Source organism: Pseudovibrio flavus (assembly GCF_009711345.1).
In the GTDB taxonomy this organism is placed as follows: Bacteria; Pseudomonadota; Alphaproteobacteria; order Rhizobiales; family Stappiaceae; genus Pseudovibrio; species Pseudovibrio flavus.
Genome location: NZ_SMMA01000064.1, coordinates 1 through 57,049 on the forward strand (window position 1 = coordinate 1; position 57,049 = coordinate 57,049).

Annotated in this window: 54 protein-coding genes and 1 tRNA gene (1 of these 55 cut by a window edge); 26 read left to right on the top strand and 29 right to left on the bottom strand. The window is 53.7% G+C overall.

The genetic code is table 11. The features are described from left to right. The first annotated feature begins 294 nt into the window (after positions 1–294). Positions 295–2,250, top strand: coding sequence for a M23 family metallopeptidase (locus E1162_RS13455; RefSeq protein WP_155131946.1), 1,956 nt, complete (start codon positions 295–297; stop codon positions 2,248–2,250). Between the two features lie 100 nt (positions 2,251–2,350). Here E1162_RS13455 and clpB read toward each other — a convergent pair whose 3' ends face one another. Then, complete coding sequence (clpB, locus tag E1162_RS13460) at positions 2,351–4,939, bottom strand: ATP-dependent chaperone ClpB (RefSeq protein ID WP_155131949.1); 2,589 nt, start codon at positions 4,937–4,939, stop codon at positions 2,351–2,353. A 203-nt stretch (positions 4,940–5,142) separates the two neighbouring features. Here clpB and E1162_RS13465 point away from each other — a divergent pair, with 203 nt between their 5' ends. After that, positions 5,143–5,907 carry an MOSC domain-containing protein gene (locus tag E1162_RS13465; protein WP_257098987.1) on the top strand — a complete coding sequence of 255 codons (765 nt, stop codon included), beginning with the start codon at positions 5,143–5,145 and terminating at the stop codon, positions 5,905–5,907. A gap of 146 nt (positions 5,908–6,053) precedes the next feature. On the opposite strand, the gene E1162_RS13470 is transcribed toward E1162_RS13465, so the two are convergent. From E1162_RS13470 to E1162_RS13490, 5 genes are all read right to left on the bottom strand, one after another. Then, a complete protein-coding gene (locus tag E1162_RS13470) occupies positions 6,054–6,854 on the bottom strand; it encodes a DUF4167 domain-containing protein (RefSeq protein WP_257098988.1) in 801 nt (266 codons plus the stop codon). A gap of 406 nt (positions 6,855–7,260) precedes the next feature. Continuing rightward, positions 7,261–8,124 carry a peptide chain release factor N(5)-glutamine methyltransferase gene (prmC, locus tag E1162_RS13475; protein WP_371311939.1) on the bottom strand — a complete coding sequence of 288 codons (864 nt, stop codon included), beginning with the start codon at positions 8,122–8,124 and terminating at the stop codon, positions 7,261–7,263. 11 nt (positions 8,125–8,135) lie between these two features. Further along, on the bottom strand, positions 8,136–9,209 hold the full coding sequence (prfA, locus tag E1162_RS13480; protein WP_155131954.1) for a peptide chain release factor 1: 1,074 nt from the start codon (positions 9,207–9,209) through the stop codon (positions 8,136–8,138). A gap of 91 nt (positions 9,210–9,300) precedes the next feature. Continuing rightward, positions 9,301–11,568, bottom strand: coding sequence for a phosphoenolpyruvate--protein phosphotransferase (gene ptsP, locus E1162_RS13485; RefSeq protein WP_155131956.1), 2,268 nt, complete (start codon positions 11,566–11,568; stop codon positions 9,301–9,303). A gap of 107 nt (positions 11,569–11,675) precedes the next feature. After that, positions 11,676–12,926 (bottom strand): aspartate kinase, encoded by a 1,251-nt coding sequence (locus tag E1162_RS13490; protein WP_155131959.1) that lies wholly within the window; start codon positions 12,924–12,926, stop codon positions 11,676–11,678. Between the two features lie 149 nt (positions 12,927–13,075). Here E1162_RS13490 and ubiG point away from each other — a divergent pair, with 149 nt between their 5' ends. From ubiG to E1162_RS13505, 3 genes are all read left to right on the top strand, one after another. Further along, positions 13,076–13,840 (top strand): bifunctional 2-polyprenyl-6-hydroxyphenol methylase/3-demethylubiquinol 3-O-methyltransferase UbiG, encoded by a 765-nt coding sequence (gene ubiG, locus E1162_RS13495; RefSeq protein ID WP_155131962.1) that lies wholly within the window; start codon positions 13,076–13,078, stop codon positions 13,838–13,840. Positions 13,841–13,891: 51 nt separating this feature from the next. Then, positions 13,892–14,593 (top strand): alpha/beta fold hydrolase, encoded by a 702-nt coding sequence (locus E1162_RS13500; protein ID WP_155131965.1) that lies wholly within the window; start codon positions 13,892–13,894, stop codon positions 14,591–14,593. A 164-nt stretch (positions 14,594–14,757) separates the two neighbouring features. Further along, positions 14,758–15,576 (top strand): phasin family protein, encoded by an 819-nt coding sequence (locus tag E1162_RS13505; protein WP_155131968.1) that lies wholly within the window; start codon positions 14,758–14,760, stop codon positions 15,574–15,576. Positions 15,577–15,659: 83 nt separating this feature from the next. Here the strand turns inward: E1162_RS13505 and E1162_RS13510 are convergent, their stop codons facing one another. From E1162_RS13510 to E1162_RS13525, 4 genes are all read right to left on the bottom strand, one after another. Further along, on the bottom strand, positions 15,660–16,208 hold the full coding sequence (locus E1162_RS13510; RefSeq protein WP_155131971.1) for a DUF1178 family protein: 549 nt from the start codon (positions 16,206–16,208) through the stop codon (positions 15,660–15,662). After that, a complete protein-coding gene (locus E1162_RS13515) occupies positions 16,205–17,065 on the bottom strand; it encodes a carbon-nitrogen hydrolase family protein (RefSeq protein WP_155131974.1) in 861 nt (286 codons plus the stop codon). Before E1162_RS13515 ends, E1162_RS13510 begins: the two co-directional genes overlap by 4 nt. 130 nt (positions 17,066–17,195) lie before the next feature. Beyond that, positions 17,196–17,453, bottom strand: coding sequence for a glutaredoxin 3 (gene grxC, locus E1162_RS13520; protein WP_155131977.1), 258 nt, complete (start codon positions 17,451–17,453; stop codon positions 17,196–17,198). 145 nt (positions 17,454–17,598) lie between these two features. Continuing rightward, positions 17,599–18,297, bottom strand: coding sequence for a ComF family protein (locus E1162_RS13525; protein WP_371311964.1), 699 nt, complete (start codon positions 18,295–18,297; stop codon positions 17,599–17,601). A 185-nt stretch (positions 18,298–18,482) separates the two neighbouring features. On the opposite strand from E1162_RS13525, the gene E1162_RS13530 reads away from it, so the two are divergent. After that, positions 18,483–19,379 carry a methyltransferase domain-containing protein gene (locus E1162_RS13530; protein WP_257098990.1) on the top strand — a complete coding sequence of 299 codons (897 nt, stop codon included), beginning with the start codon at positions 18,483–18,485 and terminating at the stop codon, positions 19,377–19,379. Here the strand turns inward: E1162_RS13530 and E1162_RS13535 are convergent. The 5 genes from E1162_RS13535 to E1162_RS13555 all read right to left on the bottom strand — a co-directional run bounded on the left by E1162_RS13535 (position 19,376) and on the right by E1162_RS13555 (position 23,149). Continuing rightward, complete coding sequence (locus E1162_RS13535; protein WP_257098991.1) at positions 19,376–19,591, bottom strand: Flp family type IVb pilin; 216 nt, start codon at positions 19,589–19,591, stop codon at positions 19,376–19,378. The genes E1162_RS13530 and E1162_RS13535 overlap by 4 nt on opposite strands. Before the next feature lie 39 nt (positions 19,592–19,630). Beyond that, positions 19,631–20,032 carry an 8-oxo-dGTP diphosphatase MutT gene (mutT, locus tag E1162_RS13540; RefSeq protein ID WP_155131983.1) on the bottom strand — a complete coding sequence of 134 codons (402 nt, stop codon included), beginning with the start codon at positions 20,030–20,032 and terminating at the stop codon, positions 19,631–19,633. Positions 20,033–20,107: 75 nt separating this feature from the next. Beyond that, complete coding sequence (locus E1162_RS13545; protein WP_257098992.1) at positions 20,108–20,923, bottom strand: GNAT family N-acetyltransferase; 816 nt, start codon at positions 20,921–20,923, stop codon at positions 20,108–20,110. After that, a complete protein-coding gene (gene argJ / locus E1162_RS13550) occupies positions 20,904–22,136 on the bottom strand; it encodes a bifunctional glutamate N-acetyltransferase/amino-acid acetyltransferase ArgJ (protein WP_155131989.1) in 1,233 nt (410 codons plus the stop codon). The genes E1162_RS13545 and argJ overlap by 20 nt, the downstream gene beginning before the upstream one ends. Before the next feature lie 104 nt (positions 22,137–22,240). Beyond that, positions 22,241–23,149 (bottom strand): peptidylprolyl isomerase, encoded by a 909-nt coding sequence (locus E1162_RS13555; protein ID WP_257098993.1) that lies wholly within the window; start codon positions 23,147–23,149, stop codon positions 22,241–22,243. A gap of 279 nt (positions 23,150–23,428) precedes the next feature. On the opposite strand from E1162_RS13555, the gene secA reads away from it, so the two are divergent. Together secA and E1162_RS13565 are read left to right on the top strand one after the other, a co-directional pair. Beyond that, positions 23,429–26,227, top strand: a complete 2,799-nt coding sequence (gene secA, locus E1162_RS13560; protein WP_155131992.1) for a preprotein translocase subunit SecA — start codon at positions 23,429–23,431, stop codon at positions 26,225–26,227. Between the two features lie 211 nt (positions 26,228–26,438). Continuing rightward, on the top strand, positions 26,439–26,690 hold the full coding sequence (locus tag E1162_RS13565; protein ID WP_155131998.1) for a hypothetical protein: 252 nt from the start codon (positions 26,439–26,441) through the stop codon (positions 26,688–26,690). Between the two features lie 456 nt (positions 26,691–27,146). On the opposite strand, the gene E1162_RS13570 is transcribed toward E1162_RS13565, so the two are convergent. Beyond that, positions 27,147–27,755, bottom strand: a complete 609-nt coding sequence (locus tag E1162_RS13570) for a L,D-transpeptidase (protein WP_155132004.1) — start codon at positions 27,753–27,755, stop codon at positions 27,147–27,149. Between the two features lie 323 nt (positions 27,756–28,078). On the opposite strand from E1162_RS13570, the gene E1162_RS13575 reads away from it, so the two are divergent. Then, on the top strand, positions 28,079–28,882 hold the full coding sequence (locus tag E1162_RS13575; protein ID WP_257098994.1) for an alpha/beta fold hydrolase: 804 nt from the start codon (positions 28,079–28,081) through the stop codon (positions 28,880–28,882). Positions 28,883–28,884: 2 nt separating this feature from the next. Here the strand turns inward: E1162_RS13575 and E1162_RS13580 are convergent, their stop codons facing one another. Continuing rightward, positions 28,885–30,924 carry a methyl-accepting chemotaxis protein gene (locus tag E1162_RS13580; RefSeq protein WP_257098995.1) on the bottom strand — a complete coding sequence of 680 codons (2,040 nt, stop codon included), beginning with the start codon at positions 30,922–30,924 and terminating at the stop codon, positions 28,885–28,887. Between the two features lie 157 nt (positions 30,925–31,081). Here E1162_RS13580 and E1162_RS13585 point away from each other — a divergent pair, with 157 nt between their 5' ends. After that, positions 31,082–31,960, top strand: coding sequence for a DMT family transporter (locus E1162_RS13585; RefSeq protein ID WP_257098996.1), 879 nt, complete (start codon positions 31,082–31,084; stop codon positions 31,958–31,960). Here the strand turns inward: E1162_RS13585 and E1162_RS13590 are convergent. After that, positions 31,941–32,831, bottom strand: coding sequence for a YihY/virulence factor BrkB family protein (locus E1162_RS13590; RefSeq protein ID WP_371311940.1), 891 nt, complete (start codon positions 32,829–32,831; stop codon positions 31,941–31,943). The two genes, E1162_RS13585 and E1162_RS13590, sit on opposite strands and share 20 nt — an antisense overlap. Before the next feature lie 170 nt (positions 32,832–33,001). Here E1162_RS13590 and E1162_RS13595 point away from each other — a divergent pair, with 170 nt between their 5' ends. Together E1162_RS13595 and E1162_RS13600 are read left to right on the top strand one after the other, a co-directional pair. Then, complete coding sequence (locus E1162_RS13595; protein ID WP_371311941.1) at positions 33,002–34,678, top strand: acyl-CoA dehydrogenase family protein; 1,677 nt, start codon at positions 33,002–33,004, stop codon at positions 34,676–34,678. 233 nt (positions 34,679–34,911) lie between these two features. Further along, positions 34,912–35,145, top strand: a complete 234-nt coding sequence (locus E1162_RS13600) for a hypothetical protein (RefSeq protein WP_155132013.1) — start codon at positions 34,912–34,914, stop codon at positions 35,143–35,145. Positions 35,146–35,149: 4 nt separating this feature from the next. Here E1162_RS13600 and thpR read toward each other — a convergent pair whose 3' ends face one another. The 3 genes from thpR to E1162_RS13615 all read right to left on the bottom strand — a co-directional run bounded on the left by thpR (position 35,150) and on the right by E1162_RS13615 (position 37,664). Then, a complete protein-coding gene (thpR, locus tag E1162_RS13605; RefSeq protein ID WP_155132016.1) occupies positions 35,150–35,686 on the bottom strand; it encodes an RNA 2',3'-cyclic phosphodiesterase in 537 nt (178 codons plus the stop codon). Positions 35,687–35,870: 184 nt separating this feature from the next. Next, positions 35,871–36,923: an aldo/keto reductase gene (locus tag E1162_RS13610; protein ID WP_155132019.1), complete on the bottom strand. Its 1,053-nt coding sequence runs from the start codon at positions 36,921–36,923 to the stop codon at positions 35,871–35,873. 93 nt (positions 36,924–37,016) lie between these two features. Next, positions 37,017–37,664: an arylesterase gene (locus E1162_RS13615; RefSeq protein ID WP_155132022.1), complete on the bottom strand. Its 648-nt coding sequence runs from the start codon at positions 37,662–37,664 to the stop codon at positions 37,017–37,019. Between the two features lie 139 nt (positions 37,665–37,803). On the opposite strand from E1162_RS13615, the gene E1162_RS13620 reads away from it, so the two are divergent. The 3 genes from E1162_RS13620 to E1162_RS13630 all read left to right on the top strand — a co-directional run bounded on the left by E1162_RS13620 (position 37,804) and on the right by E1162_RS13630 (position 42,102). Next, the gene (locus E1162_RS13620) at positions 37,804–38,511 is read left to right on the top strand and encodes an ABC transporter ATP-binding protein (protein WP_155132025.1); all 708 of its coding nucleotides are present in this window, start codon (positions 37,804–37,806) and stop codon (positions 38,509–38,511) included. Beyond that, the gene (locus tag E1162_RS13625; protein ID WP_155132028.1) at positions 38,504–41,071 is read left to right on the top strand and encodes an ABC transporter permease; all 2,568 of its coding nucleotides are present in this window, start codon (positions 38,504–38,506) and stop codon (positions 41,069–41,071) included. The genes E1162_RS13620 and E1162_RS13625 overlap by 8 nt, the downstream gene beginning before the upstream one ends. Before the next feature lie 281 nt (positions 41,072–41,352). Then, positions 41,353–42,102: a Bax inhibitor-1/YccA family protein gene (locus tag E1162_RS13630; RefSeq protein WP_155132031.1), complete on the top strand. Its 750-nt coding sequence runs from the start codon at positions 41,353–41,355 to the stop codon at positions 42,100–42,102. Positions 42,103–42,242: 140 nt separating this feature from the next. Here E1162_RS13630 and E1162_RS13635 read toward each other — a convergent pair whose 3' ends face one another. Next, positions 42,243–42,539: an ArsR/SmtB family transcription factor gene (locus E1162_RS13635; RefSeq protein WP_155132034.1), complete on the bottom strand. Its 297-nt coding sequence runs from the start codon at positions 42,537–42,539 to the stop codon at positions 42,243–42,245. Between the two features lie 112 nt (positions 42,540–42,651). Here E1162_RS13635 and E1162_RS13640 point away from each other — a divergent pair, with 112 nt between their 5' ends. Further along, entirely contained in the window at positions 42,652–43,566 is a 915-nt protein-coding gene (locus tag E1162_RS13640) for a permease (RefSeq protein ID WP_155132037.1), read from the top strand. Positions 43,567–43,622: 56 nt separating this feature from the next. On the opposite strand, the gene E1162_RS13645 is transcribed toward E1162_RS13640, so the two are convergent. Together E1162_RS13645 and E1162_RS13650 are read right to left on the bottom strand one after the other, a co-directional pair. After that, positions 43,623–44,012 (bottom strand): DUF2794 domain-containing protein, encoded by a 390-nt coding sequence (locus E1162_RS13645; protein WP_155132040.1) that lies wholly within the window; start codon positions 44,010–44,012, stop codon positions 43,623–43,625. A 366-nt stretch (positions 44,013–44,378) separates the two neighbouring features. Further along, positions 44,379–44,951, bottom strand: coding sequence for a hypothetical protein (locus tag E1162_RS13650; protein WP_155132043.1), 573 nt, complete (start codon positions 44,949–44,951; stop codon positions 44,379–44,381). Positions 44,952–45,091: 140 nt separating this feature from the next. On the opposite strand from E1162_RS13650, the gene ppa reads away from it, so the two are divergent. Beyond that, positions 45,092–45,622 carry an inorganic diphosphatase gene (gene ppa / locus E1162_RS13655; protein WP_155132046.1) on the top strand — a complete coding sequence of 177 codons (531 nt, stop codon included), beginning with the start codon at positions 45,092–45,094 and terminating at the stop codon, positions 45,620–45,622. Positions 45,623–45,709: 87 nt separating this feature from the next. Here the strand turns inward: ppa and E1162_RS13660 are convergent, their stop codons facing one another. Together E1162_RS13660 and E1162_RS13665 are read right to left on the bottom strand one after the other, a co-directional pair. Further along, the gene (locus tag E1162_RS13660) at positions 45,710–46,258 is read right to left on the bottom strand and encodes a disulfide bond formation protein B (protein ID WP_155132049.1); all 549 of its coding nucleotides are present in this window, start codon (positions 46,256–46,258) and stop codon (positions 45,710–45,712) included. An 8-nt stretch (positions 46,259–46,266) separates the two neighbouring features. Continuing rightward, positions 46,267–46,845, bottom strand: coding sequence for a YqaA family protein (locus E1162_RS13665; RefSeq protein WP_155132051.1), 579 nt, complete (start codon positions 46,843–46,845; stop codon positions 46,267–46,269). Positions 46,846–47,045: 200 nt separating this feature from the next. Here E1162_RS13665 and E1162_RS13670 point away from each other — a divergent pair. Next, a tRNA-Leu gene (locus E1162_RS13670) sits at positions 47,046–47,130 on the top strand. 152 nt (positions 47,131–47,282) lie between these two features. Here E1162_RS13670 and E1162_RS13675 read toward each other — a convergent pair. After that, on the bottom strand, positions 47,283–48,212 hold the full coding sequence (locus E1162_RS13675; protein ID WP_155132054.1) for a site-specific tyrosine recombinase XerD: 930 nt from the start codon (positions 48,210–48,212) through the stop codon (positions 47,283–47,285). 6 nt (positions 48,213–48,218) lie between these two features. Next, a complete protein-coding gene (locus E1162_RS19585; protein WP_257098997.1) occupies positions 48,219–48,362 on the bottom strand; it encodes a hypothetical protein in 144 nt (47 codons plus the stop codon). Positions 48,363–48,530: 168 nt separating this feature from the next. On the opposite strand from E1162_RS19585, the gene E1162_RS13680 reads away from it, so the two are divergent. Genes E1162_RS13680 through E1162_RS13690 form a run of 3 tightly spaced genes read left to right on the top strand, consistent with a single transcriptional unit; the run spans position 48,531 to position 51,555 of the window. Next, entirely contained in the window at positions 48,531–49,151 is a 621-nt protein-coding gene (locus E1162_RS13680) for a shikimate kinase (RefSeq protein ID WP_371311942.1), read from the top strand. Positions 49,152–49,153: 2 nt separating this feature from the next. Beyond that, the gene (gene aroB, locus E1162_RS13685; RefSeq protein WP_155132056.1) at positions 49,154–50,278 is read left to right on the top strand and encodes a 3-dehydroquinate synthase; all 1,125 of its coding nucleotides are present in this window, start codon (positions 49,154–49,156) and stop codon (positions 50,276–50,278) included. Next, entirely contained in the window at positions 50,278–51,555 is a 1,278-nt protein-coding gene (locus E1162_RS13690; protein ID WP_155132058.1) for an HlyC/CorC family transporter, read from the top strand. Before aroB ends, E1162_RS13690 begins: the two co-directional genes overlap by 1 nt. Before the next feature lie 58 nt (positions 51,556–51,613). Here the strand turns inward: E1162_RS13690 and E1162_RS13695 are convergent, their stop codons facing one another. Further along, positions 51,614–51,874, bottom strand: coding sequence for a BolA family protein (locus E1162_RS13695; RefSeq protein ID WP_155132060.1), 261 nt, complete (start codon positions 51,872–51,874; stop codon positions 51,614–51,616). Between the two features lie 126 nt (positions 51,875–52,000). Between E1162_RS13695 and E1162_RS13700 the strand changes: the two genes are divergently transcribed. The 5 genes from E1162_RS13700 to E1162_RS13720 all read left to right on the top strand — a co-directional run. Then, on the top strand, positions 52,001–52,597 hold the full coding sequence (locus tag E1162_RS13700; protein WP_155132062.1) for a J domain-containing protein: 597 nt from the start codon (positions 52,001–52,003) through the stop codon (positions 52,595–52,597). A 74-nt stretch (positions 52,598–52,671) separates the two neighbouring features. Beyond that, on the top strand, positions 52,672–53,658 hold the full coding sequence (cobS, locus tag E1162_RS13705; protein ID WP_155132069.1) for a cobaltochelatase subunit CobS: 987 nt from the start codon (positions 52,672–52,674) through the stop codon (positions 53,656–53,658). 8 nt (positions 53,659–53,666) lie between these two features. Then, positions 53,667–55,553: a cobaltochelatase subunit CobT gene (cobT, locus tag E1162_RS13710; RefSeq protein WP_155132072.1), complete on the top strand. Its 1,887-nt coding sequence runs from the start codon at positions 53,667–53,669 to the stop codon at positions 55,551–55,553. After that, the gene (locus E1162_RS13715) at positions 55,553–56,587 is read left to right on the top strand and encodes an esterase-like activity of phytase family protein (protein ID WP_155132074.1); all 1,035 of its coding nucleotides are present in this window, start codon (positions 55,553–55,555) and stop codon (positions 56,585–56,587) included. Before cobT ends, E1162_RS13715 begins: the two co-directional genes overlap by 1 nt. Before the next feature lie 172 nt (positions 56,588–56,759). Next, a protein-coding gene (locus tag E1162_RS13720) for a universal stress protein (protein WP_155132076.1) crosses the window boundary here: on the top strand, positions 56,760–57,049 show its 5' portion. It continues 526 nt past the right edge of the window; 290 of the gene's 816 nt are visible here — the first part of the coding sequence; it begins with the start codon at positions 56,760–56,762; its stop codon lies beyond the right edge, outside the window.

Below are 57,049 nucleotides of genomic sequence, written 5' to 3' on the forward strand. Positions count from 1 at the left end.
CGGCCTCAGTGGCCCGCCCCGTTGGCGTGAGGGCGGTTATATGCATATGAAGGGTTAGTGTCAACGGACCTTTTCACTTTTATTCGAGGAAATTCACAAAGGCGGGAAAACCCACCAAGTTATCCACCCAGCCCACCCTACAGAAACGAATACCCTTTATTATTGCGGGGAGGTCTGCATAACACGCTACAGTGCCAAACATCAGCCTCATTTAGACGTGAAGTTCGGCGCATATTCTGGCATTATCCTAGGTGAGCCATATATATGTGGCGATAGGTGGGGCACTTTTAAATTATGCACTCTGCTCATACACGCAATGTGGGGAACAATAGTATTGAGCTCGGCAACGAACCGGCATTGGTCGTTGGAGGCTTGGATACGCGCATTCATTCTCCAAGCGCGGTTAACGCACGTTGGCTCATAGGCACCGTGCTAACCGGCGTTACTTCTATTGCGCTTATGGGCGGAGCCTTAACGATTGCGCTTCAAGGGCAGTATTCGGTTGATTTGGCCAAACCCGCCATTGAGAAAGAAGAGTTCCCGCTCATTCTGGGCGCCAAGTCCGGCAAAGGCGATCGCGCTCCTTTTAACGAGCAGTTTTCTAAAAAGCAGGTGATCCCGGTTTCGACCGTAACAAGAGAAGGCCAGCGCGATTATGTCCGCGTGCGTCCTTACACTCTTGTCAGCGCATCCCTTGCCACCCAGCGCAACGACCAGTTCGCGCAAGTTATTCCGAAATTCGATCCGCTTAGCCTCTATGAAGGCGAGAACGCCAACTTGATTACGGCAAGTGACGCGATCTACGGCGCGAACGTGGATGGTGAAGTTTCCATTTCCCAAAGGGACTTTCCTATTGAAGCGCTAGGCTACGCCGACTTCAAGGAAATGAATGACGAAGACATTGTCGATCAGGTGAAGAAGGCCTCCCTCTTCATGACCGACAACAAAACAGACATTGCCGCCATTCCATCCGCTTTCGAGCAGGAGCAACTACGCTTTACGCCTCTTTCTGAACAGGACCCGAACAGCCTTGAGGTTCTGATCACTGAAGAGAACGTTTCCTTCCAGCCAAAGAGCAGCACCAGCCGTATTCGAGCACAGTTCACTGAACGTATCGTGCCGGTAGGCGAAGATGCCGTTTTGCTGGATATCCTACTCGACTTTGACGCCAACGAAGCCGAGGCGACCCAAATCCTTGAAATTTTCAAGGAAACCTACGGCATTTCGAAGGTGCATGAAGGCCAGATCCTTCGCTTCTCACTGGGCGTTGGCAAGTCTGATTATGAAACCGGAGAGCTGGTTCGCATCAGTCTTTATGATAACCAGCACCACAAAGCGACCATCGCGCGATCTGACGACGGCACCTTTGTAGCAGCGGCAGAACCTTCCAGCGAGATCGTGGCAGATGCCTTTGCAGAAGCGACCCGCGTAAACTTTACCGGCCCGACGCCGTCCTACTTTGACAGTATTTATCAAACAGCTCTTGAGAACGAGATCCCATCTCAGCTGATTGGCGAGCTCATCAAGATCTATTCGTTTGATGTTGATTACAACTCGACCGTAAGACCGGGCGATACCTTCAGCATTCTTTATGGCATGCCGGAGGAAGGCAGCAACGGTAACTCCGAAATCCTGTTCACCTCTGTTCAGGTAAACGGACGTGAATACCGCTTCTATCGTTTTAGAACGCCCGACGGCTTATCTGACTTCTATAATGAGGAAGGCCAGAGCTCTCAGCAGTTCTTGCTCCGCAAGCCAATTGCAGCAGGTCGCTTTACGTCCGGCTTCGGCATGCGCCGCCACCCTATTAGTAAGACGCGTCGCATGCACGCTGCTGTTGACTGGGCAGCACCGCGCGGCACTCCTATTCTGGCAGCTGGTAACGGCACAGTTTCCCGCGCGGGCTGGGCAGGTGGCTATGGTAAACGCGTTGAGATTTCTCACGGCAATGGTTACGTCAGTACCTACAGCCACATGGTCAACTTCGGCGAAGGCATCTCCAAAGGCGTAGAAGTGCGTCAGGGGCAGGTCATCGGCTTTGTCGGTACAACAGGCCTCTCTACCGGTAACCACCTCCACTACGAACTGAAGATCAACAACCGCTTTGTCGATCCGCTCAAGATAAAGCTACCGGATGGCAAATCCCTTGAGGGTGATCAGCTCCTTGCTTTCAAGCGGGAACGTGACCGAATTGATCGCCTAATGGATGACGGCATCTCCGGCAAGCTCATCGCTTCGGCGGCCAAATAATCCAACATATAGAGACAACCTCCTTCAACGAAGGAGCACAGAACGTAAAAAAGGGCCGAGTGATCGGCCCTTTCTTTTTGTCTTGAATTGGAGCTTAGGCTCAGGCCTGAGTATTTTGTGCTGAAAACACCAACCGATCCGTTCCAGCCGAAACGTGGATAGTCTGCCCGTCCATCAAAGTACCGGACAACAGCATCTCTGCGAGTGGGTCCTGCACCTGTTTCTGGATCACTCGTTTTAGAGGACGAGCGCCATAGGCAGGGTCGTAACCTTTTTCCGAGAGCCAGCCCAAAGCACTTTCATCCAGATCCAGCGTGATCTTGCGCTCATCAAGCAGCTTCTGCAGACGAGCGAGCTGGATTGTGACAATCGCTGCCATCTGCGAACGCTGCAAGCGATGGAACAGAATGATCTCGTCCAGACGGTTGAGGAACTCAGGGCGGAAGTGAGCCCGCACCGCTTCCATAACCGGACCACGAACAGCTTCAGCCTCTTCACCCTCTCCCTGCGAAGCAAGGAACTCGGCACCGAGGTTGGATGTCATGATGATCAGCGTGTTGCGGAAGTCCACGGTACGGCCCTGCCCGTCTGTCAGACGGCCATCGTCCAATACCTGAAGCAGAACGTTGAACACATCACCGTGCGCTTTTTCCACCTCATCGAACAGAACAACCTGATATGGACGGCGGCGAACAGCCTCGGTCAGCACACCACCTTCTTCATAACCCACATAGCCCGGAGGAGCGCCGATCAAACGAGCAACACTGTGCTTTTCCATGAACTCCGACATATCAATGCGGACCATGGCCTGCTCATCGTCGAACAGATAAGACGCCAGCGCTTTTGTTAGCTCGGTTTTACCTACACCGGTTGGGCCGAGGAACATGAACGAACCAATCGGCCGGTTAGGATCCTGAAGACCGGCACGAGCACGCCGAACAGCGGTGGAGACCGCGTGTACAGCTTCTGCCTGACCGACAACCCGCTTTGCAAGCTCATCTTCCATACGCAGCAGTTTTTCACGCTCGCCTTCCAGCATCTTGTCTACTGGAATACCTGTCCAGCGCGAGACCACATGAGCAATACCATCCGGCGTGACGGTCTCTTTAACCATCGCCGAGCTGTTCTCGCTCGCCTCAACGTCTGCCAGCGCTTTTTCCAAATTTGGAATAACGCCATAAGCAAGCTCACCAGCTTTGGCCAGATCACCGGCACGCTGCGCTTTTTCAAGACTGATCCGCGCTTCGTCCAGCTGCTCTTTCAGCTTCTGCTCACCGCTCAGCTTGTCTTTTTCCGCCTGCCAGCGCTGTGTAACCTCAGCGGAACGCTCTTCCAGATCACTCAGCTCTTTCTCAAGCTTCGTTAAACGGTCCTTGCTCGCTTCGTCATCTTCTTTGGTTAGCGCTTCACGCTCGATCTTCATCTGAATGATGCGGCGATCGAGTTCGTCCAGCTCTTCAGGCTTGGAATCCACCTGCATGCGCAAGCGGCTGGCCGCTTCATCAACAAGGTCAATCGCCTTATCCGGCAAGAACCGGTCTGTGATGTAGCGGTTAGACAAAGTGGCAGCTGCTACAATCGCGCTGTCAGAGATACGAACGCCGTGGTGCAACTCGTACTTCTCTTTGATGCCGCGCAAGATGGAGATGGTGTCTTCTACGGTCGGCTCACCAACAAAAACAGGCTGGAAACGGCGAGCCAAAGCCGCGTCTTTTTCAACGTGCTTTCGGTACTCGTCCAGCGTTGTTGCACCAACGCAGTGCAGTTCGCCGCGAGCTAGTGCTGGCTTAAGCAGGTTGGACGCATCCATAGCGCCATCCGACTTACCCGCACCAACGAGCGTATGCATCTCATCGATAAACAGAACAATGCCGCCGTTGGATGCCTGCACTTCCGAAAGAACGCCCTTCAAGCGTTCTTCAAACTCACCGCGATACTTTGCACCCGCAATCAGCGCACCCATGTCGAGCGCAAGAAGCTTTTTGTCCTTCAAAGACTCCGGCACATCACCATTGACGATGCGCAGCGCCAAGCCTTCCGCAATTGCGGTTTTACCAACACCCGGCTCACCAATGAGAACAGGGTTGTTCTTGGTCCGGCGAGACAGAACCTGAATGGTCCGGCGAATTTCATCGTCACGTCCGATAACAGGGTCAAGCTTACCGTCTCGCGCATCCTGTGTGAGATCGCGGGCAAATTTCTTCAGAGCGTCATACTGGTTTTCGGCAGATGCGCTATCGGCGGTTCGTCCCTGACGCAAAGCGTTGATGGCTTCATTCAGGCCACTTGGCGTTACGCCACCTTGGGAAAGGGCTTTTCCGGCGCTACTGTCCTTATCCATGGCAAGAGCGAGCAAAAGCCGCTCAACTGTCACGTAGGAGTCGCCTGCTTTTTCGGCAATCTTCTGAGCCTGCTCGAATAAACGTGCAGTCGCAGGTGCCAGATAAAGCTGGCCGCTGCCGCCGCTCACTTTAGGCATCGCGGCAAGATCGGTCTCGACCTTCAAACGAATATCAGCAACACGTCCACCCGCGCGCTGGATAAGACCAGCCGCAAAGCCTTCCGAGTCATCAAGAAGGACTTTCAGGATGTGTTCTGGTGTGAATTGCTGATGACCCTGACCGAGGGCATAGGTCTGCGCTGACTGAATAAAGCCTCGCGCTCTTTCAGTGTATTTCTCAAAATCCATAATGTTCTCCTTTCGCCGCAACCACCCGAAGCATGGTTTGGCCAATGGAAATTCCGAGCCTCAACGGAGCACCCGAAGCAGAGGACATTCCTCTACACCCCTGATATAGTGCTCAAAGTTGAAGTCAAAAGAGGCTGAGCGCAAGTTTTTCCAGCTCTCTTTTTTCGACTAGGTTTCAGCACCCTTAATTGGATGAAAAAGTTTTGACTGCCATCGCAAAAATTATTTCCCTCGCATCCTTTCCTGTCAAAGGTCTCTCCCCTCACCCGTGGCGCACCGTAGACCTAGAGTGTGGCGAAACCTTTCCCTTCGATAGGCAATACGCGGTCGAAAACGGGCCTTCTGGCTTTGATCCGGCAAGTCCAACACATATCTCCAAGATGCGATTTATAGTGCTGGCACGTTTCGCGGAACTGGCGAGGCTGCAAAGTGCCTTTGATCCAGAAACACACACGCTATCACTTTATGAAAACGGGAAACTGGTTTGTTCTGGCGACCTCACAAAGAACGAGGGCTGCAAGGCTATCGAAGCATTCTTTGACGAAACCATGCGCGACCAGCTGAGCGGTCCGGCCAAGGTTCTACACGCGGCAGGTCATTCATTCTCGGACCTCTCATCAAAGCGCGTTCATCTGGTAAATGCAGAAACTGTGCGGGCAGTTGGCAAGGAAATGGGTATGGACCTAGACCCATTACGCTTCCGCGCCAACTTAATCGTTGAAGGGCTACCTGCGTTTGCAGAACTGGAGTGGGCCGATAAGAAAATCAGTTGCGGCGATGTCAACTTCAGATTCCACAAGCGGACGAAACGCTGTGCAGCAGTTGACGTAAATCCGGCAACAGCAGAACGCGACACCAAAATAACCAATCACCTCTATAACACCCACGGCCATATGGACCTGGGCATCTACCTTGAGGTGCTGAGTGATGGAACGCTGAATGTTGGTGACGTTATAGAAGCGCACTAGCACTCCAACATCGTTGTCCGAGAGCCACACGTCAATTCGCTAAGTAGCTTAGGCTTTTCTGCTCTCGCCGACCTCAATCAAAAGCCCAAACAAAAATGGCCCCGAGCATTACGGGGCCACTTGAACTTTTCAATTCCGCTTGGCGATTAGCCTTCGTTAGAACCGACTGGTTCCAAAGCAGGCTCGGCACCTTCACCGTCACCACCCTTAGCGCGGCTGGTTCTGGTGCGCGGTGTACGAACGCGAGGTGTACGTGCGCGAGGTGTACGACGGGTGCGAGGCTTTGCATCCTTGTCGTCAGAACCATCGCCTTCAGACTTAGCTTCTTCCGCACCAGCTTCTTCCTGATCAGGAAGTGCAGATACAGGCGCAGAAGCTGTACGACGCAAACCACGACCACGAGTACCGCGAGCGCGGCGGCGAGGCTTATCGTCGTCTCCGTCACCATCTTCATCAGCTTTAGATGCAGCTTCCTTTGCACCTTCGCTCACGTCAGCAGTGACTTCAGAAATCGGCGTCAGATCCTCATCCTTGGCAACACCAGGCATTTCGTCGATAAACGGTTGCGGGTCATCAAGGCCAATAACTGGCTGTTCGGCATCCGGTGCAGACACGTCCTCAACGCTGGCATTTTCCTCCTGCCCGTCGTCAAGATCGTCCTCTGCGCGATGCGACACAGAACTGCTAGCTACGTCACGAACCTGAGGCTGCGCTGCCGCAATAATTCTCAGATAGTGTTCCGCATGCTGATTATAGTTTTCAGACATTACGCGGTCGCCAGAAACCTGAGCATCACGAGCAAGCTGCTGGTACTTTTCAGCAATATGCTGCGCAGTGCCGCGAATTTTTACGTCAGGTCCGTTGGACTCATAAGTCCTCGTAAGAGGGTTAGGTCCTTTACGGCCACGTCCCCGCATACGGTTTTTGTTTTGATTACTTGGTCTCATTCTGCCGTTGACTTTCCAGAACGGCGATCAGCCGAAACTGACCTTCCACAGGGCACTTGTCTCCCCTTGGATTTCCAAATGCCGTTAATTGCTCAGTAATGTGATAAAGCCACAAAGGGCCGCACATCGGACCATAAAAGCCCGATAGTATCGTGTTTACAATTCGATAAGCCGACTGTCGGATATCTGCACCATAGTGATGACTGATACCAAGTCCGCGACACGTAAGGTCGCCATCCAGGACGCTAGTTGCGTACCAAAGGCGCTTAATACTCGGTTAAGCTCTGTTGAAACGAGCACCGCCCCCTAAAGCATGTCGCCGGTACTGCTTGCCGGTGAGTAGAACCTAGCTGCTTCCGTCGAGATTTCCAAGGGCTTTTTTTTTAATTCCTCATCCGCCGTGGACTCATGGATAAACAATTGTGACAACCCGATCATTTCCGCTAAGATCCTTGACACAGGAAATAGCCGAAATTCCATTATTTTCAGCAATTTGTGCCAGATCCGCGGCCTGATCAAAGCCGATTTCCATTGTTAAGAACCCCTGTGGTTTCAACAGGTTTTTACAGCTCTCCACCAACTCACGGTAGGCAATCAAGCCATCTTCGCCGCCATCCAGCGCCTTGATTGGGTCATGATTACGCACCTCTGGTGCCAGCTCTTCAACAACAGATGTACGAATGTATGGCGGGTTGCTTACCAGAAAGTCGAGGTTACCTGACAAGGCTGACGTATAATCAGCACAAACTGCAAGAAACCGGTCCGATACGCCATTCTGTCTGGCGTTCTCTCTAGCAGCCTCTAGCGCCCGCTCGGAGATATCGACAGCCACACAAATTGCCTTTGGCAACTCGGATAAAAGAGCGATGGCAATCGCACCCGTTCCCGTGCCGATATCAGCAAAGACCCAAGGATACTCGATGCCATGGCTTTGCTCACAATAGGCAAGCGCTGTCTCTATAAGCACTTCGGTATCGGGGCGCGGCTCAAGGGTTGCCTCGTTCAAGGCAAACTCCAGCCCCCAGAACTGCCGTGTACCGAGAATGCGGCCAACTGGCTTACCGGACAGACGCTCTTCACGGTAGTTTGCAACAAGCTCGGCAATCACCTCATCGGCAATGCGATCGTAGTTTAGCACCAGCTCTTTAGGCTCTAAACCAGCAGCGCGGGCAACAAGCACCCGCGCATCTAGTTCTGCTTCGGCAAAGCCAGCTTCTCTAAAAGCAGCTCGCACACTGCGATATAGCGCTTCCAGTGTTTGCGGCTTCACGACCACGACGCTTACAGACCTTCTGCGGCCAGCAGGTTTGCCTGATGGTCCATAATGAGCGCGTCAATCACTTCGCCGGTCGCTTCGCCAGAGATAATCTGGTCGAGCTTATAAAGGGTCAAACCAATACGGTGATCGGTTACACGGCCCTGCGGGAAGTTGTAGGTGCGGATACGTTCAGAGCGATCACCACTGCCTACCTGAAGGCGGCGTGCTTCGGTACGTTCGTTAGCGGCACGTTCGCGCTCAACCTCAAAGATCTTTGCGCGCAGCAACTTCATTGCGCGGTCTTTGTTCTTGTGCTGAGAGCGCTCGTCCTGCACGGCAACAACGATACCGGTCGGCATATGCGTAATACGAACCGCGGAGTCTGTGGTGTTAACGTGCTGACCACCTGCGCCAGATGCGCGGAAGGTATCGATACGAAGATCAGACGGATTAATATCGACGTCCACTTCTTCAGCCTGCGGCAGCACTGCAACTGTGGCAGCTGAGGTATGGATACGTCCGCCGGATTCCGTTTCAGGAACGCGCTGCACGCGGTGTACACCAGACTCAAACTTCAGCTTGGAGAAAACTTCCTGACCGGTAACAGCCGCGGTGATTTCTTTGAAGCCACCCATTTCGCCTTCACTGGCGGAGAGCACTTCCACCTTCCAGCCACTGTTATCGGCAAAACGCTGGTACATGCGGAAGAGGTCACCAGCAAACAGAGCCGCTTCGTCGCCGCCGGTGCCGGCGCGCACTTCAAGAATAACGTCGTGGGAGTCAGCTTTATCGCGTGGCAGCAAGCCAATGCGAACAGCCTGTGTTAGCTCCTCAACCTTCTCAACCAGTTCGCCGCGCTCCATTTGCGCCAGCTCGCGCATTTCGGCATCGGTATCGCGGTCGTTCAGCATTGCTTCGGTATCGGCTAGCTCGGCTTCAGCTTTCTGCAATTCGCGAATAGAGCGCACAATCGGCTCAAGCTCTGCGTAATCGCGAGAGAGCTTTACAAAGACGGTCGGCTCCGGGCCGGATGCCAGCTCCGCTTCAATCTGATCAAAGCGAGAAAGCAGGGAATGTAGTTTTTCTGGCGCGAGCATGTTCGCGTCACTCCTCAACGTGAAAACGGCAGATCTCGACCTAAAGCAAGAGGACCGGTCATCCGGTCCTCATAAGGGAGCATCGCCAAAGTTATACAGGAAGCTCGTATTCGCTGGCAAAATCCGTCAAAAGCTCGCGAATATTCTCGCTTGCCTTACCCGGCTCCAGCGCTGGCAACAGCTTCTCTTCCAGCTTCTTCAAATCAAGCTTCAACAGCATGGTCTTTACCGGACCAATCGACGATGGTGACATCGACAAACTGCGGTAGCCAATACCAAGCAAAGCCATGGCAGAAAGCGGAGAACCGGCCAACTCGCCGCAAAGCGTAACCGGCACATCCATGTTCGCACCGGTTTGCGCAATGTGGCGCAAAGCACGAAGGAAGCCGGAGCTAAGCGGATCAAAACGATCAGCAACAAGCGCGTTACCACGGTCAGCTGCGTTGAAGAACTGATAGAGATCGTTGGAACCGACCGAAACGAAGTCGACTTCCTGATAGAGCTCTTCAAGCTGCCAAAGCAAGCTTGGAACCTCGACCATAACGCCAAGACGGAGATCGCTTGGCGCAGGATGGCCATGCTGCTTCAGGTGCTTCAGCTCGCGTTCCACATAGTCTTTAGCACGGCGGAATTCTTCCACCTCAGCGACCATCGGGAACATAAGCTTCAACTGGCGACCAGCGGCAGCATGCAACATGGCGCGGATCTGGGTACGCAGCAGGCCCGGACGGTCAAGACCGAAACGGATTGCGCGCCAGCCCATAGCCGGGTTTTCTTCCTGCGCATGACGCATATAAGGAAGGATCTTGTCACCGCCGATATCCAGCGAGCGGAATGTAACCGGACGTTCACCGGCAGCATCCAGAACCTTGCTGTAGAACGCCTGCTGTTCCGTCATTCGTGGGAAGCTCGAAGCCACCATGAACTGCAGCTCGGTACGGAACAGACCGACACCGGCCGCACCCGTATCAATCAAGCTTGGAAGGTCTACAAGCAGGCCTGCATTCAGCTGAATTGCGATATCGGTTCCATCAGATGTAACCGACGGCACATCACGAAGCTGGCGATACTGTTCCTGACGGCGAGCACGGAAGCGAACCTTTTCGGCAAACGCTTGCTCGACATCAGCAGCAGGACGCAGGAACACCTGCCCCACTTCGCCGTCGATGATGATCGCATCTCTGGATTCAACCAAGGAAACGATATCTTCAACCTGCCCAACAGTTGGGATGCCCAAGGCACGCGCAACAATGGTGACATGGCTGGTTGGACCGCATTCTTCCAGAACAAGGCCACGAATACGTTCGCGGTCATAATCCAGCAGCTCTGCAGCGCCCATGTTACGGGCAACGATAATTGCGTCCTTCGGCAGATCGTCCGCCTCAGGGCCAGCAGCATGGCCCATCAACTCGCGGATCAGCCGGTGTGCAAGATCATCCAGATCATGCAGGCGCTCACGCAAGTAAGGGTCAGTCTGGCGCAACATCTTTGCGCGGGTATCACTTTGAACTTTCTCGACAGCCGCTTCCGCTGTCAAACCGTTCTGAATGGCTTCTTCAATCTTGCGAACCCAGCCACGGTCATAAGCGAACATGCGGTAGGCTTCTAGAACCTCGCGGTGCTCACCATGCTGAGAGAAATCGCCATTGGATAGCATGTTGTCGAGGGATTCACGCAGGCGCAAAATAGCATCGTCAAGACGCTCGCCTTCCCGCTCAACATCCTCGGCAATAAGATTGGTAATTACAACGCGTGGCTCGTGAAGAACCACATGACCAAGACCGATCCCTTCAGCAAGGGAAACACCTTTCAGATGCATTGGCCGTGCAAGGTCAATTGTTGTGCCCTGCTGGGCAATGGCTTCCAGCTCACCTGCCGCAACCATTTCAGCAATAACCATTGCCGTGGTTTGCAGTGCCTCTACTTCATCTTCGAAATAGGTGCGGTGAGACATGTTCTGCACGACGAGCACACCAAGAGTACGCCCTGCCCGCAAAATCGGAACACCAAGGAAAGAGTTGTAGCTGTCTTCGCCAGTCTCTGGCCGGTAGGCAAAGGCTGGGTGTGCTTGTGCATTGGGTAGATTAAGCGGCCTTGCATCGGATGCGATGAGACCAACAAGACCCTCTCCAACGCGAAGGGCTGTCTTGTGTACAGCGTTCTTATTCAAGCCAATTGTGGCGTAGAGCTCAAGAACCCCGTCTGCCCGCAAAATGTAGACAGAGCAAACCTCAGCCACAACGTTGGCTGCAATCAGCTGAACAATTTTGTCGAGCCGTTCCTGCGCGTTAATGGGTTCTGCCATCACCTCACGGAGGCGACGCAGAAGAACACGCGGTCCGGCTAAGCTGCTGCGCATGCCCGCCCTACCTGTTATTATTTGTTGCAGCTGCCTAATATGCAGATGCCGTTGACCTCGGCATAAGTGTATGCCGAGGCACGTATGATTGTCGACTCTCGCTGACGTTACCCGTCAAGACCGTATAGCGAATGTAGTGTTCGCACTGCAAGCTCGGTATAGGCAGAATCAATCAGCACCGAGATTTTGATCTCGGAGGTGGTGATTGCGCGAATGTTGATGCTTTTTTCTGCAAGACCACGGAAGCAGTCAGCAGCAACACCAGCATGCGAACGCATACCCATACCAATAACGGAAACCTTCACAACATCCGTTGCGCCCTCAAGGTTTTCGAAGCCGATTTCATCACGGTTCGCTTCGATAACAGCGCGTGCGCGCTCGTAATCTGTTTCAGGAACAGTGAAGGTGATGTCGGTGGTTTTGCCGTCCGGAGAGATGTTCTGGACGATCATATCCACGTTGATGTTTGCTTCAGCCAGGGGGCCGAACACGTTGCTCGCAACACCCGGCTTGTCCGCTACGTTGCGGATAGAGATCTGGGCTTCATCCTTGGAGAAGGCGATCCCTGTGACGACTTGCTGTTCCAAAATTTCGTCCTCGTCGCAAATAAGAGTCCCCGGAGGCAGGCCGCCATCACCAACCTGTGGCGCATCCGGATCATCGAAGCTTGAACGTACAAAGGTACGTACGCCGTGCACCATTGCCATCTCGACAGAGCGCACCTGCAGAACCTTCGCACCGAGTGATGCCATTTCCAGCATCTCTTCAAAGGCAACGCGGTTCAGGCGCTTGGCTTTAGGTACAATGCGTGGGTCGGTCGTATAAACGCCGTCCACGTCTGTATAGATATCACAGCGGTCAGCCTTGATCGCCGCAGCAATCGCAACCGCACTGGTGTCAGAACCACCGCGGCCCAATGTTGCAATACGGTTATCAGGGGCAAGACCCTGGAAACCAGCCACAACAGCAACCTGCCCCATTTCAAGGCGCTGGATCAGGGTTTCCCCTTCAATGCGCGCAATGCGGGCGGCACCGTGTGCCTCGTTTGTGTGAATTGGAATCTGCCAGCCCTGCCAAGAACGAGCGTCAACGCCCATGTTCTGCAATACAATTGCCAGCAAGCCTGAGGTGACCTGTTCACCAGAAGCAACGACGGCGTCATACTCACGCGCATCGTGGATCGCTGAAGCTTCTTTTGTGTAACCCACCAACGTGTTCGTTACACCGGCCATAGCCGAAACAACAACGGCAACCTGGTTACCAGCTTCTACTTCTCTTTTCACATGCCGCGCTACATTGCGGATGCGCTCAAGATCGGCGACGGAGGTGCCGCCGAATTTCATAACCAAACGGGCCATCTCTTCCTTAAATCCTCCGAGGGCCTAGTGACGTATCTAGGTCACAACCGGCCTCCTGCATACAGTCCTGAAACCTTCATCGCAACCAGTGGCTTGACAAAAACCGCAGGAAGACCGACCAGTGGACACAATAATCAGGGAGTTGATCTATGAGCCACGTGGATAACACGGAAAACACAGGCAACCGCACCGTGGATCAAGAAGAGGTCGCACGCTTTTCCGCTATGGCAGCCGAATGGTGGGACCCGACGGGAAAGTTCAGACCGCTTCACAAGTTCAGTCCGGTCCGCATTGCCTACATCAAGGAATACGCAGCAGCACACTTCGGCCTTGATGAGCGCTCACCGAAAGCTCTTGAGGGCTTGCGCATTCTCGACATTGGTTGTGGCGGCGGCCTACTGAGCGAGCCGATGGCACGCATGGGCGCGACCATGGTTGGCGCGGACCCTTCTCCAGTAAACATCAACGTTGCCAAAATACACGCAGAGCAAAGCGGGCTGGATATCGACTACCGGTGCCAGACAGCAGAAGAACTTGCGGCAGCTGGTGAGAAATTCGATATTGTTCTCAACATGGAAGTGGTCGAACACGTTGCTGATGTTCCCCTTTTCATGGAAACAACCGCATCGATGGTCAAGCCGGGCGGCCTGATGTTTGTGGCAACTTTGAACCGCACACTCAAAGCCTACACACTTGCCATCGTTGGGGCTGAATACGTTCTTCGCTGGCTGCCAAAAGGCACCCACGACTACAACAAATTCGTGACACCAGACGAACTGCGCGAGCCAATCGAGAAGGCCGGAATGGAAGTCTATGAAGATTGTGGCGTCAGCTACAACCCGCTTCTGGACCGCTGGTCCCGCTCTCGCGATCTCGATGTAAACTACATGATTATCGCTCGCCGCCCTGCTTAAGGGCGGCACCGCAATTTGCCATAGCAGGACGCAAGTCCATGGGGAGGATGCATGGCCAGACATTACGAACCTCTGGTGCTGGTACCGGGGCTTGCCTGCACATACGAACTGTTTGTGCCGCAAATCGCCGCGCTTTGTGATCACCCACTCCAGATTGCAAATACCTGTGAACAACTGGGCATAACCCAGATGGCCGAGCGCCTGCTGGAAACTGCTCCAGAACGCTTTGCTCTGGCTGGCTTGTCCATGGGTGGCTACATCGCCATGGAGGTGATGCGGATCGCACCAGAGCGTGTGAGCCGCCTTGCGCTTTTAAGCACCAATGCCCGAGCCGATACGCCGGAGGCTACAGAGCAACGCCTTCAGCAAATCCGTATTGCCGAAAAAGGTGGTTATTCCAAACTCACAGTATCGCGGTTTCCGATGAGTGTTGCACCGTCAAACGCCGACAATGAAGACCTGAAGCAAACCGTTATTGATATGGCAGAGGACGTTGGGCCCCAGACGTTTATCGCGCAGCATCAGGCTGTCATGCACCGCATCGACCAACGTCCGCACCTTTCCGCGATCACCTGTCCCACGTTGGTTCTGGTTGGTGAGCTTGACCAGATCACGCCGCCAGAATGCGCGCAGGAAATCCACGCGGCCATCAGCAACAGCACGCTGGAACTGGTAAAAGACTGCGGCCACATCTCCTCTCTGGAAGCGCCGGAAGCTGTCACAACAGCGATGGTGAAGTGGCTTAGAGGCTAGAAAAACGCAGTCCCTGCCGTCGCCACAATCTACGTATATCCCCTAGATATCAGAATATCCGTAACTCTTCGCACCCGCATATAAGAGAGCGGAATACTTGTGCACCTGCGAGGCGCCATCACGCATCAAAATGGCTCCTCCATCGCGAGAGCAGAGGGATAGCGATGAAAGACAGCATGAAAGCTATGACGGAAAGCTGGAGCAAGATGGCCAGCTCCATGCCATGGCAAGACTGGTTCTTGGCTCAAAATATCGACCGGATGGAAAGTGACTCACTGGATCAGATGGTTGATCTGCACACCACCATGCTTTCCTACGGCCAGAACCTGATCGACAGCAGCATGCAGTTTTTCCATCAGCGTATGGAAGAGAACGCGCGTTTTGCCAGAGACATGTGGGACTGCCCAACCGCCGTGGAAATGGCTCGCATCGCTAGCGATTATGTGCAGACCGCTACCGAGCAGGTGCAACACCACAACATCAAGCAGTTTGAAGCGCTCTCCAAGAGCATGGATGGCAGCGTTGAGAAGTCGAAAAAAGCGACGGCAACAGCAATGAACGCCATTGATGAGCTGAAAGCGTTTGCAGAAAGCGCCGCAACATCGGAGGCGCCGCCGCGCCGCCGCTCAGTTAAAAAAACCGCTTCAAGCAAGCCTGCAGCTGCCAAAGCCCAAAGCAGAAAGCCAGCAAAAGCCAAACCGGCAAGTGCCAAGGCTGCCTCTGCCAAACCGGCCGCATCAGCAGCAACGTCTAAAAGCACGAAACCGGCCCCAGCAAAAACCAAAAGCGCAGCAGCGGCACCCAAAAAACCGGCTGCTAGAGCGACACGTCCAGCAGCGACACGCCCTGCTGCGGCCCAGCCCAAAGCGCAGGCTATTCCGCAACAAGCGGCCAAAGCCTCTGCCAAGCCAGCCAATGCTGCCACTAAACCTGCTAGCGCTGCTGCAAAGCCAGCAAGCGCACCGACAGCAAAGGCGCCTTGAGCAAGTAGGCTTAAACTGTCTACAAAACAAAAAAGCCCGCATCGAACCGGTGCGGGCTTCATCATATTTGGGATCAGAGTTCCCTAGTTCCGGTCTTCCGGCAAAACAGGTAGAGGCATCACCTCAATACCTTCCTCCAGCAGCTCCTTGGCATCGTCCACACTTGTCTGACCATAGATGCCGCGCTTTTCCTTTTCGCCGTAATGCATCTTTCGTGCTTCCTCGGCAAAGTTGGAACCAACATCCTCAGAGTTGGCGGTAACCTGCTTGCGAAACTCTCGCAGCGCCTCAACAAGCTGATGGGCCTTTTCCTTGACTTCGTTGGAAACAGGCATCGGATCTGGAGCGCTCACGGCAACGGCTGTCGGAGCTGCGCTTTCCTTCTTCCCATCCTCGACCTTTTGCGGCGCGGCGGTAGCAGCTTGCGCGTTGCGCTGTGCCTCTGCCTGCGCCTTTAGCTTATTGCGCGAGGTTGAAACGTTCGGCGCCATCAGCCGTTTTTTAACGCCAGCGTCGTTGCAAATCGGGCAGGCAACAAGGCCCATTTCATGTTGTCGATCAAAGTCTGCCGAATTACGAAACCAGCCATCAAACTCATGGCCATTCGAGCAGACAAGGGCGTAGTTGATCAAATTCCGGTCTCCACCGCAGACGTCGCGGCCACTGTTTTCACTTGAAACTCGCGTTCATTGACAATGGCAGGAATACGCGAACGCGCCGCTTTCACTGCTTCACTGTCAATTTGCGCTAAAAGCACACCCGGCTCGTCGTGGTCAAGCTCGGCAATTACCTTGCCCCAAGGATCAACCACAATACTATGTCCATAGGTTTCGCGGCCATCTTCATGGCGACCGCCTTGCGCAGCCGAAATCATATAAGCGCCGTTTTCAATAGCGCGGCTGCGTTGCAATACATGCCAGTGCGCCTGTCCGGTCTGACGCGTAAACGCCGCCGGAGCGGTAATGACCTGCGCCCCCGCCCTCGATTGCTGGCGGAATAAAGCAGGTTGGCGAACATCATAGCATATCGCCAGACCGAATGCTCCAAGCTCCGTTTCCACGACAGGAGAAACACTGCCCGGCTGGTAGGTCTCGCTTTCGCGCCAGCTTTCACCGTTCGGCAAATCCACATCGAACATATGGATCTTGTCATAGCTCGCTGCGATCTCGCCATCAGGACCGATCAAAAACCCGCGATTGGCAAGCTTTTCACCCTCACCGCGCACCGCTATCGAACCCAAATGAAGCCAGATCTTAAGCTCTTTGGCCAAAGCCCGCGCTTTGGCTAGAAACGGGTCTTTGTCCTGATCAAAACACGCAGCAATCTGGTCTGCCTTGCTGCGTGCCAATATGTTGCTCATTTCAGGGGTCTGCACATAATGCGCGCCTTGGCTTGCAGCCTCGCGGACCAATGCCTCACAGTTCGCCCAGTTGACGACAGGATCACAACCAGATCGCATCTGCACACATGCTGCTTTGAAAACTGTCATTGGCCCACTCCCGAAATTTAAACCAGATAGAAAGCGCTGCAGGTTCCACGCCGGTTCCCAGAGCGCTCGATATCAATGCCCTTGCGCAATCGCTTACCCGAAAAGCAAAAAAGCTCTTCGAGGCTGCAGATTAACCAGCCAGCAGAACATCCAGTGCGCCGCGACGCTCAAGCGCATAAAGGTCGTCACAGCCGCCCACATGCTCGCTACCGATGAAGATCTGCGGGAAAGTGGATTTACCACCTGCCTTCTTGATCATCTCATCGCGGTAGGATGGTTCAGTGCTGGCGTTATACTCGGTATAAGCTACGCCCTTTTTCTCAAGAAGACCTTTCGCGCGGGAGCAATAGCCGCAAAAATCACGCGTGTAGAGAACTACATCAGCCATAGTCGTATCCTTTCAATGCACAGTGAGTTGGTGCGAAATGGAAGCCAAACTGCCCGAAACTCGATGGAAGCTTATATGGCAAGTGCCCCCGAAATCTCAAGAGGTGGACCTCTAGACAGAGTTGTGCCGATCAGAAGTTGCCAAGTCAAACAAACTCTTGCGCATCCCAGCTATGCTTTTCGGCTATAGCAAACACAAGTACCCTCACCTCAGCCGCTCCTGCCTCCTTCAGCACCTCGGCGCAGGCATGGGCCGTTGCGCCCGTTGTAAAAACATCATCCACGAGGATGACCTTCTTTTCGACAAATGCTGTGGTTTTATCTGGCGCTATTGCGAAAGCAGAATTCAGGTTTTGCAGTCGGCTTTGCCGGCTGAGGCCAAGCTGGGGTTTGGTCCGCCGTGTGCGCAGCAACGCTTGCGCCTCAAGCGGCAGGGCACATCTTAACGCAATAGCCCGCGCCAACTCCGCCGCCTGATTGTAGTTGCGTTGCCAAAGGCGAAGGCGGTGCAGCGGAACAGGCACAATGACCGTTTCCGGCTTCATCTGCTGTGAGATCAGACCTGCCATCAAGGGAGCCATTATTTTTGCTGTGTGAGGCCGCCCGAAGAACTTGAGTTGATGCGCCAAGGTTCGCGCGACACCATCAAACAAACACGCAGCCAGAACCTGATCAAAAGGCCCTTCCAACGTTCCACGGTTTTCACCTTCCTCCACGATGGGAAGCGGAAAACCAGAGGAACACATCCCCCTAGATGAAATCACCGGAAGCTCAGACCAGCAGCCGACACACAGGCCAAAGTCATCTTGAACCAGTCGCCCACACACACAGCAACTGGGCGGCACCAGAAACCGCAGGGCCAATTGAAACGGTGCACTGATGTGTCTTGAAAAGACTATGGCCGCCCCCGTTCCCTTGGCATACTCATAGAATAGTCTAGCGTGAGAGGCGTAGCACCAATCACGCTTTGACCTTTGGGCACAACCACACCATAACAAGCACAACGGCTAGAAGCGTCCCGCAAAACAGCATGACGGAAACTATGTTACCGAACCGGATTTTCGACCGCGCCCTGCTTAAAAAGCGTAGGGAAAAGGCTTTGCAAAACAAAGCAGAAGGGATCGACTTTCTTCTGCGCGTGGCAGCAGAGGAAGTTGCTGACCGCTTATCTCTGGTAACGCGCCAGTTTGATACAGGCGTTGACCTTGGCGGTCATAGCGGGCTGGTAACGGAGGTTCTGCAGGCAAGTGGCAAGGTAACAAATACGATCCGCGCCGATGTTCTGGCAGCCGACAACGCCAGCGGAACGCCGGACCTTGTTTGCGACGATGGTGCTCTTCCCTTTGCAGATCAAAGCATCGATCTGCTGGTCTCCACACTGCAGCTTCACCTGCTGGACGATCTTCCCGGTAGCCTTGTTCAAATCCGCCGCGCCCTTAAACCGGACGGCTTGTTTCTTGCTGGACTATTCGGCAGCGGTACACTGAAAGAACTGAGAGATAGTTTACTCGCCGCAGAAATGAAGCTGAGCGGCGGCGTTTCTCCGCGGGTCGCTCCGTTCGCTGACCTGCGAGACATGGGCGCTCTTTTACAACGGGCAGGCTTTGCGCTTCCGGTTGTAGACAGCGAAACCATTACCGTTCGCTACGATACGCTATTCGATTTGATGAGAGACTTGCAGGCTATGGGCGCTGCGAACCCGCTCAGCGACCGCAAAAAGACCCTTACCTCCAAAACAATGCTGCTGGAGGCTGCAAAACACTACGCTGAGAATTTTAGTGATGATGATGGCCGGATTAGAGCAACATTCTCGTTCATCTGGTTATCCGGCTGGGCGCCCCATGAAAGCCAGCAAAAGCCACTAAGACCGGGCTCTGCAAAGACAAGTTTGGCAGAGGCGCTGGGAACGAAAGAGAAAAAGCTCTAGTCGCCCAAGGCCTCTTGCATGGTAGTGCCGATATCTTGGTATTGGCTTTCCAAGGTCGTGCCAATCGCGGTTACGCTGATAATAATCGCAATAGACAGCAAACCAGCGATGATCGCGTATTCCATAGCAACGGAGCCGCGCTCATCGCGGTTCATATGTGCGATGGAAAAACCACCCTTATCCAATGTGCCTGTTTTACGCCCGAGCACCATCTGCTTCCCCTCTGACCGCAGATGAAAGCTCCCTTCACCTCAAGCAGTTAGCTCCATAAGGTGCGGGATAAGCGGCTCATCTGCCGGTGGCATTTTGTAATCACGCAGCCGTACTGGCTTTACCCATTTAAGAGCTTGGCCCTCGACCCCGACAGGAGTTCCCGTCCAACGTCTGCAAACGTACAATGGCATCAGCAGATAAAAATCCTCGTAACCGTGACTCGCAAAAGTGAGGGGTGCAAGGCACTCTTTTTTAACCGTAATTCCGAGTTCCTCGCTCAGTTCGCGGATCAAAGTGTCTTCCAGCGTCTCGCCATTTTCCACCTTTCCGCCGGGAAACTCCCAGAAACCCGCCAAAGATTTACCTTCGGGCCGTTGAGCCAGCAGAATTCGCCCGTCTGCATCAATCAAAGCGCAGGCTGCAACAATCACAGTTTTCATTAGTTTTTCCTGTCCCAAAACCGATCAGAGCGTAAACTCTTTGTAAACCATAGCGTTAGTTGGAGGACCGATCTGTTAAACTTGTGGCCGACAATAGTGATAGCGATAGGTTTCACGGTAGCCCAAAACGCCGTAGAGTCGCTTTGCTGCCTCGTTCTTTCCATCGACCTGTAACCAAGCACGAATAGCACCGGCCTCTGCGCCCATACGCTGCGCTTCAACAACGAGCGAGTGGGCAAAACCTTTACGGCGCTCGGCTGGGTCTGTGGCAACGTCAAAGATGCCAAGACAGTCTCCATCCAGAACGCCAAGCAAAACCGCACAAGGTTTACCAGCGGCATCCAGAACAGAAAGGCAAAGCTTTTCAAGGGGAACGCAGACCAAACTACCCTTTAAGCTGGCAAGAGCCTCAGGCGTAACCCGCGAGATATCCGTTCCGCCGACGGCCTCGAAATGCTTCATCCAGACGGAAAGGTCACTGCGCTCGATACGGTAACCGTCGGGCAAATCAGCTTCACCCAGAGCAAAGATCGTGCGTTCCAGAACCGATGAGTCGCTGTAGCGTTCCCATCGGCGCAGGTTCATCTCTTCATCAAGTTCAGCAGGAACAAGCGGCGTCCAGCGCACATGAAACGGAACATTGTGTCGGCGGAAAAGTTGCTGCGCGGCCTCAAGACGCTCGGCGGCATCCACACCGTCGACAGGATCATAACAATTCAGCGAATTGATCCTGCGCGACGGGTTATCGGGATAAAGCCGTGAAATCCAAGTCCGGTCCAGATGGTTCATCAGGGCTGGGAAGCAGTTCACATTCGACTGCTCCAACCGGAAAACCAACGGAAAATCAACGTCCTTTGCGCCGTACAAATCTTCAGCTTCTGTAATCGCCATTGATCGCCACATATTCCTTTGTCAAATCACAGGTCCAAACGGAAGCGGAACCAGAGCCAAGTCCAATGTCCACTTTGAGGAGGATTTCTTCTTCGCGCATCACAGCAGAAGCAGCTTCCTCGCTGTAATCGGCATCGCGTTCGCCTTCAACAGCAACACGGATATCGCCAAACCAGATCGCAAGACGATCGCGGTCAGCAGGCTCGCCCGCTTTACCAACGGCCATAACAACGCGGCCCCAGTTTGCGTCTTCACCAGCAATTGCGGTTTTCACCAGCGGAGAGTTGGCGATGGCCAAACCGATACGCTTTGCAGAAGCATCATCAGCTGCACCTTCAACACGAACCTCAACGAACTTGGTTGCGCCCTCGCCGTCCTTGACGATCTGGTGTGCAAGATCCTGCATCATGTCGGCAAGTGCCGCACGGAAATCAGCAAGACGTTCATCGTGCGCATCTTCAACGCGCAGGTGGCCCGCTTTGCAGGTCGCAGCAAGGAGGACACTGTCAGATGTGGAGGTGTCGCTATCAACCGTAATGGCGTTGAAAGAACCGCCCACACAGTCACTTAGAAGTGCTTGCAGTGCAGGTGCGGAGATATTGGCATCCGTGAATAAGAAGCCCAACATGGTCGCCATGTCCGGCGCGATCATGCCCGCGCCTTTGGCAATACCGTTCAGCACCACTTTCTGACCGTCGATTTCGACAGTGCGAGTGGCAACCTTCGGATAGGTATCGGTGGTCATGATGGCCTTGGCAGCTTCCTGCCATGCGTCCCCATCGGCCTTCTCGATCAACTCGGCCATCACGCCTTCAAAGCGCTCGGCCGGTAGCGGTTCACCGATCACGCCGGTGGAGGCCAGATAAATCTCAGACTGAGCAACGCCGGTCGCTTCAGAAACGATCTTCGCTGTCAGCTCAACAGCAGCCTTGCCCTTTTTGCCGGTAAAGGCATTGGCATTGCCGGAGTTGATAAGCAGCGCTCGCATAGAACCGCCGGAAAGGTTCGCACGGCACCAATCGACAGGTGCGCTCGGGCACTTGGACTTGGTGAACACGCCTGCGACCTGCGTTCCTTCATCGGTCAGCATTAAAAGAACGTCCGTTCGGCCTTTGTATTTGATGCCAGCGGAGGCGGTTGCAAATCGAACGCCGTCGATCACTGGTAGTGCAGGATAGCTTTTAGGGGCGAGCGGAGAAATAGCAGCAGACATAATACAAAGGCTCCCATCCGACTGCGGAAAACAAAAAGGCTCTAGCAGGCGTTAGCCTAACCAGAGCCTTGATGACAAGCCTTTTATTCGGGCTTTAAGACGACTTATTTTGCGTCTTTTGCTTTTTCATCTGTCGTAGCAGGTGCTTTGTCTTCAACAGCATCTTCAACCGCGACCAAATCTACCTTGGTTTCACCTTTGAGTTTCTCAAGTGCTTCACGGAATTTCTCAACAGTCAGTTCCTGCTTGATCTGGTCTTTAACCTGATCAAATTCAGGTGCAGGCTGCTTGCGCTCGTCTTCCTTCAAGATGACGTGGTAACCGAACTGAGACTTTACAGGCTCTTTGGTGTACTCGCCCTTTTTCAGGCCGAAGGCTGCGGTTTCGAATTCTGGAACCATCTGGCCTTTGGAGAAGTAACCCAGTTCACCGCCCTGAGGGCCGGAAGGACCGGTGGACTTTTCTTTTGCCAGCTCTGCAAAGTCACCGCCCTTGTCGAGTTCAGCGATTACAGCTTTCGCATCTTCCTCGTTTTCAAGCAGGATGTGGCGAGCAGAGATTTCTTCTGGACCAACATAGTCAGCAAACTTTTCGTCGTAGTAAGCTTTTACGTCGCCGTCAGTTACGCTGTCCTGAATGTTCTTCTGGAAGTAGGTGTTACGCAGAGCGCGGTTGCGCTCGAAGTTCATCAGGCGTTTGAAATCTTCGTCTTCTGCAAGGCCAGCTTTCTCAGCAGCTTCCGCCATAACATTCATTTCAACCAGCACATCAGTCAGCACCTTGCGCCATTCGGTTGGCGGCAGCTGGCGCAGCTGTTCTGCATAGTCCTGCGCAGCATATGCAAGATCTGCCTCAGTAATTACGCGGTCGCCAACTTTAGCAACAACATCATTTGGACCACGGTCCTGCGCGGAAGCGACTCCCATTCCAATAACAAGTGCAAGAGCAGCTACGGAGCTGGTGAGAGTTTTTTTGAACGTTGAAAGCATCTTTTCTCTTTCTCTTCGCGTCATCAGGGTTTTCCCCTTTTCTCACGGGTAAACCCTTCAGAATAACGCCGACTTCACTATAAAGCGCAGATTGCGACGGTTGATGGCGTTGACAAGCCTCTGACCCCAACTTATCTGTCAATCGCCTAGTTTTTTTGCTGGGAAGCACAAAACGCTGTGGCAACCGACGGACTCATAAGCAAAAAGGGTCTGAGGCTGCATAGATCAGAAATATGAAGATTTCTAGGTTGTGGCGCGCGCGGATATGCGCCTGCGCCCCCTAAAAAATGGAAGGACCGCCATATGGTGGGGCTCGGCGCACTTGCCCGTAAAATTTTTGGCTCTGCAAATGACCGCGTGGTCAAAGCTCTCAGACCAAAGGTTGATGCCATCAATGCTCTTGAAGCAGAATATCAGGCACTAACCGACGAGCAGCTTCAAGCCAAGACCGATGAGTTCAGAGAGCAGCTGGCAAACGGTGCCAAGCTCGACGACCTCTTGGTTCCTGCATTTGCAACCGTTCGTGAAGCTTCGCGCCGCGTACTTGGCCTGCGCCATTACGACGTGCAGCTCATTGGCGGTATCGTACTGCATCAGGGCAAGATCACCGAGATGCGCACCGGTGAGGGTAAAACCCTCGTGGCGACCGCTCCGGTATACCTTAACGCATTGACTGGTAAGGGTGTTCACGTTGTAACAGTGAACGACTACCTCGCCAGCCGCGACGTTGAATGGATGGGTCAGGTCTACCGTTTCCTCGGTCTGACAACTGGTCTCATCGTTCACGGAATTACCGATGAGGACCGCGCTGCTGCATACAAAGCAGACGTGACCTACGGGACCAACAACGAATTCGGCTTCGACTACCTTCGTGACAACATGAAGTACGACCGTGAATCCATGGTTCAGCGGCCGCATCACTTCGCGATCGTCGACGAAGTTGACTCCATTCTGGTTGACGAAGCCCGTACCCCGCTCATCATCTCCGGCCCGCTGGAAGATCGCACCGAGTTCTACAACACAATCGATGCTTTCATCCCGCTTTTGGTTGAAGAAGACTTCGAGCTGGACGAAAAAACCCGCGCAGCAACTTTCACCGAAGTTGGTAACGAAAAGCTTGAAAACCTGCTTTCCGAAGCTGGTCTTCTTAAGGGCGAATCGCTCTACGACGTTGAGAACGTATCGGCAGTTCACCACCTGCAGCAGGGCCTGAAAGCTCACAAGCTGTTCCAGCGTGACCGTGACTACATCGTTCGTAACGACGAAGTTGTTATCATCGACGAATTCACCGGCCGTATGATGCCGGGCCGTCGCTTCTCCGAAGGCCTGCACCAGGCTCTGGAAGCGAAGGAAAAGGTTGCCATCCAGCCTGAAAACCAGACGCTGGCATCCATCACCTTCCAGAACTACTTCCGCATGTACGACAAGCTTGCCGGTATGACCGGTACAGCGATGACCGAAGCGGAAGAATTCATGGACATCTACGGTCTGGAAGTTGTTGATATTCCAACCAACAAGCCTGTTCAGCGCGTAGATGACGACGATGAGGTCTACCGGACCGTTGGTGAAAAATACAACGCGATCATCCAGCTCATTGACGAGTGCCGCGAGCGCGAGCAGCCAATTCTGGTTGGTACGACCTCCATCGAGAAGTCCGAGCTTCTGGCAAACGAGTTGATCAAGGCTGGCTTCAAGCAGGTTGATCTTTCTGAGCCGAACGCGTTTGCGCCGCTCTATGCTGACAAAGAAACCGCTCGATCTGCAAAGATCTTTGCAGTTCTGAACGCTCGCTACCACGAGCAGGAAGCACAGATCATCTCGCAGGCAGGTGTTCCAGGCGCTGTTACCATCGCAACCAACATGGCTGGCCGTGGTACCGACATTCAGCTTGGCGGCAACGTGGACATGCGTATCGCAGCTGAACTGGCAGATGTGCCGGAAGGCGAGGAGCGCGACGCTAAAGTTGCCGCTCTCAAAGAAGAGATCGAAGGGCTTAAAGAACGCGCGCTGGCTGCCGGTGGTCTTTACGTTGTTGCGACCGAGCGCCACGAAAGCCGCCGTATCGATAACCAGCTACGCGGCCGTTCCGGTCGTCAGGGCGATCCGGGCCACTCCAAGTTCTTCCTGTCTTTGCAGGATGACCTGATGCGCATCTTCGGTTCTGACCGCATGGACTCCATGCTGCAGAAACTGGGCCTTAAAGAAGGCGAAGCGATCATCCACCCTTGGATCAACAAGGCACTGGAAAAAGCGCAGCAGAAGGTTGAGGCTCGCAACTTCGACATTCGTAAGAACCTCCTGAAGTTCGATGACGTGATGAATGACCAGCGTAAGGTGGTCTTTGAACAGCGTCTTGAAATGATGGACGACGAAATCGTTGCTGACGCTGTTGCGGAAATGCGCGAAGAAACCGTCGAGAACCTTGTTGCGAAACACATTCCTGAAAAAGCCTATCCAGAACAGTGGGATACGCAGGGCCTTCAGGATGAGGTTCGCGCAAAGCTCAACCTTGATCTGCCAGTTGTAGACTGGGCAAACGAAGAAGGCATTGCCGAGGAAGAAGTTGAAGAGCGCATCAAGCGTGCTGCCAACGAAGCCATGGCAACCAAGATCGCCAACTACGGTCCGGACATTATGCGCCAGATCGAAAAGGCTGTTCTGCTGCGCACCATTGATGGTCTGTGGCGTGAGCATCTGGCGAACCTTGACCACCTGCGTTCCGTTGTTGGTCTTCGCGGCTACGCACAGCGTGATCCTCTGCAGGAGTATAAGACCGAGTCCTTCTCCCTGTTTGAATCCATGCTGGCAAACCTGCGCGAAGTAACCACCGGTCAGCTTATGCATGTTGAACTGGTTCAGCAGGCACCTCAGGTTCCAACCAACGCTGACCTGCCACAGATGGAAGCGCACCACATCGACGCAAGCACTGGCGAAGATGAGTTCGGCTCCGCTGACCAGCAGATGGCAGCAGCCCGCGCTGCACAGGCTCCAGCAAACCGCGACCCAAGCAACGAAGAAACTTGGGGCAAGGTTGGCCGTAACGAGCCATGCCCATGCGGCTCTGGCAAGAAGTACAAGCACTGCCACGGCAGCCTTGTATAAGCGCTAGAAAAAAGTGATTGAGGGAAGGCCGGATTTTTCCGGCCTTTTCTTTTGCCCGCAGCTATAAACGCTGGCACAACGAACCCTCCCCTCAGGCACAGCAACAAGCCCGCCTGAAATTGCGATAGCGCAGCCGCCAAACGTTCTGCGGTTATTCAAATTGCATGTAGAACGCTCTAGACTGCATCAGCAAACAACAAGAGCTTGATCCATGCCCCTGCGCGCTTCACTGACTTTACTAGCCAGCTCCCTCTTCTTGCTTCCTGCCGCAGCTAAGGATTTTCCTGCTGGCTACTATATCGCCACTGATGGGCAAGCCGAGCAACTCACCATCCGCGCAGAGCCCTCTTCCAAGGCACCTGTGGCGGCACAGCTTCCAGCAACCAAGGTTCTCGTTTCAAGCGGGATCAGCGAGAAAGCAGATGGCACGCTCTGGCAGCAAGTAAGCTCCGGAGAAATGTAAGGGTGGCTGGAAGCGGATAAGCTAAGGCCAGCAGAGCCAATCGCCTTCGAGGGTACTGAACTTGCAAGTACGGGCATCTGTACAGGCTTTGAGCCCGGTTGGGCATTCAAGTGGACGAAAGACAACGCCACCTTCTCCACCATGGAAGGCGCGGCCCTTGAAGCACCCGTAACTAGCGCAACACGCATACGCGGCCATCTGGGCACAACGCTCCATGCATCAAACGATACGACACGCTACGCTCTTACTGTATTGCCGAGCGAATGCCCATACCGCGCAGTCGATGCGTTCGTTTGGGGGACGGCCCACCTTATCAGTCAAGAGGAAGGCAAGGCGCCAGAGACATTCCTTGGCTGCTGCCGCCCGTTAGATGAGGGTTACCGATAGCTTTTCTGTAACAAAAAAAGCCGGCCCCTAACGAGACCGGCTTTTTGAACATCTTAAGGGGTCGGCTGGTTAGAGAATAACAACCTTAGTGCCAACTTTGACCTTCTCGTACAGGTACTCGACATCGCTGTTCAACATGCGGAAGCAGCCGGAAGAGACAGCCTGACCGATGGACCAGTTCTCATTAGTGCCGTGGATGCGGTAAATGGTGGAACCCAGATACAGTGCACGGGCGCCAAGCGGGTTGTTCGGTCCGCCCTTCATGTACGCAGGCAGCGTACGGCCCTTTTTAGCCTCACGTGCGCGCATTTCTGGCGGAGGTGTCCAACCCGGCCATTCCGCTTTACGGGTGACGCGCTCAACACCTTTCCAGGTGAAGCCATCACGGCCAACGCCAATGCCGTAACGCATCGCCTTACCTTTTTCCTGTACGTGGTAAAGATAACGCGATTTTGTATCGACAACGATAGTACCTGGCTTTTCATCGGTTCTGTAGCGAACCAGCTTACGCTTGTACTTACGCGGTGTCTTTGTGAACTGGCGGCTAGGGGTGTAGGTCACCCACTCGCGCTTCTTTGTGTCCCAGTACTGTGCAGCCTGAGACGGAATGGAGAAGCCCGTAACCCCAATTACAAGCGCCATCGCCATCAACGGCAGAAGCCGAATTAACTTTCTCATCAATACCCCCGGGGGAAGATTAGGAGCCCCCTCTCCTTTGCAATTATGTGTGCTGACTTTACCAAGGTCAAAACGCTCGCGGCCCCAATCGCCCACGTATGTTTACCTAGTAACAACACTCGGAATAAAACGCCCTGCGCTTTAAATACAATCTTTCAAATTCAATTTCGAGTAAATTACTCAATCAAAAATTGAATTACTGTTAGTCATTTAAAATTTTCTATAAGCACCTAAACTTTATGGATGAAATCCCACAATCACCAAAGTTGTATTGAGCTCGCCTAGCTAGTCATTCTAGTTGGAATACGGGAGGAAATTTACCTATGCATACTGAGTTAGAAACCCGATATTCTGCCATGACTGGCGAAACTCTTGCTTTCGTCCAAGCAGGTCTTGATAGCGAAGAGCCTATTGTTTTCATTCATGGTTTTGGTGGAGATGCCTCCACATGGGCGGGCCTCCAAAAAGAACTTTCCCAAAACAGGCCGACATACGCCTTTGACCTTCCCAGTCATGGCGGCTCGTTAAACTGGCCGGAACTGGGTAACGCCGTAAAATCTGCTAGGGCGCTATCACAATCTTTTGATGTGCTCGGCTTGAAAAAGGTACACCTCGTTGGTCACTCACTCGGCGGAGCCATTGCGTCCTTAATCGCAATGCGAACACCCGATAAAGTTGCAAGTCTTACTCTGGTGGCTCCGGGCGGTTTTGGTGAAGAGATCAACGCCAGCGCCCTGCAAGCCTACGCGAAGAAAGTTTCTATCGAAGCGCAGCTGGAAATCCTTAAACCATTCTTCGGTCCTGACTTTGCGATCCCCCAAGCGCTGGTAGAGCACTACAACAGCTCGCGAGCAGTTGACGGTGCAGCTGGAGCTCTGGCAGCTATCGCTGGTTCATTCCTTCTGGATGGCAAGCAAGGCGTTCTGCCCTTGGCAAAAATTGCCGAACTTCCAATGCCGATCAGCCTGATCTGGGGCACCGAGGATGGCATCTTGCCATACGCTCAAACCCAAGGCCTACCGGAAAAGATAGCCCTGCACTCCATCGAGAATGCAGGGCATATGTTGCAGATAGAATGCCCTCAAGAGGTCTTGCAGGTAATCCGCAAGACCGTAGGACTTGCCTGAGTTTAGGCTGCACGCACTCCGCCAAGGAATGAAGACACTTCTTGGCGGATCTGCTCTGCTTCTTTTGCAAGAACCTCGGCAAGATCCTGAACCGCCATTCCGGTAGAGCGAGCAGACTGGGATGCCTGTTCAACGGTTTTCATGGCATCAACACCGTTTTGAGAACTGCGGGTTGCGCTGGCAACGTTTTCCGAGATGGAGTGAACGGCAGCGTTTTGCTGCTCCATGGAGGCAGCAACTGCCGCAGCAATCTGGTTCACTTCCTCAATGGTGGAGCTAACAGAGCGGATTGCCCCAACAGCATCATCAGACGCGTGCTGGATAGCGCCAACCTGACGGGCAATCTCCTCGGTTGCCTGCGCTGTCTGGTTTGCAAGCATCTTCACTTCAGATGCAACAACCGCAAAGCCTTTGCCGTGCTCACCAGCGCGTGCGGCCTCAATGGTCGCGTTGAGCGCAAGAAGGTTGGTCTGGTCGGCGATATCGCGAATGAGGTTTACAGCATCACCAATACGGTTTGCGGCCTCATTGAGCTGGCTCATGGTTTCAACTGTGGTGCGGGAGTTGGATGCCGCTTCACCAGCAACACGGGTAGATTGTTCGGTCTGGCCTGCGATTTCGTTGATGGACATCGCCAGCTCTTCTGTAGCGGAAGACGCGTTAGCCACATTCTGCGTAGCGCTTTCAACCGCACTTCCAGCTGATACAGCTTCGCTGGAAACATTGTCCGCCGCTTGCTCAACCGAGACAGAAGCCTGCCCCAGACCATCAGCTGCCTTGTTCAAGCTCTGAAGAGCAGAGCCAATCTTCTGTTCGAAGTTGACGATAAGATCATCCACCCGCTGAGATCGTGCATCGCGTTCTTTGGTTTCTTGGTCACGCGCTTCGGCCATAGAGCGACGTTCGATCAAGCTGTCACGGAAAACCTGAACGGACCGAGCCATCTCGACCACTTCCTTACCCCCACGGTTTTCAGGAATCTCTACCGAAACATCCCCTTCAGCCAAACGCAGCATACCGGTCTTCAGCTTGTTAAGCGGAACCATGATAGAACGGGTTACCCAAACACCAAAGAGCAATGCAATAGCCGCAGCAATGCCAATGGCGCTAAAGGTGATGATCTTCATTTGGTCGGCGATCTCTGCGCGGTGCACTTCGGCAAGCTTTGCCCCTTCCACGGCTGCATTTTTGAGCGCATCCAAGCGTGGCGGCAGCAGAGCAAACAAGTCAACCAGCAGGTCAGCCTTCTTGGCACGCTTCTTGGTAAAACCGACATACTCGTTGAAGGCCGCACGATAGGCTTCCATATCGCCCGCGATCTCACTACGAACATTCTCAGGTAGCTCTACCCGAGGTAAAAAGCGATCAAAACGGGAGAACGCAACCTCGAAATCCCCTTCGGCAACATCAGTCCCCTTGATGGTAAAAGCGTACTCTGTCTGTCGAACCTGAGCAACCGAAGCAATCAGCTTCAACGCGTTAGGGTCTTTGGTGCGGCGGGTGTTCTGATTAATCAGATTACTGGCATTGAGCAAAGACGAGTTCAAAGTCTGTTGAAGGCCGCTATCCGCATCTAGGCCGATTTTCTCTTGCAGGCCGTGCAGCTCGGAGAAGGTCGCAGTAATGCCCTTAATGGTATCAATGGCATCCAGCGTTTCCAGGAAGTAGTCGCCCGCAGTTTCCAGCGTATTGATGTAGTTCAATGCTTCAACGGCTTCATCACTTACCTCGGTAAACCGTTGAGCCAGTGTTGCTGTAGGGCCGTTTTGGTATGCACTTTGAAGAGATTGCAACTGACCGGCCTTAACCGCCACATCCCGCGTGTAGGCCGCCAATTCGCTGTAAGCCTGCGCCTCGTCGAAGGCTGCATTGCTCTGCATCTGGCCCCAGCTATCAATAGCGGCGATAGACCCAATGCCAAGCAGCGCCATGGCGGACAAAGAAAGAATGCGAACGCGAATGCTCAAATTGCCCAAACGCGGAAGAAATGAAATACGCTTTAATGTCTTTGGCTTTGCAATAAATGATCTGAATTTACCCATACCAAGCCCCATCTGCAAAATTGCTTAATGAAATATGCGGATAAAATCCTTTAGTTTTTACAAACGCCCATGTCCGACATGGAACCAGAGGGATTTTTCTGGCACAAAAACTTGCTATATACGCCTCTGCCCTTTCTCCCATTTCTCGGATAACACCTTGTCGACACTAACCAGAATCGCGCCCATTCTCTTTGTTCTTCTCTGGTCGACAGGCTTTATCGGCGCCAAGCTCGGTGCGCCGTATTCCGATCCTTTTCCCTTCCTTTCCATCCGTTTTTTGATCGTCATACCGCTTTTTGCAGTGCTGATCGCCCTTGCTGGCGGGTCCCTTTACCTGCCTAGAAAGCAGATTGCGCTTTCCATATTTGTCGGCACACTCATTCACGGAACGTATTTGGGCGGCGTGTTTTGGGCGATTGATCGGGGCATGCCAGCAGGCGCTTCAACAGCCATTTTGGGGCTACAGCCAGTGCTCACCGCAATGATGGCTTATCTGTTGCTGAAAGAGCCTGTGAGACTGCGCCAATGGGCAGGCCTTGTTCTTGGCCTCTTCGGGTTAATGGCTGTGGTTCTACCGCGCCTTAACGTTGAGGATGCAACTGGCATTCCTGCCATTACAATTCCAGCCATCATTCTTGCAGTTTTGGGCATCTCCCTCGGCACGGTCGTTCAAAAGAAAATGCCAGTGGGTGCCAGTCTCCTAACAGTGACCTTCTACCAGTACATTGGCGCGTTGCTGGTGACGCTGCCTCTTTCCTTCACCGAAAGCTGGACCGTTGTATGGGCGCCGGAATTCATCATAGCCATCCTATGGCTCGTACTGGTGCTTAGCGTGGGCGCTGTTCTTCTGCTTTTGCTGCTGATCCGCGAAGGCGCTGTGGCAAGTACGGCATCGCTCTTCTATCTCGTGCCTGTAGCAACGAGCATAGAAAGCTACTTCCTGTTTTCGGAAACTCTGACCGTCGTTCAAATGGTCGGTATGCTTGTTATGGTCGTCGCTATTATCATGTCCCGTCCTAAACAGCAGGCCCGCTAGAGCTTTCATGATGATCACGATCTTCCCGCCAATGAGCGATCTTCTGCCTGCGCAGGATCGCTGCATTAAACTCGCCGCCTAAAATGAAAATGGCTGCCGTTAGATACATAAAGATCAAGGCAGTCATGATACCGGCCAGACCTGCGTATGTTGAAACATAGTTGGCAAAGCGGGCGAGATAGGCACCGAAGGCTGCACCAGAGATAATCCAGAGCGCCAGCGTGAGAACAACACCGGGAAGCACATCCAAAAGGCTGCGCCGTCCCGCTGGCAGCAGCAAATGGGCCGCGACAAGCGCCCCCACCAGCAACACCGACGTCACTGCATAGCTGATCAGCTCTGCATGATACTGGAACGTATCAACCATAGGCACAACGCGCGAGACCATCGTCCAGATGAGCGGACCCAGCACGATCAGGAAGGTAAAGGTCAACAGCACTATGGAACCGACCAGAACAGCAAGGATGGACTGGAACCGGCACCAAAGCCAGCTGCGATGATCGCGCACGCGGTAAGCACGGTTGAGCGCCATCCGCATAGCCTCCACCCCGTTGGAGGAGAACCACAGCGTGACGATAACACCGAAGGTCAGCAAGTCACCGCGGGGCTGGGTCAAAACCCTATGAATTTCGCTGGAAACAGGCTGGGCCACCCGCTCTGGCCATGCTTCAAAAATAAGCTCGGATGCCGTTTCAGCGAGATCTCCAAGCCCAAGAAAACCGGAGAGTGCCGCCACAAAAATCAAAAACGGGAAGATCGCCATAAGCGAAGACAACGCCACATGACTGGCAACAGCATAGCCGTCGTCGGTGTTAAAGTGGCCAAGGGCATCAGCAATCACGCCGTAGGCGCTTGCAATCACTTTGCGCACAATCGCTCTCCCGTTCCAATCGGTTGCCTCCCCTTATAGGAAGCAAGCACCTGCGCTTCAATATAGTGCGCGAGTATTAAGCCTTCCACCAATGAACCATTTGCAATACCTGTGAACGTCGCTAGTGTTGCATTGCACAATTTTCAGGACGGACCAGAGGGAGGCTGACCGTGCCGACATTGACAAATGCTGAAGCGTTAACACCACAGGACCATGACGCACTGCGAAAAAGCGCCCTAACCGAGCTGGAAGTTCTTCTGGGTAAGGCGCGCACCTATGTAAAGCAAAGGGTAAGCGAGGACGGGCGCTTAAGCCCTGTCAAGATGGAACTAGAGCAGCGGGCAACCCATGCCTTTGCTTGGTTTACCACCTATCTGGAGGCCCTGCGCCAGCTTGATGCCTATGCCCTGCGCCTAACAGAGCAAGGCAAATATGGTGAAATCGAGAAGCTGATCGTCGAGATTGGCTTTGGCGAATACACCGCCCAGATATTCTCCGGTATTGCTATCAGCCAGAGCGAGATCACCCGCCTTGCCGATATGGGCGTTTCTCGCAGTGAGGCGGAAGCTGCCTACAGCGCTGCGGTGGAAGATGTTATCGCAATCGGAACGCGCTCATCATCCCGCGCAGCTCTTGCCGCCTATATGGAAACATCTGATGGGCAGGCTTGTCTGGGAGCCACAGGCCTTGATGAGACCTACGAACAAATCCGCGAGGAAATGCGCAAGTTCGCAGAGGCGGAGGTTCTTCCCTACGCCCACGACTGGCACTTGGAAAATGCCTACATCCCTCTGCCTGTTATCGAGAAAATGGCAGAGCTTGGGGTGTTCGGCCTGACAATTCCTGAAGAATACGGCGGACTTGGCCTCGGTAAAGAATCCATGTGCGTTGTTTCCGAAGAGCTTTCCCGCGCTTACATCGGCGTTGGCTCATTGGGTACACGTTCAGAAATTGCAGCTGAGCTGATCTTGTGCGGCGGTACAGAAGAACAAAAGGCAAAGTGGCTACCCGTCATTGCCAGCGGCGAAGTGCTGCCCACGGCAGTGTTTACCGAGCCTAACACCGGCTCTGACCTTGCCTCTTTGCGCACCCGCGCGGTGAAAGATGGTGAGGACTGGAGCATCTCCGGTAACAAGACATGGATCACCCATCCAGTACGCGCCAATGTGATGACACTGCTGGCCCGCACCAATCCTGATGAAAAAGGCTATCGCGGCCTTTCCATGTTCCTTGCTGAAAAACCACGCGGTACTGATGAAGATCCGTTTCCGGCGAAAGGTATGTCCGGCGGTGAAATCGAGGTTTTGGGCTATCGGGGCATGAAGGAGTACGAGCTCGCTTTTGATGGCTTTAAAGTTAGCGGCGAAAACCTCCTTGGTCAGGTTGAGGGGCAAGGCTTCAAGCAGCTGATGCAGACCTTTGAATCGGCCCGCATCCAAACAGCTGCCCGCGCTGTCGGCGTTGCCCAAAGCGCTATAGACCTCGGTCTGCGCTATGCTATGGAGCGCATACAGTTTGGCAAGCCGCTCATGGCTTTCCCGCGCGTGGCAGATAAACTCGTCATGATGGCTGTCGAGACCATGATCGGCCGTCAGCTCACCTACTTCTCGGCTTGGCAGAAAGACAGCGGCAGACGCTGTGATTTGGAGGCAGGTATGGCCAAACTGCTGTGCGCACGCATTGCATGGTCTAATGCCGATAGTGCCCTTCAAATCCACGGCGGTAACGGCTTTGCGCTGGAGTATCCGATCTCCCGCGTGCTGTGCGATGCACGAATCCTCTCAATTTTCGAGGGTGCTGCAGAGATTCAGGCGCAGGTTATCGCCCGCCGCTTGTTAGAGGACTAACGTCCCTTTTTGATACACCGCGCCGGATCGGAACAGTTTTTGTGCCGATCCGGCACCGATTGACAAACTATCCCCAAGCCCCAAAAGAAACTCCCGCTCCGTTAAGCTTAATTTCGCATTGGCCCTTGTGTTTGCGGCGCGCTCCCACGCACAATAATTAAAATTTTATTAATGTTGTAAGTGGGCCATTTCTTGTGTCGATACGCTTCTTGTTAACCGCCGTTGCAGCCGTGATGCTGTCAGCCTCATTCGCATCCGCGGGCGGACTGCGCGCGCTGACCGCCCCTGAAAACAGCATGACAGAGCTCAAGCCGCGCTCCTCTTTGCGCGAACTGAGTGTGCGCGAGGAATTAAAGCCTTTCGAGAACGAGAAGCTGGAACTACGCCGCTTCCTGCCGCCCTCCAAGTTCAAAGGGATGGTTCCGTTCATCCCACTGCAAAAGAGCCTGCGCACCTTCGATATCTAAGAAATCAAGCAGCCAGCGGATAAACCTCTTCCACCACATAGGGCCCGCCGCCCACAGTCGCCTTTGCGGAGAACAGGACAAACCGGCCAGCGACGAAGCTAGGGGCTTGAAAGTCACCATGCTCGCTTAGCCAACGCGCCGCCTCATGAGCACTTGTGCCCCTAAGCCGCGCCAGAGTAACATGCGGCACATATTTGCGCCGCTCTGGCTTTAGCCCAATGCGCTGCAAAACCCGCTCTTGCTCAGCCTGCAACTCAACCAGCTCCTTTACCGGCTTAACCCGCGCAAACAGTGCATGCGGCTTGCCGTTTCCAAACGAGCCCAAACCATCAAGCGCAACTGAAATCGGATCACGATGAATCCTGTCCAGCTCACTGACAATCTCGTCAGCGCAGCGGTCATCAATGTCGCCAATGAAGCGCAAGGTGATGTGATAGTTTTCGGGATCAATCCAGCGCGCGCCTTTTAATCCGCCGCGAAGCATAGACAGCATAAATGCCGTGTTGGCGGGAAGCTCTAGGCCGGTGAACAGTCGGGGCATGGCAACATCCTCCGCTGAAATCAATGGTTAAAGCATGACTGCCAGAAACCAACACCACAAGAAAAAAACGCTAGGACATCAATATACCCCCTGCTTATGCAGGGAAGATGACAAGGCAACTACGAAAAAAGGCTGGCCTATTTTTCATAGGTCAACCCTCTAAAATCAAATGGTTCCCCTGCAATTATGGGCAAGGGTTCGCATGCAGGAGGTGAATAGCGTTGATGCGCTTTTCGATCTCATCGCTCATCTGGAAATCAGCCGCGCTGATGTCAGTTTTCAGCTGATCGAGCGTTGTTGCGCCAATAATAACCGAGGTCACAAACGGGCGCGTATGCGCAAAGCCAAGAGCCAACACAGACGGATCAACACCCAGCTCTTCAGCAAGGTCCAGATAGGCATTTACTGCAATCTCGGCGCCTGCACCTTCATAACGCTGCAAACGGTTGAAGAGCGCTTTACGAGAACCTGTAGGCAACGCGCCATTGCGGTATTTGCCGGTGAGATAACCCTGCGCCAGAGAAGAGTACGCCAGTAGGCCAACGTCTTCGCGCATTGCGATCTCGGCAAGACCAACCTCAAAGGTACGGTTGACGAGGGAATAACCGTTCTGGATGGACTGAACGCGTGGCAGACCGGCTTTTTCCGCTTCATTGACGAAAGACATGGTGCCCCAAGCGCTTTCATTGGAAAGGCCGATGTGGCGAACCTTACCTGACTTTACAACGTCTTGCAGCGCATCAAGGGTCTCGGCAATGCTTACCTCGTCCTCGGCCTTTGCTGGTTCGCGGTAAACCATCGGGTTCGCGCCAAACTGGGTCACGTTACGGTCTGGCCAGTGCAGCTGGTAAAGGTCGATGTAATCGGTCTGCAAACGCTGCAAGGAACGCTCAACAGCCTCAAAAATCTGAGCGCGGTTCAAACGCGCTTGGCTACCATCGCGGCGGAAGTAAGTTGATTCAGTGCGGCCCACAACCTTGGTTGCCAGAATGACCTTGTCGCGGTTACCGCGTTCCTTAAACCAAGTACCGATAATCTCTTCGGTCCGGCCCGCCGTTTCAGCCTTTGGAGGGATGGAGTAAAGCTCTGCGGTATCAAAGAAGTTGATATCGTGATCAAGAGCCATATCCATCTGGGCATGGCCTTCAGCTTCTGTGTTCTGTTCACCATAGGTCATGGTGCCAAGGCAGATGCTGCTTACCTTCAGGTCGGTACGACCAAGTTTGCGGAATTCCATTCCAACCCCGTATTGTTTTTTGATTGCAAGCCGTGAGAATGACGCGCACGCTTGGCTGCGCGTCGTAAACGGCTAAAAGACGTTGTGATTGATTTAGCTGCCGGATTTCATTGAGGCCAATGTTTTCTCAATGCTTGGCAGAATGTTTCCTACGATAACCCCAACACCCTCACCGGTTGGATGAAGGCCATCAGCCATATTCAGCTTCGGATCTGTCGCCACCCCTTCAAGAAAGAAAGGATAAAGCGCAATCGAATACTGGTTGGCAAGGTCTGGATAGATGGAATCAAACGAGGCGGCATATTCGTCACCCCAGTTGCGTGGTGCCATCATGCCAGCCAGCAGAACTGTAATGCCCCGCTCCTTAAAGCGCTCGACCATCTTCGCCAGATTGTCCCGCGTGATCTGCGGATCAACACCGCGCAGAGCATCGTTTGCCCCCAGCTCCAAGATCACCATGTCCACATCATCGTTGATGGACCAGTCCAGGCGGGACAGCCCGCCTGATGTTGTGTCGCCGGAAACGGCAGCATTCACCACCTGAACATTGTGGCCGTTGCCCTTCAGCGCTTTTTCAAGCTGGGCGGGAAAGCTTTCTTCGGCTGGCAACATATAACCAGCCGAAAGGCTATCGCCAAAGGCAGCAATGGTAATTGTATCTTGCGCAAAAGCTGCGCGGCCCTGCATGAGCACCATGATTGTCAATACCAATAGAAAACGGAAAAGCCGATATGACGACATTTTGTTACCTTTTTTGGGCTGGACGTTAAATTGCGCACTGCCCATATGTGGTGGAACTCCTGATCTTCTCAAGGAGAAATTTCGTAGTGCGCATTAGTTTCCTCGGCGACCCACGCCATTAAAGATTGAAAGCTATACGATGCAAAGCAATTCTGTGATTACTCTTGATGGTGTAGAACTTAGCCTCGGCCACGGTGCAGGCCGGGTGCATATTCTTAAAGGCATTTCCCTCCAGATTTCAAAGGGCCAGTCCGTTGGCCTTGTTGGACCGTCCGGTTCAGGCAAATCAACCCTACTTATGATTATGGCAGGGCTGGAACGAGCCGATAAAGGCTCCGTTTCCATTGCAGGGCACGAGCTTGGCGGCATGAGTGAAGATGAACTTGCCCGCTTTCGGGGAAACAATGTCGGCATCATCTTCCAGAGCTTTCACCTCGTTCCGAACATGACAGCACTTGAAAATGTTGCCATTCCTTTGGAGCTGGCAGGCGAGCCGGACGCATTCGAGCGCGCCAAAAAGGAGCTGGAAGCTGTAGGTCTGGGAAGCCGCCTTGCCCACTACCCTGCCCAGCTTTCAGGCGGAGAGCAGCAGCGCGTTGCCGTTGCACGTGCGCTTGTGTCCAATCCAGAAATCCTCATCGCCGATGAACCCACTGGCAACCTTGACGAAGATACAGGCCGCCAGATCGTAGAGCTGATGTTTTCCGCCCAGCGCGAACGCAATATGACCTTGGTGCTGGTAACCCACGACGGCGCTTTGGCTGACAAGTGCGAGCGGAAAATTCAGGTTCGCTCTGGCACCATTACCGAAGCCACAGCCCAGTTGAGGGAGGCGTCGAATGGCTAAACCAGCCAATGCTCCAGCGGGCCTTGGTTTGGCCTTTCGTTTTGCCCTGCGCGAAATGCGAGCGGGCCTGCGCGGCTTTTTCGTCTTTATCGCCTGTATAGCCCTAGGCGTTGCTGCAATTGCCGGTGTGGCGTCCGTCTCACGCACCATGACAGAGGGCATATCGTCAGAAGGCCAGTCGATCCTAGGCGCTGACCTCTCCTTCTCGCTCATTCACCGCCAAGCCAACGAGGGCGAGTGGGCCTTCCTCAAAAATCAAGGTACCGTTTCAGAAGTTGCAACGCTTCGGGCTATGGCACGCAAACCGGCCGAGCAAAAGCAGGCACTTGTGGAGCTTAAGGCAGTAGATAACCTCTATCCGCTCTATGGCACCTTCGAGCTAACCTCTGCTGATGATCTCCATGCACTGCTTACGCCTGTGTCTGGCAAGGTTTGGAACGGCGTTGCTGATCCCTCTCTCTTGTCCCAGCTTGATCTGTCGGTTGGCGATACCGTGGATGTTGGCCGTATTACGGTGAAGATTGCAGATGCTATCGCCTCAGAGCCAGACAAGCTCAGCGATGGCATGACGATCGGCCCGCGCATCCTCATTTCGCAAGAGGCCCTCACTGCCTCTGGCCTGGTGCAGCCGGGCAGCCTTGTTAACTACCACTACCGTTTAAAGCTTCCCGCAGGCACCAGTGACGATGATCTCAAGCAGATTATCGCGCAAGCCTCAGAAGACCAGCCCAATGCAGGTTGGCGGGCTCGCTCCCGTGTAAGTGCAGCGCCGGGCCTGCAAAGAAGCATTGAGCGCTTTGCCCAGTTCCTCACACTTGTGGGTCTTACCTCGCTTATCGTTGGCGGTGTCGGCGTTGCTAATGCAGTACGCAGCTATCTCGCTTCCAAGCGTGAGGTTATTGCCAGCTTCAAGTGCCTTGGCGCGTCCGGCAACTTTGTGTTCCAGATCTACCTCTTCCAGATCCTTATGCTGGCAAGCATCGGTATCGCCATTGGCCTTGTGATCGGCGCACTCATTCCGTTTTTAGCTCTGGGGCTTCTATCAGGCGTTCTCCCTGTCGCAGCTTCTGCAGGCTTCTACCCTTCAGAACTTTTGATGGGCATCGTCTACGGCTTATTGACCGCGCTTGCCTTTGCGATCTGGCCACTGGGCCGCGCTCATGATGTGCCTCCATCTGTGCTCTTTAGAGATGAAGTCAGCAATCGCCACCGTCTGCCAAACTGGCGCTACATGATTGCCAGCGGCGCGACTGTTGCCCTGCTGTTGGGTCTTGCTGTGGTTCTTGCCCACGATCAGCGCATTGCGCTCATCTATGTGAGTGCTGCCGTTGGCGCCTACGCTCTCCTGCTGCTCGTTGCGCGCGCGATTATGTGGGCAGCAGCGAAAAGCCCGCAGGTTCGCTCAACGGAATGGCGTCTTGCGATAAGTAACATTCACCGCCCCGGCGCCCTTACACCTTCCGTGGTTCTTTCTCTCGGCCTTGGGCTTACTCTGCTTGTCGCTCTTGCGCTTATCGACGGAAACTTGCGCCGTGAACTGCAACAAACCGCCAGCGATGAGGCTCCAAGCTTCTTCTTTGTCGATATTCAAAATACCGAGCGTGATGGTTTTGAAGCTTTTGTGAGTGAAAAAGCGCCAAACAGCACATTCTCATCGGTACCTATGCTGCGCGGACGCATCACCGCTCTCAACGACATTCCAGTCGCGGAGCTTCCCCCTCCGCCAGATGATGGTTGGGTTCTACGTGGAGACCGCGGCATAACCTACTCGGCTACCAAACCGGCAAACTCCACAATCGATGAAGGTGAGTGGTGGGCTGATGACCATAACGGCGAGCCGCTTGTTTCATTCGATGCTGAGATTGCGCAGAACCTCGGTCTTAACATTGGCGACAAGGTAACCGTCAACGTACTGGGCCGTGAGCTCTCTGCCCGTATTGCCAACCTTCGCACCGTTGATTGGCAGTCTATGTCCATCAACTTCGTTATGGTGTTCTCGCCGAATATGTTTGCAGGCGCTCCTCATACCCACCTTGCAACGGTAGCATGGAGCCAACCAACGACGATGGAGCAAGAGCTCGGCCTTTTGAAAGAGGTTACCGCATCCTTCCCAACCATCACTTCTATTCGGGTGAAAGATGCGATCTCGCAGGTCAATGCTCTGGTTGAACAGCTCGCATGGGCCATTCGCGGCGCCTCCTCCATCACGTTGTTTGCAAGTATGCTGGTTCTAGGCGGAGCCCTAGCAGCAGGTCACAAAAGCCGCATCTATGATGCTGTTATCCTGAAAACCCTCGGCGCAACGCGTAAACGGCTGATCTACGCCTACCTGATTGAATACATGCTGCTTGGCTTATCGACTGCAGGCTTCTCCCTCATCGCAGGAAGTTTGGCCGCAAGCTATGTGATCTCGGGAATCATGGGCGGCACATTCCAGATGCTGCCGTCAACTGCCATTGCGGCTGTTCTGGGGGCTTTGCTCTTTACCGTTGGCTTTGGCTTGCTGGGCACGTGGCGCGTACTGGGTGAAAAGCCCGCTCCGGTACTACGCAACCTGTAGATGACAAAATAACTCGCTAAAACAGCGAGTTACCTTGGGATACCACAACTACGGAGCGCTCGCTTTCAATTTTTGGAAGCGAGCGTTTTCATTAAGTCTTCGTTTTCCCTACGCTTGAAAACACGCAAGTGTTTTTATGAGCTGGCTGAGAATAACGCCAATCTCTCAAAAATTTAACTGGCTCTGCCCTTGTTTTGACAAGACTTTCAGACCATATTCCAATGAAGATGCAGCTTGGCAATAGTTGCTGCTGCTCAAATTAGATTTAGGAGAGAGTCCACATGTCGACCTTCGACCGCAATAACTCGCAGCGGTTTGGTATGGCCGGCGCTCGTGCCGATGCAGGCGTATATGACGCTGGTTTGCGCGCCTACATGCTACGCGTTTACAACTACATGGCCCTTGGTCTTGCGATCACCGGTATTTTCGCGGTCGCAACCTTCAGCCTTGCAGTAAGCAACGGCGCTCTGACCCCGCTTGGCGTTGCGCTTTACACTTCCCCTCTTAAGTGGGTAGTGATGCTTGCACCGCTTGCTATGGTGTTCTTCCTGAGCGCGCGCATCCATGCAATGTCTGCCTCCGCAGCTCAAATCACCTTCTGGGTTTACGCAGCCCTTATGGGTCTATCCCTGTCCTCCATCTTCATGGTGTACACCGGTAACTCCATCGCTCGCGTATTCTTCATCACCGCTGCGTCCTTCGGCGCGCTGAGCCTGTTCGGTTACACCACCAAGAAAGACCTTTCTGCTTGGGGTTCGTTCCTGTTCATGGGTCTGATCGGTATCATCATCGCGTCGGTGGTTAACATCTTCCTCGCGTCTTCTGCTATGCAGTTCGCGATCTCCGTGATCGGCGTTCTGGTGTTTGCTGGCCTCACCGCCTACGACACTCAGCAGATCAAGGAAATGTACGCTTACGCTGACGACAGCGAAACAGCAGGTAAGAAAGCCATCATGGGCGCTCTGCGTCTGTACCTGGACTTCATCAACCTGTTCATCATGTTGCTGTCCCTGTTCGGAAACCGCGAATAATCGCGAACCTTACAGCTAAAACAATTAAAGCCCGGAGCGTTTGCTTCGGGCTTTTTCTTTGCGCTATTCGCTAGTGGGGCGAGGGTCTGGGCCTTGAGGTTGCGGAGAGCTCCTACCTCTCTTTGCAAGCAGAGCCGCCTTTACTGAGCGTCCGCATCCAGACAGCATTCATCCTGCAAAAAGCCGATCAACGCCTGCAAGTGGTCAAACTGGGCAATGCAATAAAGCGTGCGCCCGTCCCGCTGCTGTTTAACCAGCCCTGCGGCCATCAAACTGGATATGTGATGGGACAAAGTGGAGCCGGGAACTTCTAGTTCTTCCTGCAATTGGCCCACTGGCAGGCCCTCGAATCCAGCTTTAACCAAACGTCTGAAAACTTTCAGGCGGGTGTCATGTCCCAGTTCTTTCAGTGCCTTAACGGCTTCTTCGTTATTCATTGGGTACTCCTGAATCTCATATATTTCTATAATAGTAGAAATATTTTGACAATCAAGTTCTGCGAATTTATATTTCGATTAAATTAGAAATATAAAAACATGGATCACTCCAATGACCATCACAGCAGAAATGATCATGGAAAGCCTCGATATGTTCGCTTTCCTCGCTGTCGAACTAACTATCCTGTTTCTTGGTATCAGCTACTTGGTTGGCGTGTTGCAAGAATACATTCCGCCAAGCCGCATTCAGTCCATCCTTAGCAGCCAAAACGGGAAAGGCTACGTCGTAGCTGCCCTATTGGGTGCTATTACGCCCTTCTGCTCTTGCTCTACAATTCCGTTTTTGAAGGGCCTTCTAAGAGCACGCGCTGGCTTTGGCACTATGATGGTATTCTTGTTTGCCAGCCCGCTTCTGAACCCTGTGATCATTGGCCTGTTTATCGTTACATTCGGCATTCAGGTTACCCTGTTCTACTTCGCCATTGCGCTCGGCGTATCTATTATCGCTGGCTACGCACTGGAAAAACTTGGCTTCGAACGCTTTGTGAAGGCAGAAGCCTATGAGCAGCCAAAACCTTCTTGCTGTGGCTCCTCGTGCGGTGGTGCAGCTCCAAAACCGAACAAATGGCTGAAAATCTGGCAGTCCACTTGGAAAGACTTCAAAAAGGTTCTGCCATACCTCATCGGCGGTATCGCAATCGGCTCCGTGATCTATGGCTTCATGCCAACTGAATGGATCTCGTCTGTTGCAAGTGAAGAAAACATCTTCGCAGTACCAGTTGCAGCGATCATCGGCATTCCACTTTACATCCGTGCCGAGGCAGTCATTCCGCTCAGCGCAGCGCTTGCTGCAAAAGGCATGGGCCTTGGTGCAATCATGGCTTTGATTATCGGCAGCGCCGGTGCCAGCCTGACAGAGGTGATCTTGCTGAAGTCCCTCTTCAAGAACCAGATGATCATCGCTTTCCTTGTCGTTATTTTGACAATGGCGGTAAGCGCAGGTCTCCTCTACGGCTTGATCTTCTAAAACAAAAAAGCCCTCATCCTAGGATGGGGGCTTTTTTTGTCGTCGACCCAGTAGACCTACTCCACCAGACGAAGATGCTTTTTCTTATCGAAGACTTTGAGAACGTTGGCGAGCTCATGTCCGCGTTTCAATACCGTTCCGCCCATCGAAATTACTGAGTAAGCCCCCTGCTTGCGTGCAAGTTTGGGGTCTTTTTCTATTCGGTAAAGGGGCATTTCGCTGGCACGCCTAAAAATGGAAAACACGGCGCGTTCGCTGCCGTGATCGATTGCATAATCTTTCCATTCACCTGCTGCCACCATGCGTCCGTAAACGTTGAGGATCTGGCTCAGCTCTGTTCGGTGAAAGGCTACGGTTTTCATAAGCGAGGCGTAACCGCCTCCCTCCCCCCATCCAGCGCCTGCATTATGGGGGTGGTTTGTCACGCTTTCTTCGCTATCGCTCATCACGCCTCCGCTTGCTGCTCGGCCTGCTTTTTCCGGTATTGGGAGCGGGCCAACAAACCGTTAATCATGTCATGGTGGTTCATTCCGAAGGCAAACGCAAGCAACCCAGCGAACACGCAGAAAAATGGCAAGATTGCACTTGTTAAATTCTGCAACTTTTTATCACAGAACAATCTTGTTTCCGCCCTAATCCAGCCCTTCCTCAGACAACTTGCAAGAGCAATATCTCTTCATGCCCCAAGCTGGTTCGGTCCCGTACCGCCTTTGCCGCACTTACCCCCAATACCCCCCAAGAAGCGCGGCGCGGGATCGAACAATTTTTTTCTTTCTTATCTTCCTCCCCCAATAAGCTCGGTCGGTCCTGGGTCAGTAGCCCAGGGACCGCCCACCCCTGCCTATAATTTTGGGAGGCTGCTCACAGTCCCATATCCCCCCAAGAAGCCGAACCGTATCGCGAGCAAGCTGGTTTGCGTTGGAATTTGCACGCGCATCAATGTAGCCGATATGGCATGTGCGCCCCTCGCCAAGCTGCGTCACCACCAGAACCTGCCCCTTGTAGAATCCGCCGGAGATAGTCTCGTCGCTGATTTGCGTGTGCCAGCGGAGAATCGTTGCTATCGGCACGCCCTGTTTCAGCACCCATTCAACGGTAGAACCCAGCTCGTTAAAGGGCGCCAAGGTCTGCGAATAAGCTCTCTCACTGTTGCCAGATGCCCCATAGCTGACAAAAAAACGCAAATCGCCTTCGCCAACCCAAACAGGAATGCCCTTGTACCCCTCGCAGACCCAGCGCGCACCGCCCGCACCGTCTTCATACACTTCCAGCAATGTGCAGGAGCCATCAAGGTTCAGGCGGGTATAAACGCTCTCAAGACCTGACGCAGCGACCTCAGCCATTGTGACCATAAGGAATGCGACCAAAACTACGGTTTTTCTCATAGCTTCCCCTCCTAAGTCTGTGAAGACCGGTTGATCAGGTGAATTACGCCAAAAATTCAATACGGCAATGCAAACTTAGACCTTGAAACAACCCATCGACCCTGCAATACAGACAGCAACTGAAATCGGAGTAAAGATAAATGCGTATCGATTGCATTCCCGTTGGCAAAAATCCTCCTGAAGAAGTCAACGTGATCATCGAAGTGCCAGTCGGTGGCGAGCCAATTAAGTACGAAATGGAAAAAGAGTCCGGCGCTATGTTCGTTGACCGTTTCCTGTACACCCCAATGCGCTACCCGGGGAACTATGGCTTTGTACCACACACTCTTTGCGGCGATGGCGACCCGATCGACGTTATTGTTGTGAACCAGCGTCCAATCATGCCGGGTGCCGTAATGAGCTGCCGTCCAATTGGCGTGCTCGTAATGGAAGACGAATCCGGTCAGGACGAGAAAATCATCGCAGTGCCTAGCAGCAAGCTGAGCCGCCGCTATGAAAACGTAAAGACCATTGACGATCTGCCTGAAATCACCATCAAGCAGGTTGAGCACTTCTTTGAGCACTACAAAGACCTTGAGCCGAACAAGTGGGTGAAGATCACCGGCATCCACGGCGTAGAAGAAGCTCAGAAGCTGATTCTGGAATCTATTGCTCGTTACAACGAAGCATAAGCTTTCCAGCAATCTTGCTAGAACTACAAAAAAACCGCTGGTGGCTCACCAGCGGTTTTTTTATTCAATAAGGCTTTTCTGTCGAGCTTAGCTTTTGCGCGAAAGCAATGGCGAAGTGCCAAGTACGATGCCGCAAACAGCCACAAACGACATGCCGAGCGAATAAAGCACGTTCATTCCGGCAAACGACAGGCCCAGAATGCGCAGCGGCGCGTTAGAGCAGCTCACAACGCGGGTGCTTTCCAGCGAAGAGAGCAGATCCGTTGCATTGCCAAGGCTTTTCATAGGTCCGCCGCAGTCATTAGGGCCAAGCCAGAAGTCCCATTCAGCACCGGCCTGATAAACGCCGACACCGCCGCCATAAAGAAACAGGCCAGTGCCGATAAGCAGCAAAACACCGCTCAGCCATGCCAGCTTAGGGCGCAGAGCGAACACGAAAGCGAAGATGCCAATTGGCAGCCCCCAATAGTAGGGAACGCGCTGCGCAAGACACAGCTTGCACGGCACATAACCGCCAATAATTTCAAACCCCCATGCCATGGAAATCGAAACCAAGCTGCCAAGAGCAATCAGCGCACTTGCTGTCGCTCTCGGGTTTTTGAGAAGAATACTCAGAGCACTAGAGTTTGAGGGCATAACCACCTCTAAAGAAATTTAATCAATGCGAATCCGCCCACCAGCAGGATCACAAACACTGTAAAGACGAGTCCCAGCCGTTTTTCAATAAAATCTCGGATCGGTGGACCAAAGAAGTAGAGAAGGCCCGCAACCACAAAGAAGCGGATACCGCGGGAAACAAGGCTGGCAACAAAGAATACCGGCATGTTGAGCGCGAATGCGCCGCTTGCGATGGTGATCACCTTATAGGGAAACGGGGTAAGACCGGCAAAGAACACAAACCACCAGCCCCAATCATCAAAGATGACTTTGAACTCGTCAAATTTGTTCATGTAACCGTAAAGGTTCAAAATCGGCTCAGCGACCTGCGTAAACAGAACAGCGCCGATGAAGTAACCAAGCACACCACCAAGAACAGATGTAATGGTGCACAACAGCGCATACCACCAAGCTTTTTCTCTTCTGCTGACCACCATGGGAATGAGCAGCAAATCAGGTGGGATAGGGAAGAACGAACTCTCGACGAAGGACACTGTACCCAGAGCGGCTGGAGCGCGCTTGCCTCCGGCAAAAGAGAGCGTCCAGTCATAAAGGCGACGTAGCATTTTGTTTATTTGTCTCCTGTGGCGAGATTTTCGGCACGAACTCTACGAAGAATTGCGCACAAACCCCTTAAACTATGCAGGTTTATCTGAAAAAAAACAGATAATGTTGGTTTTTGACAAGGACAAGCTGTGATTAGCCACAAACAATTATTGACCCGACTGTAAAGCTGGCTATAGTCCGGCGCAGCTTTTCAGTGACTGCCCCTGTGGCGGAACTGGTAGACGCGACGGATTCAAAATCCGTTTTCTTCGGAAGTGCCCGTTCGAGTCGGGCCAGGGGCACCAAGTCCCTTTCGCAGTCACGAAAAGTCACCTCCCCGCATTTTCTGAAATGATCTGCTTAGACGGCTGAATTGCGTCTTCATCTACGCACTGCATCCACCTGCCCGGCGGAGCGTTGCCGCTCTCACCTGACGAAGTGCCGTTTGAAACCACGGTTAGGATTGCGCCAGCGGGTGATAAGTCTCCACAATCTGCTTCAAACGCTCATCCAGAACGTGGGTGTAGATCTGTGTGGTGGAGATATCCGCGTGACCAAGCAACTGTTGTACGACGCGTAGATCCGCGCCGTTCTGCAGCAGGTGTGAAGCAAAAGCGTGACGCAAAACGTGCGGGGATACCTTTGCCGGTGCAAGCTCTGCCCGTATCGCCAGCGCTTTCAAATCTCTTGCAAACGCCTGACGGGTGAAGTGCCCGCTTTCACCGTGAGAGGGAAACAGCCAAACGCTATCAGCGTAGGAGCCAATACTGGCCCTAAGCCGCACATATTCCGACATCGCCTTTTGAGCGCGAACAGATAGCGGCACAGCGCGCTCACGCCCGCCCTTACCCTTGATAGTGATCAGACGGCTGTCACGAATGGCGGCAGAGACAGGAAGCGATACCAACTCAGAAACGCGCAGACCCGTTGCATAAAGCACCTCCAACAGCGTGTAGGTTCGCGCTGCCCGCAAGTGCTTTGCATCCGTATCGTAGCTGCCTTTGGCTTCTGTCTCGGCAAGGTCGATCAACTGATCAACTTCGTCCTCACTCAAAACGCCGGGCAAGTTAAGCTGCTTCTTCGGAGAGATGATGGTGCGGGTCGGGTCGTCCCCGCGATGTCCTTCGGCATAGCAGAACCCGTAGAACTGTCGCAGAGCCGATAACCGGCGTGCCTGCGATGATGCTGCATAACCTCTACTCGTCAAATCGCTGAGATAACCGCGAATATCATCACTCTGAACTGCGAGAAGGTCGACGCTGCTTACCCGCAGAAAGTCCTCAAAGTCCTCCAGATCGGCGCGATAGCTCTCAAGCGTGTTGTAAGCGCTGGCGCGTTCCACTGAGAGCATCTCAAAGAAAGCTTCAAGGATCAGTGTCGAATGCATAGTCAATTACTTTCCAAAATCGGGTCTTTCGATCTCGACCGTTATCTCGCGTGGGGTCGGCTCGACGAAGGTAGAAAGCGCATACATAACCAAAACAACACTAACGACAATCAGGCCAATCAAAGAAAGCAAACGGGTTAAAGTAGGCATTGTGGATTTCGCATCTCCGAAAATGCAGAGTGTCTGGCGTTCCCCACCAATAGCAGCAGACCACCAACAAGCAAACAGGGCATTTAAGGGAGGAGAATTAAAGGTCGCTGCCTCGACGCTTGACAGACCCTACCTATATACTGTCAAAGCAATCCCTGAGAGAACCGAGTGAATGAGGGCATTGGCGTGAGCGCCACTGAGAGCAAAACAGACGCGCGCCAGAGAAGAGCCGAGGATATCATTCAGCGGCTTGGCGACAAATCGATTGTCCTTGTGGGGATTATGGGGTGTGGGAAGTCAACGGTGGGGCGCCGTTTGGCTCAGTATCTATCGCTTCCCTTTATTGATGCAGATGCGGAAATCGAACGGGCGGCAGACCGCACGATTAAAGAGATTTTCGAAGAGCACGGTGAACCTTATTTCCGTGAGGGAGAAAAACGGGTCATTTCTCGCCTTTTGGGCGAAGGCCCGCATGTGCTGGCCACAGGTGGCGGCGCATTTATGAACGATGAAACCCGCGCCCGTATTAAAGAGGCGGGTGTTTCCGTATGGATGAAAGCTGAACTGCCTGTCATCATGCAGCGTGTGCGCAAGCGCCCTACCCGTCCTCTGCTGCAAACCGCAGATCCGGAAGGCACCATGAGAAAGCTCATGGACGAGCGCTACCCGATCTACGCGCAGGCGGATATGACCATCTGGTCCCGCGATGTGACCCACGAAGCTGTTATGGAAGAGATTCTCAAGGCGCTGGAAGAAGGCCTTCCGCGGGCGCCCGAGGCGGAGCAATAAAAATGGCAATTGAAGAGCAAAGCATTACCACTGTTACCGTTAATCTGGGCGAACGTTCCTATCCGATTCTCATCGGTCGCGGTCTTATAGAAAACGCTGGTTCTGAAATTGCTCGCTGCCTGCCAAAGGCACGTACAGCCATCATCACTGACGAGACTGTCGCCGGTCTTCACCTCAAAACGCTGGAAGCCTCGCTGGAACGCGCTGGCATTGCCTACAGCACCATCGTCATACCGGCTGGTGAAAAATCCAAACGCTTTGAAATTTTCGAACAGGTTTGCAACGAAGTGCTTGCCCTGCGCCTTGAGCGCGGCGACGCGCTGATCGCCCTTGGCGGCGGTGTGGTGGGTGATCTCACCGGTTTCGTTGCAGGTGTTGTGCGCCGTGGCATGAACTTCGTGCAGATTCCGACAACGCTTTTGTCTCAAGTGGATAGTTCTGTTGGCGGCAAGACCGGCATCAACACCACGCACGGCAAAAACCTGATTGGCGTTTTCCATCAGCCATCTTTGGTGATCGCAGATACAGCTGTCCTTGATACCCTGCCACGCCGCGACTTTGCCGCTGGCTATGCAGAGGTAGCCAAATACGGTCTGATCAACGATCCAGAGTTCTTTAGCTGGCTGGAAGCAAATCATGAAGCAGTCTTTGAAGGCGGCGAGGCGCGCAACTACGCTGTTGCCCATTCCTGCCGTGCCAAGGCTGCCATTGTGGCTGAAGATGAGTTCGAAGCTGGCAACCGCGCCCTTTTGAACCTTGGCCACACATTCGGCCACGCGCTGGAAGGCGCAGTCGAATACGAAACCGAACGTCTTGTACACGGTGAAGGCGTTTCCATCGGCATGGTTCTGGCCTTTGAGTTTTCCAAAGAGCTAGGCCACTGCACCCAAGACGATGTTGATCGTGTAAAAGCGCACTTGCAGGCTGTTGGTCTGCCTATATCCATCTCACAAATTCCGGGTCAGCTGCCCTCCACCGACCTCTTTATGGACCTGATCGCTCAGGACAAAAAAGTAAGTCACGGTCAGCTAACCTTTATCCTTGTAAAAGGTGTAGGCGCATCCTACGTGGATAAAACTGTTGAGGCCGCCCCTTTGCGTGCCCTCCTTGAAGAAAAGCTGAATTAATGACCGAATTACCGCTTTGGGCCTCCGTTGGCAGCATCTTGGTTCTTCTGGTGCTTTCCGCCTTTTTCTCAGGCTCGGAAACTGCACTGACCGCAGCTTCACGCGCCCGGATGCACCAGCTGGAGAAGTCCGGCGATAAGAAGGCAACCATCGTTGCCAAGTTGATCATGGCAAAAGAGCAGCTCATTGGCGCTCTGTTGCTGGGCAACAACCTCGTGAACATTCTGGCGTCCGCGCTGGCAACCTCCCTGCTTCTCAAAACCTTTGGTGAAGCGGGTGTGGCTTACGCGACCTTGATCATGACCCTCTCCGTCCTGATCTTCTCTGAGGTTCTGCCGAAAACACTGGCGATCAGCAATGCTGACCGCTTTGCGCTGGCTGTTGCACCGTTCGTACGTGTGCTTGTAGCGGTGCTGAACCCGTTTGTTCTGGCTATCCAGTTCATCGTGCGTATGGTTCTGCTCATGATCGGCGTACGTATTGATCAGTCTCAGGCTGTTCTTTCCGCTCACGAAGAGCTGCGCGGCACCGTCGATCTGCAACACAAGGAAGGCGGCCTTGTTAAGGCTGACCGCGACCGTATCGGCGGCCTGCTGGACCTTGTGGAGCTGGAGGTGTCCGACGTTATGGTTCACCGCACCAAGCTGCTGACCATCAACGCCGACTTGCCAGCAGACGTTTTGATCAACGAAGTGCTGTCCAGCCCGTACACCCGTATTCCGATCTGGCGCGATAACCCTGATAACTTCATCGGTATCTTGCATGCCAAGGACGTTTTGCGCGCACTGGCCGATGTAAAGGGCGACTACTCCCAGTTTGATCTGGCGAAGGTCATCAGCCCGCTGTGGTTCATTCCAGATACCACCAGCCTGCAGAGCCAGCTTAACGCCTTCTTGAAGCGCAAGAGCCACTTTGCTCTCGTTGTTGACGAGTACGGCGAAGTGATGGGCCTTCTGACGCTGGAAGATATTCTGGAAGAGATCGTGGGTGAGATTGCCGACGAACACGATACCGAAGTGCCGGGCCTCAACCCGCAGGCAGACGGCTCCGTGATTGTTGATGGTTCTGTGCCGATCCGCGACCTTAACCGCGCAACCGACTGGGATCTACCGGACGAGGAAGCAACGACCATCGCAGGTCTTGTGATCCACGAAGCCAAAATGATCCCCGAGGAGCGACAGGTCTTCACCTTCCACGGGTTCCGTTTCACGGTGCTGAAGAAAGAGAAGAACCGCATTACCCGCCTGAGGATGATGCCTCTCTCCCGCCCGAATTAACGGTTAGAAACAACAAAACCCGCAGTATCCGCTGCGGGTTTTGTTTTTAGTGAAACTGTCAGGAAGCTTTGGCATCAATTGCCAGCGCATGGACGCCTCCGGCCAATTCTTCCGCTAGACAATCGTTGATTGCCCGATGAATGGCGACGCGGCTTTTCCCACTGAACTCTGTGGAAACAATTTTAACGCGGAAGTGGGTTTCTCCCCCCTCCCGCCAACCGCCATGCCCTTCGTGCAGGTGGGATTCGTCGATGACTTCAAGTGACTGCGGCGAAAACGCTGCAGCAAGCTTGGAGAATATGATATCTTTTTGTGCCATGCCTACCTCTATCAATGGCAACGAAAGGCGGGTCAAGCCCTTGCCTTTCGAACCCGATTCCAATTATCAATGGCGGTTCTCGAATTTACGAGACTAAATAACTACTCAGGGCTCTGAAAGCGGAACATGAAGCTAAATTCGTCCATTTTCGACAGTATTCGCGTTAAGCCGGATAAGGAACGTGCAACGCAGCGCAATACCCCGCAATGCGAATGGGAAGGTTGCGACCGCCCGGGGGTTCACCGCGCGCCGAAAGGGCGAGATCAAGAAGGTCAGTATTTCCGTTTCTGTATTGACCACGTCAAAGCCTACAACAAATCTTATAACTATTTCAACGGGATGGATGACGACGCCGTACGAACCTACCAAAAGGATTCGGCAACCGGGCACCGTCCAACCTGGAAAATGGGCGTGAACTCCGACAACTTTGCAGCCGGTGGCAGCAAGAGCGAGCCGGACATGAACGACCCGCATGATTTCTTTGCCGGACGCGGCGAGCGCGCACCACAAAAGCCAAGACGCAAGGTGCTTGCTCTTGAGAAAAGATCACTCGAGGCACTGAACTTAACCGAAACAGCAACTAGCGCTGAGATCAAATCGCGTTATAAAGAACTCGTAAAAATACACCATCCTGACGCCAACGGCGGTGACCGGTCATGCGAAGACCGCCTGCGCGAAGTCATCCAAGCCTACAACACTTTAAAGAAGGCCGGACTTTGCTGAGCTGCGTATAGGCGCTACAGGAACCAGTTTTACCGCTATCCCGTCGAGGAATTTTGGGCGGGCGCGGAGGATAGATGACGAATACGATGACTAGCCCTGAAAAATTGCCTGATACCGAAATTTCCGTTCGCGACGTTTTTGGCCTTGATACCGATATGGTCGTGCCTGCCTTTTCTCAGGCAGACGAGCATGTGCCAGACCTCGACAAGGACTACCTTTTCGACCCAGCCACGACTATGGCTATTCTGGCTGGCTTTGCCCGCAACCGCCGTGTGATGGTGACCGGTTATCATGGTACCGGTAAATCAACCCACATCGAGCAGGTAGCAGCCCGCCTTAACTGGCCATGCGTGCGCGTCAACCTCGACAGCCACGTCTCCCGTATCGACTTGGTAGGCAAAGATTCTATCGTCATCAAAGAAGGCCTCACCGTCACAGAATTTAAAGACGGTATCCTGCCTTGGGCCCTGCAGAACAACGTCGCTCTGGTGTTCGACGAATACGATGCAGGCCGTCCGGACGTAATGTTCGTGATCCAGCGCGTTCTGGAAGTATCGGGTCGCCTGACCCTGCTTGACCAGAACCGCGTGATCCGTCCTCACCCAGCCTTCCGCCTGTTTGCGACTGCAAACACCGTCGGCCTTGGTGACACATCCGGCCTCTACCACGGCACACAGCAGATCAACCAAGGCCAGATGGACCGCTGGTCTATCGTGACCACCTTGAACTATCTGCCACACGACAACGAAGTTGAAATCGTTCTGGCGAAGTCCCCGCACTTCCAGGGTGCTGAAGGTCGCTCCATCATCTCCAAGATGGTTCGCGTTGCTGACCTCACCCGTAACGCTTTCATCAACGGCGATATCTCCACCGTCATGAGCCCGCGTACCGTGATCACATGGTCTGAAAACGCGGATATCTTCGGTGATATCGGCTTTGCCTTCCGCCTCACCTTCCTCAACAAGTGTGACGAGATGGAACAGCCGCTTGTTGCCGAGTTCTATCAGCGCTGCTTTGGTGAAGAGCTGCCGGAATCTGCTGCCAACGTAGTTATGAGCTGAGGCCAGCTATGACAGGCCGCAGCAATTCCGCACACAAGCAGCCCTCGCCCACGGAACCGCTGAAACAGGCCATTGGATCCACTGTGAAGGCCATTGCCGGCAATGCCGAGCTGGAGGTGGTGTTTACCGTAGACCGGTCTGGGATAACGGGCCAGAAAGTACGCTTGCCTGAGCCGAGTCGCCGCATGAGCCGCTCGGACGTGGCAGCCGTGCGCGGTACAGCTGACTCAATGGCTCTGCGCCTTGCCTGCCATAACGCTGGCGTACACGCAAAGCACAGCCCAATCGGTTCCAACGCAAAAGCGATTTACGACTCAGTGGAGCAAACCCGCTGCGAGGCGCTGGGTTCCAACAGAATGGTTGGTGTCGGTGACAACATCGACGCCATGCTTGAACAGCGCTACATGAAAGGCGACTTCGCCAACATCACCAGCCGTGAAGAAGCGCCCCTTCAGGATGCTATTTCGCTAATGGTGCGCGAACGTCTGACAGGACGCCCTGTTCCAAAGAGCGCCCGCAAGGTCGTGGACCTGTGGCGTGACTGGGTGGAGCAGAAAGCCGCTGGCGAAATGGACAAGCTGGTCACTCGCATTGAGGATCAGGTTGAGTTCGCCAACCAGCTTCGCAACCTTCTCGTAAATCTGGAAATGGCTGACGAGTTGGGCGACAACTCCGATGACGAAAACGAAGATGATGCGGAAGGCAACAGCGAGCAGGATCAGCGCACCGATGTAACCGGCGAGACGGATGAAGATTCCGGCGAGCAGGAAGGTGCACCTCAAGACATGGAGCTTTCCGGTCAAGAGGTCGAAGACGGAGAAACCGACGGCGCCGATTCCGAACTTCAGGAAATCGCTGAAGAGGATATGGCCGACGGGTCGGAAGAAGCCGGGGAGCAACAACCCCGCGAGCATCCGTTCTCCAACCAGTACAACAAGGAAGAATACCGCGCCTACACGCGTCAATTCGACGAGATCGTTACGGCTGAAGAGCTGTGCGACCAAGCAGAACTCGACCGTTTGCGCGGCTTCCTTGATAAGCAACTGGCTTCACTTTCCGGCGCGGTTTCCCGCCTTGCTAACCGACTACAGCGTAAATTGATGGCCCAGCAGAACCGCTCTTGGGACTTCGACCTTGAAGAAGGCATCGTTGACCCTGCGCGTCTGCACCGTGTTGTTATCGACCCGCTTCAGCCGCTGGCATTCAAGTGGGAGCAGGATACCGACTTCCGCGATACCGTGGTAACGCTGTTGCTAGATAACTCCGGCTCCATGCGTGGTCGCCCGATCACCGTTGCAGCAACCTGCGCCGACATTCTGGCCAGAACGCTGGAGCGTTGTGGTGTGAAGGTCGAGATCCTCGGCTTTACCACAAAGGCATGGAAGGGCGGACAGTCCCGCGAGCAGTGGCTGAAAGACGGTAAACCGGCACAGCCGGGCCGCCTTAACGATCTGCGTCACATCATCTACAAGTCTGCGGATGCGCCATGGCGTCGTGCCAAACGCAACCTCGGCCTGATGATGCGTGAGGGCCTTCTGAAAGAAAACATCGACGGTGAAGCGCTTAACTGGGCACACCAGCGCCTACTGGGACGCCCTGAACAGCGCCGCATCCTCATGATGATTTCCGACGGTGCGCCGGTGGATGACTGCACGCTCTCGGTTAACCCGGGCAATTATCTGGAAAAGCATCTGCGCGAGGTTATCGAGGAAATCGAAACCCGTTCTCCTGTTGAGCTTATCGCCATCGGTATCGGCCACGATGTGACCCGCTACTACCGCCGTGCGGTAACGATTATCGACGCAGAAGAGCTGGCAGGCGCGATGACAGATCAGCTTGCTGACCTGTTTGACGAAAACAGCAACACCGCCTCCGGCAAGCGCGGGCGTCGCTAATGAAGCGTTCCCGGCGATCACTCCTTCGTGGACTGGCCGCCGGGGCTGCTTGTGCAGTTGTGGCACTTACTGCTGCAGTTCTGCCCCGGCCCACTTACGCAAAGCCTGTCAGCGTAAAGCAGCACGAAATCACCCATTTCCGCATTGGCAAACCGAACCTGCACCAGTTCGGCCCCCTTCTCTATTTGGGCGGTCTGGAATTCTGGTCTGGCAATGATGATTTTGGCGGCATCTCCGGTGCAATTACACTGGATGGCGGCACCTCGGTGATCTTGGCAACGGATGGTGGCTACTGGATCACCGCAGATCTCGACCAGACAGACAGTGGAAAGCCGCTGACGCTCAAGAACGCACAAATCGCACCGATGCTTAGCAAGGAAGGGAAACCTCTCCACAGCACGCCCCAGCGCGATGTAGAGGCCCTTACGCTTCGCACCACCGGCAACACAAAACACATCTGGGCATCCTACGAAGGCAAAGGCGGCATGCTCGTCTATCCGTTCCCGCTAACGCTGGACGATAAGCCTGAGGAAGTTGACTTACCTGCCGCATTAAAGGGCCTTGGCAACAACAAGGGCATTGAGGCTCTGGCGGCGGCTCCTGCTGACAGCCCTCTAGCAGGCGCTGTTCTGCTCTTTGCCGAACGCGGCGCAGGCTTTGACTCTGATCGGCCAGCCTACATTATCGGCGGCGAGCAACCCGGCGCATTTACCGTAAAGCGCATGGGCAACTTTGATGTCACCGATGCAACCTTCACCCCTGATGGGGACCTTCTCATTCTGGAGCGCTTGTTTACGCTTCGCGAAGGGCTGCATATGCGCATACGGCGCGTTGATCCGAGCCTGATTAAGCCCGGCGCTGTCATTGAAGGCGAGATTTTACTTGCAGCCGATATGGGCTACCAAATCGACAATATGGAAGCGATCACCGCCCATAAAAACGAGCATGGCGAAACCATCATCACGTTGTTATCAGACGACAATCGCTTCATAATTCAGCGCAACTTGCTGCTACGGTTCCGGCTCGACAGCTGATCGTGCCGTTCGTCAGCCGCTGTAAGTATCTCACACATATTGCGAAATTTCTGGATAGACGAGAGGATTCAAGTCCTAAGGACATGGCACCTGACGTAGCCATGCCAGACAATGAGCGTCCGCTGATTGTTTTGCCGCCTCCTCAATGGGAACAACAGGTTAGGAACATGTCATGGGTATTCGAAGCGTCACCGTCGTTCTTGATAGTTCGGGCAAACAGCCAGCGTTGCAGGTCGCCAAAGGACTGCTGATCTCCCCTAGAGGGAAACTGAAGGCGCTTGCTATCGACTTCAAGCAACCGCGCCCACTCCGCGCAAATAGCGCGCAGCAGTTCGCTGGAGAAGCTGAGAACTCGCAGATCCAATCGGCGTTGAAGACATGCGAGAGCTATTGTCACGAGCGCGACATAGAACCCAAGCTTCAAATCAAACAGCATGTTATTGGCGAGCCACTCGACCAGCT

What these genes read in the sequence shown, in the direction of transcription:
- E1162_RS13470 (WP_257098988.1), bottom strand. Translation starts at nt 6,854, where the DNA reads ATGAGACCAAGTAATCAAAACAAAAACCGTATGCGGGGACGTGGCCGT.
- E1162_RS13490 (WP_155131959.1), bottom strand. Translation starts at nt 12,926, where the DNA reads ATGGCCCGTTTGGTTATGAAATTCGGCGGCACCTCCGTCGCCGATCTT.
- E1162_RS13535 (WP_257098991.1), bottom strand. Translation starts at nt 19,591, where the DNA reads ATGGTGCTCGGGCGTAAAACAGGCACATTGGATAAGGGTGGTTTTTCC.
- E1162_RS13515 (WP_155131974.1), bottom strand. Translation starts at nt 17,065, where the DNA reads ATGACAGTTTTCAAAGCAGCATGTGTGCAGATGCGATCTGGTTGTGAT.
- E1162_RS13630 (WP_155132031.1), top strand. Translation starts at nt 41,353, where the DNA reads ATGTCGACCTTCGACCGCAATAACTCGCAGCGGTTTGGTATGGCCGGC.
- cobS (WP_155132069.1), top strand. Translation starts at nt 52,672, where the DNA reads ATGACGAATACGATGACTAGCCCTGAAAAATTGCCTGATACCGAAATT.
- E1162_RS13695 (WP_155132060.1), bottom strand. Translation starts at nt 51,874, where the DNA reads ATGGCACAAAAAGATATCATATTCTCCAAGCTTGCTGCAGCGTTTTCG.
- E1162_RS13505 (WP_155131968.1), top strand. Translation starts at nt 14,758, where the DNA reads ATGAAAGACAGCATGAAAGCTATGACGGAAAGCTGGAGCAAGATGGCC.
- ptsP (WP_155131956.1), bottom strand. Translation starts at nt 11,568, where the DNA reads ATGCGCAGCAGCTTAGCCGGACCGCGTGTTCTTCTGCGTCGCCTCCGT.
- E1162_RS13625 (WP_155132028.1), top strand. Translation starts at nt 38,504, where the DNA reads ATGGCTAAACCAGCCAATGCTCCAGCGGGCCTTGGTTTGGCCTTTCGT.
- E1162_RS13660 (WP_155132049.1), bottom strand. Translation starts at nt 46,258, where the DNA reads ATGCCCTCAAACTCTAGTGCTCTGAGTATTCTTCTCAAAAACCCGAGA.
- E1162_RS13620 (WP_155132025.1), top strand. Translation starts at nt 37,804, where the DNA reads ATGCAAAGCAATTCTGTGATTACTCTTGATGGTGTAGAACTTAGCCTC.
- E1162_RS13570 (WP_155132004.1), bottom strand. Translation starts at nt 27,755, where the DNA reads ATGAGAAAGTTAATTCGGCTTCTGCCGTTGATGGCGATGGCGCTTGTA.
- E1162_RS13500 (WP_155131965.1), top strand. Translation starts at nt 13,892, where the DNA reads ATGGCCAGACATTACGAACCTCTGGTGCTGGTACCGGGGCTTGCCTGC.
- E1162_RS13715 (WP_155132074.1), top strand. Translation starts at nt 55,553, where the DNA reads ATGAAGCGTTCCCGGCGATCACTCCTTCGTGGACTGGCCGCCGGGGCT.
- thpR (WP_155132016.1), bottom strand. Translation starts at nt 35,686, where the DNA reads ATGCCCCGACTGTTCACCGGCCTAGAGCTTCCCGCCAACACGGCATTT.
- E1162_RS13575 (WP_257098994.1), top strand. Translation starts at nt 28,079, where the DNA reads ATGCATACTGAGTTAGAAACCCGATATTCTGCCATGACTGGCGAAACT.
- E1162_RS13615 (WP_155132022.1), bottom strand. Translation starts at nt 37,664, where the DNA reads ATGTCGTCATATCGGCTTTTCCGTTTTCTATTGGTATTGACAATCATG.
- E1162_RS13545 (WP_257098992.1), bottom strand. Translation starts at nt 20,923, where the DNA reads ATGGCGATTACAGAAGCTGAAGATTTGTACGGCGCAAAGGACGTTGAT.
- grxC (WP_155131977.1), bottom strand. Translation starts at nt 17,453, where the DNA reads ATGGCTGATGTAGTTCTCTACACGCGTGATTTTTGCGGCTATTGCTCC.
- ubiG (WP_155131962.1), top strand. Translation starts at nt 13,076, where the DNA reads ATGAGCCACGTGGATAACACGGAAAACACAGGCAACCGCACCGTGGAT.
- E1162_RS13650 (WP_155132043.1), bottom strand. Translation starts at nt 44,951, where the DNA reads ATGAGAAAAACCGTAGTTTTGGTCGCATTCCTTATGGTCACAATGGCT.
- E1162_RS13530 (WP_257098990.1), top strand. Translation starts at nt 18,483, where the DNA reads ATGACGGAAACTATGTTACCGAACCGGATTTTCGACCGCGCCCTGCTT.
- mutT (WP_155131983.1), bottom strand. Translation starts at nt 20,032, where the DNA reads ATGAAAACTGTGATTGTTGCAGCCTGCGCTTTGATTGATGCAGACGGG.
- prfA (WP_155131954.1), bottom strand. Translation starts at nt 9,209, where the DNA reads ATGCTCGCGCCAGAAAAACTACATTCCCTGCTTTCTCGCTTTGATCAG.
- E1162_RS13675 (WP_155132054.1), bottom strand. Translation starts at nt 48,212, where the DNA reads ATGCATTCGACACTGATCCTTGAAGCTTTCTTTGAGATGCTCTCAGTG.
- E1162_RS13455 (WP_155131946.1), top strand. Translation starts at nt 295, where the DNA reads ATGCACTCTGCTCATACACGCAATGTGGGGAACAATAGTATTGAGCTC.
- E1162_RS13690 (WP_155132058.1), top strand. Translation starts at nt 50,278, where the DNA reads ATGACCGAATTACCGCTTTGGGCCTCCGTTGGCAGCATCTTGGTTCTT.
- E1162_RS13610 (WP_155132019.1), bottom strand. Translation starts at nt 36,923, where the DNA reads ATGGAATTCCGCAAACTTGGTCGTACCGACCTGAAGGTAAGCAGCATC.
- E1162_RS19585 (WP_257098997.1), bottom strand. Translation starts at nt 48,362, where the DNA reads ATGCCTACTTTAACCCGTTTGCTTTCTTTGATTGGCCTGATTGTCGTT.
- E1162_RS13635 (WP_155132034.1), bottom strand. Translation starts at nt 42,539, where the DNA reads ATGAATAACGAAGAAGCCGTTAAGGCACTGAAAGAACTGGGACATGAC.
- E1162_RS13600 (WP_155132013.1), top strand. Translation starts at nt 34,912, where the DNA reads ATGCTGTCAGCCTCATTCGCATCCGCGGGCGGACTGCGCGCGCTGACC.
- clpB (WP_155131949.1), bottom strand. Translation starts at nt 4,939, where the DNA reads ATGGATTTTGAGAAATACACTGAAAGAGCGCGAGGCTTTATTCAGTCA.
- E1162_RS13555 (WP_257098993.1), bottom strand. Translation starts at nt 23,149, where the DNA reads ATGACGCGAAGAGAAAGAGAAAAGATGCTTTCAACGTTCAAAAAAACT.
- E1162_RS13700 (WP_155132062.1), top strand. Translation starts at nt 52,001, where the DNA reads ATGAAGCTAAATTCGTCCATTTTCGACAGTATTCGCGTTAAGCCGGAT.
- E1162_RS13665 (WP_155132051.1), bottom strand. Translation starts at nt 46,845, where the DNA reads ATGCTACGTCGCCTTTATGACTGGACGCTCTCTTTTGCCGGAGGCAAG.
- secA (WP_155131992.1), top strand. Translation starts at nt 23,429, where the DNA reads ATGGTGGGGCTCGGCGCACTTGCCCGTAAAATTTTTGGCTCTGCAAAT.
- E1162_RS13580 (WP_257098995.1), bottom strand. Translation starts at nt 30,924, where the DNA reads ATGGGTAAATTCAGATCATTTATTGCAAAGCCAAAGACATTAAAGCGT.
- ppa (WP_155132046.1), top strand. Translation starts at nt 45,092, where the DNA reads ATGCGTATCGATTGCATTCCCGTTGGCAAAAATCCTCCTGAAGAAGTC.
- aroB (WP_155132056.1), top strand. Translation starts at nt 49,154, where the DNA reads ATGGCAATTGAAGAGCAAAGCATTACCACTGTTACCGTTAATCTGGGC.
- E1162_RS13645 (WP_155132040.1), bottom strand. Translation starts at nt 44,012, where the DNA reads ATGAGCGATAGCGAAGAAAGCGTGACAAACCACCCCCATAATGCAGGC.
- cobT (WP_155132072.1), top strand. Translation starts at nt 53,667, where the DNA reads ATGACAGGCCGCAGCAATTCCGCACACAAGCAGCCCTCGCCCACGGAA.
- E1162_RS13640 (WP_155132037.1), top strand. Translation starts at nt 42,652, where the DNA reads ATGACCATCACAGCAGAAATGATCATGGAAAGCCTCGATATGTTCGCT.
- argJ (WP_155131989.1), bottom strand. Translation starts at nt 22,136, where the DNA reads ATGTCTGCTGCTATTTCTCCGCTCGCCCCTAAAAGCTATCCTGCACTA.
- E1162_RS13565 (WP_155131998.1), top strand. Translation starts at nt 26,439, where the DNA reads ATGCCCCTGCGCGCTTCACTGACTTTACTAGCCAGCTCCCTCTTCTTG.